This window comes from Brumimicrobium mesophilum, assembly GCF_003025005.1.
GTDB lineage: Bacteria > Bacteroidota > Bacteroidia > Flavobacteriales_D > Crocinitomicaceae > Brumimicrobium > Brumimicrobium mesophilum.
This window is the reverse complement of sequence record NZ_PVSS01000006.1, coordinates 230686-271818: the sequence shown is the minus strand read 5'-3', so window position 1 is coordinate 271818 and position 41133 is coordinate 230686. Positions and strand designations below refer to the sequence as shown.

33 protein-coding genes (1 of these 33 only partly in view) are annotated in these 41133 nt (G+C 33.1%); 24 read left to right on the top strand and 9 right to left on the bottom strand.

Annotated elements, in window-relative coordinates; genetic code table 11:
- Positions 1–728: 728 nt before the first annotated feature.
- From C6368_RS08400 to C6368_RS08390, 3 genes are all read right to left on the bottom strand, one after another.
- Positions 729–1901, bottom strand: coding sequence for an MFS transporter (locus C6368_RS08400; RefSeq protein WP_107038740.1), 1173 nt, complete (start codon positions 1899–1901; stop codon positions 729–731).
- A gap of 58 nt (positions 1902–1959) precedes the next feature.
- A complete protein-coding gene (locus C6368_RS08395; RefSeq protein WP_107038739.1) occupies positions 1960–2541 on the bottom strand; it encodes a TetR/AcrR family transcriptional regulator in 582 nt (193 codons plus the stop codon).
- A gap of 1016 nt (positions 2542–3557) precedes the next feature.
- Entirely contained in the window at positions 3558–3815 is a 258-nt protein-coding gene (locus C6368_RS08390) for a hypothetical protein (RefSeq protein WP_107038738.1), read from the bottom strand.
- A 665-nt stretch (positions 3816–4480) separates the two neighbouring features.
- Between C6368_RS08390 and C6368_RS08380 the strand changes: the two genes are divergently transcribed.
- From C6368_RS08380 to C6368_RS08345, 9 genes are all read left to right on the top strand, one after another.
- The gene (locus C6368_RS08380; protein WP_394336209.1) at positions 4481–4966 is read left to right on the top strand and encodes a GNAT family N-acetyltransferase; all 486 of its coding nucleotides are present in this window, start codon (positions 4481–4483) and stop codon (positions 4964–4966) included.
- Between the two features lie 121 nt (positions 4967–5087).
- Positions 5088–5870, top strand: coding sequence for a hypothetical protein (locus tag C6368_RS08375; RefSeq protein WP_107038735.1), 783 nt, complete (start codon positions 5088–5090; stop codon positions 5868–5870).
- Between the two features lie 237 nt (positions 5871–6107).
- Positions 6108–12554, top strand: a complete 6447-nt coding sequence (locus tag C6368_RS08370; RefSeq protein WP_107038734.1) for an FG-GAP-like repeat-containing protein — start codon at positions 6108–6110, stop codon at positions 12552–12554.
- A 257-nt stretch (positions 12555–12811) separates the two neighbouring features.
- A complete protein-coding gene (locus C6368_RS08365) occupies positions 12812–13363 on the top strand; it encodes a hypothetical protein (RefSeq protein WP_234369110.1) in 552 nt (183 codons plus the stop codon).
- 54 nt (positions 13364–13417) lie between these two features.
- A complete protein-coding gene (locus C6368_RS08360) occupies positions 13418–13882 on the top strand; it encodes a hypothetical protein (RefSeq protein WP_107038733.1) in 465 nt (154 codons plus the stop codon).
- Between the two features lie 78 nt (positions 13883–13960).
- Positions 13961–14092 (top strand): hypothetical protein, encoded by a 132-nt coding sequence (locus C6368_RS17535; protein ID WP_262494866.1) that lies wholly within the window; start codon positions 13961–13963, stop codon positions 14090–14092.
- A 95-nt stretch (positions 14093–14187) separates the two neighbouring features.
- Complete coding sequence (locus C6368_RS08355; protein ID WP_107038732.1) at positions 14188–14439, top strand: DUF6364 family protein; 252 nt, start codon at positions 14188–14190, stop codon at positions 14437–14439.
- On the top strand, positions 14440–14856 hold the full coding sequence (locus C6368_RS08350; protein ID WP_107038731.1) for a type II toxin-antitoxin system VapC family toxin: 417 nt from the start codon (positions 14440–14442) through the stop codon (positions 14854–14856).
- A gap of 132 nt (positions 14857–14988) precedes the next feature.
- Positions 14989–16509, top strand: coding sequence for a phage tail sheath family protein (locus tag C6368_RS08345; RefSeq protein WP_107038730.1), 1521 nt, complete (start codon positions 14989–14991; stop codon positions 16507–16509).
- A 35-nt stretch (positions 16510–16544) separates the two neighbouring features.
- Here C6368_RS08345 and C6368_RS08340 read toward each other — a convergent pair whose 3' ends face one another.
- Both C6368_RS08340 and C6368_RS08335 read right to left on the bottom strand, forming a co-directional pair.
- Complete coding sequence (locus C6368_RS08340; protein WP_107038729.1) at positions 16545–17387, bottom strand: universal stress protein; 843 nt, start codon at positions 17385–17387, stop codon at positions 16545–16547.
- Positions 17388–17413: 26 nt separating this feature from the next.
- A complete protein-coding gene (locus C6368_RS08335) occupies positions 17414–18370 on the bottom strand; it encodes a hypothetical protein (protein WP_107038728.1) in 957 nt (318 codons plus the stop codon).
- Positions 18371–18597: 227 nt separating this feature from the next.
- Between C6368_RS08335 and C6368_RS08330 the strand changes: the two genes are divergently transcribed.
- The 8 genes from C6368_RS08330 to C6368_RS08295 all read left to right on the top strand — a co-directional run bounded on the left by C6368_RS08330 (position 18598) and on the right by C6368_RS08295 (position 27105).
- On the top strand, positions 18598–20463 hold the full coding sequence (locus C6368_RS08330) for a Xaa-Pro dipeptidyl-peptidase (RefSeq protein ID WP_107038727.1): 1866 nt from the start codon (positions 18598–18600) through the stop codon (positions 20461–20463).
- 1 nt (position 20464) lies between these two features.
- Positions 20465–21523 carry a ligand-binding sensor domain-containing protein gene (locus tag C6368_RS08325; RefSeq protein ID WP_107038757.1) on the top strand — a complete coding sequence of 353 codons (1059 nt, stop codon included), beginning with the start codon at positions 20465–20467 and terminating at the stop codon, positions 21521–21523.
- Between the two features lie 12 nt (positions 21524–21535).
- Positions 21536–21913 carry a nuclear transport factor 2 family protein gene (locus C6368_RS08320; protein ID WP_107038726.1) on the top strand — a complete coding sequence of 126 codons (378 nt, stop codon included), beginning with the start codon at positions 21536–21538 and terminating at the stop codon, positions 21911–21913.
- A gap of 162 nt (positions 21914–22075) precedes the next feature.
- The gene (locus C6368_RS08315; protein ID WP_107038725.1) at positions 22076–22534 is read left to right on the top strand and encodes a hypothetical protein; all 459 of its coding nucleotides are present in this window, start codon (positions 22076–22078) and stop codon (positions 22532–22534) included.
- Positions 22535–22951: 417 nt separating this feature from the next.
- Complete coding sequence (locus tag C6368_RS08310) at positions 22952–23467, top strand: DUF3124 domain-containing protein (protein ID WP_159038517.1); 516 nt, start codon at positions 22952–22954, stop codon at positions 23465–23467.
- A 24-nt stretch (positions 23468–23491) separates the two neighbouring features.
- A complete protein-coding gene (locus tag C6368_RS08305; protein ID WP_107038723.1) occupies positions 23492–24676 on the top strand; it encodes a TIGR03862 family flavoprotein in 1185 nt (394 codons plus the stop codon).
- A 261-nt stretch (positions 24677–24937) separates the two neighbouring features.
- On the top strand, positions 24938–25903 hold the full coding sequence (locus C6368_RS08300; protein WP_107038722.1) for an NAD(P)-dependent alcohol dehydrogenase: 966 nt from the start codon (positions 24938–24940) through the stop codon (positions 25901–25903).
- A 584-nt stretch (positions 25904–26487) separates the two neighbouring features.
- The gene (locus tag C6368_RS08295; RefSeq protein ID WP_107038721.1) at positions 26488–27105 is read left to right on the top strand and encodes an outer membrane beta-barrel protein; all 618 of its coding nucleotides are present in this window, start codon (positions 26488–26490) and stop codon (positions 27103–27105) included.
- Between the two features lie 12 nt (positions 27106–27117).
- Here C6368_RS08295 and C6368_RS08290 read toward each other — a convergent pair whose 3' ends face one another.
- Entirely contained in the window at positions 27118–28779 is a 1662-nt protein-coding gene (locus C6368_RS08290) for an ABC1 kinase family protein (RefSeq protein WP_107038720.1), read from the bottom strand.
- 177 nt (positions 28780–28956) lie between these two features.
- Here C6368_RS08290 and C6368_RS08285 point away from each other — a divergent pair, with 177 nt between their 5' ends.
- Positions 28957–29712, top strand: coding sequence for a porin family protein (locus tag C6368_RS08285; protein WP_159038516.1), 756 nt, complete (start codon positions 28957–28959; stop codon positions 29710–29712).
- A gap of 67 nt (positions 29713–29779) precedes the next feature.
- Here C6368_RS08285 and C6368_RS08280 read toward each other — a convergent pair whose 3' ends face one another.
- Together C6368_RS08280 and C6368_RS08275 are read right to left on the bottom strand one after the other, a co-directional pair.
- Entirely contained in the window at positions 29780–31615 is a 1836-nt protein-coding gene (locus C6368_RS08280; RefSeq protein ID WP_234369109.1) for a CHRD domain-containing protein, read from the bottom strand.
- A gap of 73 nt (positions 31616–31688) precedes the next feature.
- A complete protein-coding gene (locus C6368_RS08275; protein WP_394336208.1) occupies positions 31689–32252 on the bottom strand; it encodes a fasciclin domain-containing protein in 564 nt (187 codons plus the stop codon).
- 223 nt (positions 32253–32475) lie between these two features.
- On the opposite strand from C6368_RS08275, the gene C6368_RS08270 reads away from it, so the two are divergent.
- From C6368_RS08270 to fabV, 3 genes are all read left to right on the top strand, one after another.
- The gene (locus C6368_RS08270) at positions 32476–33726 is read left to right on the top strand and encodes a Kelch repeat-containing protein (RefSeq protein WP_159038515.1); all 1251 of its coding nucleotides are present in this window, start codon (positions 32476–32478) and stop codon (positions 33724–33726) included.
- Positions 33727–33911: 185 nt separating this feature from the next.
- Positions 33912–34775 (top strand): hypothetical protein, encoded by an 864-nt coding sequence (locus tag C6368_RS08265; protein WP_107038716.1) that lies wholly within the window; start codon positions 33912–33914, stop codon positions 34773–34775.
- Positions 34776–34942: 167 nt separating this feature from the next.
- Positions 34943–36130, top strand: coding sequence for an enoyl-ACP reductase FabV (fabV, locus tag C6368_RS08260; protein WP_107038715.1), 1188 nt, complete (start codon positions 34943–34945; stop codon positions 36128–36130).
- 103 nt (positions 36131–36233) lie between these two features.
- On the opposite strand, the gene C6368_RS08255 is transcribed toward fabV, so the two are convergent.
- Positions 36234–37712, bottom strand: coding sequence for a DUF6770 family protein (locus C6368_RS08255; protein ID WP_159038514.1), 1479 nt, complete (start codon positions 37710–37712; stop codon positions 36234–36236).
- Between the two features lie 596 nt (positions 37713–38308).
- Here C6368_RS08255 and C6368_RS08250 point away from each other — a divergent pair.
- The 3 genes from C6368_RS08250 to C6368_RS08240 all read left to right on the top strand — a co-directional run.
- The gene (locus C6368_RS08250; RefSeq protein WP_107038713.1) at positions 38309–39106 is read left to right on the top strand and encodes a hypothetical protein; all 798 of its coding nucleotides are present in this window, start codon (positions 38309–38311) and stop codon (positions 39104–39106) included.
- A 142-nt stretch (positions 39107–39248) separates the two neighbouring features.
- Complete coding sequence (locus C6368_RS08245; protein WP_107038712.1) at positions 39249–40931, top strand: T9SS type A sorting domain-containing protein; 1683 nt, start codon at positions 39249–39251, stop codon at positions 40929–40931.
- A gap of 199 nt (positions 40932–41130) precedes the next feature.
- A protein-coding gene (locus tag C6368_RS08240; protein WP_107038711.1) for a S41 family peptidase crosses the window boundary here: on the top strand, positions 41131–41133 show its 5' portion. Its footprint extends 1359 nt past the window's final position; only the first 3 of its 1362 coding nucleotides appear in the window; the start codon lies at positions 41131–41133; its stop codon lies off the right edge, out of view.

Below are 41133 nucleotides of genomic sequence, written 5' to 3'. Positions count from 1 at the left end.
AGATGCCCATGCTGGGCACACACAACAGGTAATAGCGCATTGCGCCCCCCACTTTGACAAGTATGTGCAAAGTTGTAGTTTAGTGCAATTAACTAACTTTGTAACGGTTTGACAGGAAGGGAGCAACGACGCCATACCTGTAAACGTTGGCAGTAATATGAGAATCGTAATAATAAATATATATTGCTAAGTCTAATTTTTTCTTGTGATGAAAAGAATAAATATCGAATCGTAGAACTCAAAAAATGCTGATTCAGGCTTAACAAAGTTGTCAAATATATTAAATAAATTTTACGCTAAAGACAGCAAATATTTCCTTAAAGAGAAACAAAAATTAGACTCAATGTTTCCTATTATTATTTATTTAAAATAGGGTTTAGATAAAAATAGTTATACTCTTTTAATTATAACAGTAGAATACTATTCCATTGCATTTAGTACTAGCGGTAATGAGTTATGGAAAAGAAAAATATTTTGTCAAAACATTGACTTTATGTCATATTAATTTTTTTCCCATTTATCCTAAATTAATCCGAGGTGCATTATGCCTACAATTTAGAAAATGTCAGTTTGAATTAATTTTATAATTACTTCAAAGAAAAATTGATTGTAACAGAGTCTTTTGGAAACGAGATTTTTTGTGATACAATTTACATTTAAGAAATGGTTGCTAAAATGAATCTAAAGGGACATTTTCAACTTTAACTTTAATCAAAATATAAAATTGGTTATAGAGATTCTTTTTCATGTAATCTATCCAGATAAGCTCTCCAAATTATCGTTACAATTGCTAAAAACGCAAAAACAACACCTACCCAAGGCGTAATAGATATACTGTACTGCGTAATAAAAAAACCACCGATAGCCGTCCCTAATGAAACTCCTAAATTTCCAGATGAGGTCTGTAAACTGTTTGCAAACTCTTTTGCATTGGGTGCTGCCGAAATCATATATCCCACGCCAATCAGAAAACACGGGCCGTACATAATTCCCCAAAAACTAGTAACAATTGCTACGATAAAAAATGTGTCGCCAGTATATGCGAAGGCTAATGGTACCATAAATACTCCTAGAATAAAGGTCAAGGTTGTCCAAAACATATATTTACCCAATAACTTACCAGCCAGGTAATTTGAGAATACACCCATAGCTCCAAATAGCAATAACAACAGACTTATTTCTTTCTCACTCATGTGTTTTTCTTTTGCAAGATAATCTGCGAAATAACTGTACGAACAAAACCATGCAGTGATGAGCAATAAATTTAAGAGAGTTCCCGAGATAAATCTTGGCTGTATCAAAATAGAAAGTTGATTTTTGAATGATGCAGGTTGTTCATTCGGCATCGAAGGAATATATCTAAGCATGATAAATATCGTTACCAATATAATAAATCCTTGGATCGCATAAGTAATCTGCCATGCATAGATACTGGCAAGAAATGTTGTCAAAGGAATTAGAGTCACTTGAGCAAGTGCAATACCTCCAATTATGATCGAGGTTAATTTCATTTGATCATTTTGAGATGTTCCTTTTACAGCGGCTGCGATGGCCATTGAGAAAAATGCAGGATGAAGCATTGTTGGCAATATTCTGAGTATCATTAAAAGCCAAAATGGCGGACTAAACATAGAGAAAAAATTGGATATGAAGAATAATCCTAAAGCACATAGCATTATTGTTTTCTTATCGAACTTAGAAGCAAATAATACAGTAAAAGGTCCGGTAACAGCTATAAATAATGCAAATGCACTGAGTAGATATCCGGCTGTACTAATATTAATATTATAATGAGAGGCTATTTGAGGTAAAACACCAATAATCCCAAATTCTGTACTGATAATTCCAATGACACCAAGACATCCTATGTAGGCAATTTTTTTGTTTAAATTTATTTTCATAACAAACTGATCGGTTTAAAAAAGGGTAAAAAAATATTTTTATTTATTAATATTGTAATTATTTTTTAATCAATTGAATAAGAAACTTAATCATTGCGGTAACTTGTGCTGTTTTTCTGTACAAAACATAATTTTTAAGCAGGGTTGTGGATGAACTTGAAAAAAATAAAGCAGTAGTCTCCTTGTCCAAATCCTCTTTTACCAAATTTTGCTTCATACCTCTTTCAATGATTTCCCCATATATATTTTTAATTTTTTTCTCATTTGCTACGAGCATCTTATTGATCTCTTTGTCAATTAGTGCAATTTCAAAAATCAATTTAACAGCTAAACAAACCTTATCATCAATAATACTTTGTGCTACAGACAGATTTAATATTTTCTCTAAATCGTCAAGTGCGTTGCCACTACCATCATTTAGAAATGCTCGGTATTCCGATAGCTTAGATTTTTGATAATGGTTAAGACATTTTAGCAATAGTTCTTTTTTATCACCATAAGTGGGATAAATACTGCTTCTATTCATCTTCATATGGTTTTCAAGATCGGAAAGTGAAGTTACATGGTAACCTTGTTCCCAAAACAGATGCATTGCTACATCTAGTTTCTCTTCGTAGTCAAATTCTTTTTTTCTTGCCATTGCGATGCAAATATAGAATAATAAACCGTTCGGTTTATTATTCTATTTACTTATTTTAAATAAATTTCAAATGCCTATTAATTTAGGGAGTTATTCAACAACTTTAGATTACCAATTTTAGAATTATATTCTATTCCAAAGATATACTCAGAAAATGGTTTGTCTATAAAAAGGCTTGTTTATGAATATAGGTCATTTATTGAATGTGCTGGAACCACAAGAAAATATCAAATTTCCCAAACTTAATTTAGAACAAGTGGATGGTTTCGGAACGTATCCAATTTTTGAATTAATTATAAATAAATACGCATAATTATCATTCTTGGCTAAGTATCATAATTTTAGTAAAGAAAAAGGAACTTCTGAAAATATGATTAAGGAAGAAGATTTTAAAGAGTTATGTGAAATAATTGTGTACAAGTAAAAAATCTAAGTAATTACTATATGGCTGGTGGTACTGACCAACCTTTTTGCAACTTTAGGATATATTTACGTGATGAAACTATTAAAAAAATATTGAAGATTATGGAAAGATTAGTACAAATGGCTTATACTTCTTGTATGGGAAACTATCAGGTTTAAGATTTAATCAAGAATGGAAAAAAATAAATACTACTGCNTTATACTTCTTGTATGGGAAACTATCAGGTTTAAGATTTAATCAAGAATGGAAAAAAATAAATACTACTGCCAATAACTAAGTCTTCGGCGTGCCGATAGGCTAACGCTGAAGACCATGTTGACGGATCCGGATTTCCCCACCTGTACTGAGCTTGCCGAACGTATGGGGAAAGCAATTTAACACCTTGTTTTTGAAAGATTAACTTGCTGATTTAGTCTTTGATCATGTGTTTTTATTTCACACTTATGCTGGTTGGTTGATAGTAATCATGGTAAAAATCACCTCCTATTTCAGATGTTTCATTGTTTTTATGTTTATTTCACTACTTATAAGCCATAACTTCTCCATTACGTTAATAGAGGCCTGCCGCGTAACGTAGTGGTTCGAGGTGCATTTATTCTGTTGATTTATTGATACTTAAAGTTTTTCTCCAGTTTTCTGGTGGACCTCTTCCATCAAAAAGCAGAACAGTGATTAATTTTCCTTTTTTACACGTTGGACATCTCCTGTTGTGCGTTGGGTTTTCCTTAATAATTTCGGACGTATTTTGTTCATTCAATAACTTTTGAAGTTCGGGAAGCTTTACCTTTTTCCAACTGCTGCTTAATATTCCAAAATGCCTTATTCGAGTAAAGCCATGTTGGTTTCTCAAATGAGATTATTGTTATATTTGGTGAAAACACCACAGATTTGAAATAGACTTATCGAAAGCCGATTGTGGGAGGTAATTAAGAAGATGACTGAAATGCCTAGAATTGAATTGACATACCGATTGACCGCATTAATAATATTATTGACAAGTTTTTTTATAAGTGGCACTCTTGATATTTCCATGCATAATACATACTTCGTCATTGCTAAAGTTCATATCACAATTGCAATAGCCATATTATATGTGCTTTTCAGCCTGATTTCATGGGGAATTTATAAAATTGGTAGAAGCTTAAGTTCAATGCTGAACTGGCTACACTATGGACTTACAACAATATGTTTAATAATTATTATAGCACTTACTCATAAATTGACTAGTCAGCCTGCCACCTACAGTGATTACAGTGTATTCAATGAGTTTGAGGAATATGAATCTAACATGGCTATTAACGAATGGCTTGCAATAATTTTAGTGATATTAATCTTAAGTCAGGTACTATTTCTAATAAACATTATTCGGGCATTTATAGTAAAAAGGAAAAGCTTATAACAACAAAAACACCAGCGCGATTATATTTGACAAGGAGTCTTTACCTTTCTTCAACACACTAACATTCAGTAATCTAAAATAAAAAAAACAAAATAAAGATACTAGAAACCCATAGATTGTATCTAAGAGAGATGACACCAAATGATGCAGAAAATGTATATAAATTAAATTTGGATTGGGACAACATAAAATATACTGGAGACAAGCCATTTTCGAGTATTGATGAAGCCAAAGAGTTTATAGAAAACTATGACCACTACAAGACATATGGTTTCGGAAGATGGGCGGTTATTGGCAAAGAATCAAATGTTTTTATAGGTTGGTGCGGACTCAAATACACTCCTGAAATAGATGAATACGATATTGGATTTAGGTTATTTAAAAAACATTGGAATAAAGGTATCGCAAGTGAAGCCGCCAAAGCCTGCATTGACTATGGATTTAATAAAATTGGATTCACTCGTATTGTTGGACGTGCAATGCTTGAAAATGTGGGATCAATAAGAGTTCTTGAAAAAATTGGGCTAGTGTATTTGGAGGATTATAATTTTGAGGGGGAATCAGGAGTTATTTACGAAATAAAAAAACCGAAATGCCAATAACTAAATCTTCGTCGTACCGATTAAGTTTAGCAAAGTATTTTTAATGGCTGATATTGATAATAAGTTATACGCATTGAAATAACACCGATTCCTATTCTCCAAAATTTCTCTACATTTGAATATGAAACACTTAATTCTTACACTTTCTCTTTTCACCCTTTGGAGTTGTAGTAGTGAATCCAAAAACACCACCACGGTAGCATCTGATAATCATGAAACAGAATTGATTATTGGCGAAAGAATAGACGGGCCAGCAAATATTCGCAGTTCCCCGAATGGTGATCTTCTTTTTGAACTTTATGACAACGTATTGGTTGAAGTAGCAGCAAAGCCAGAAAATGATTGGTATCAAGTTCTCGTTTATTCAGATATAGACTATACCGAATTTGGAATGGACTCCATTAAGAAAAATAGTCCAATCATGGCAGATAGCGATACAATTGGTATGGTTCACAAATCACATGAAATTAGTTCTGGGCGAGGTGGTGGTTTTGCTTTTGCGATGCTCTTTGGTTATACCCACAAGAATAATATAAAACCCGAAACAATAATTGAAACCATTTTCCAGAAGAATTTGGTAGAAAACGGTCGTAAATTTTCAGATTGGGAAGGTTTTATTGAATCATTTCAACTAGATGATGACGCAATAGATTATGATGGGTTTGAATCGTATTATAATTATGAGAATACAATAGATGACCCTTCGCCAGGATTTAGAATTGTATTACTTTTTGAAAAACAAAACTTAGTCGGTATTATCCACTCTAGAGAAATTGAAATTGATAATTCAAATACACATAAGTTAAACTGGAGTTACTACGTAACCTTTTTTAATGACTACCCTGAAAAGAAACAAATGTTATTTGTAGACTACATGAATGAATGGATTCAAGGTGTAGATTAAATCTTTTTGGCTATAACTCCTATGTTGCATGACATACTACATTAATTCACGTAAAAAATAAGCATTCTTCCTTACTCATTTATACATCTATGCTCAATAAAGATTGCTTATCCAAATTATGGATGTCTTTCCAAAATTTGGAATAAATAGCAAACCGCACAACTCACAACGACCTAATAATCAATTATTTAATTTAATGGCACGACTTTTCAATTACTTGTTAAAAAAAACAGAAATATGAAATCGTTATTCGTACTATTATCCTTAATCACTAGTTTTGTTCTCACTGCTCAATCTATTGACATTACATTCGAGAATACACCAGAAATAGAAGTTTGCGGAGACATCGATACCGTAACAATAAGCATCAGCAATGGTACAGCCAATAATTTGATTTCACCTGAATATGTTCTTGCATTACCCGATGGAATTGTTTATTCATCCCCCACATTGTCAGAGATATCCAATTTTGGCCTCTACGCCTATGATGTTTCTAACAGTAGCCAATTGATTTTTAAATCAAACGACCTACAACCTGGTGACACTTTAATTTTTAAATTGGGGTATCAAGCTACAAACGAAGCTGTTACTTTTCAAAATAACGGTGGAATATTCAGACATGAATTAACTGTGAACTACACAGGAGGTTCTGAATCCATCAATAGCAGTAGTTTTAACATCTTAGCACCTGCTTTAAGTATACTTAATGTTTCACCAACAAATCAAAGTATTATTAGTGGTGCATCCACAACCAGAGACATTACCATTATCAATGGAGGAAACGGAAAAACAGACCATCTTTACATAACAGATATCATCAACAACCCTGATTTAACATTAAGCAGTGTTAATATTGGAACCCTAATCAACGACACCATTTATCTTTCTGGAGCGGACTTCAGCACAATCGGAAATGGAGATTCGTTCTTAGATCAAAATGAATCGATAGTGATTCAAGAAACACTTACTGGTATAAGTTGTACAGATGTAACCATTAGTTCTGCTTTAAAAGTACATTACGGTTGTGTTTCCCCTCTAATCTCAACAAGTTCTACAACCTATGCTAACATTTCAGTCGATTTTCAAAGTCCTAATTTAACCATAGCCGCAACAGATTCTTTTGGAACTTGTTTCGGAAATGGAAATACATTTTTACAGGAATTGATTGTGACTAACACTGGAAGTGGGGTCGCTTCACAAGTTGAAATAGACATTTTCAAGTCATTGGGAACAAATTACGACGAATCAATCTACTCTCGTTTTGACGAAACTACGTTGAATTATCGTGTTGGAATTAATGGAACACCAATTTACCCGAGCAATTTGAATGCAATCGCTACAACAAGTTCATCCACTTATGCATGCTTAGGCAATGCCCCAAAAGGAAGATTAATTTTTACCATTCCAGCTATCGCTCCAGGTGAAGTTGTTTATGTAAGTTGGGATGCCATTCCATGTGCTATTCAAACTTGTAACAATGACGCTGTGAAAGGATGGAGAGCAGAAGTAGAATACACAGATGTATGTAACACGGTTAGCTACGATACGGACATTGTTGGTCAAGAAGAAAATAGCCAAAACTTAAACATATTTACAGAAACACCATTAGACTTGGACGCAGGTCAATCACAAGACTACAAATTTTTGGTTTCTAGTTTTCAAAATAATTTACCGGAAGGACCCGGAGCACATTACGAAGCGGTTTTTACACTTGACCAAGGCTTAGTGTATCAAAGTTTAGAATTTAAAAGTAACAACGTATTATGGACTGATAATTCAATTACTTATGATGCCAATACAGGAATTGTAGTTGCTAAATTTTATTCACCTGCTCCATTCAACATGGTGCAAAGCGAATTCGTTTTGAATATTTTAGGAACTTGTGGAACATCTGGTTGGAAAAATATTTCAATGGATGTTTCTTACGTAGCCGATACCACTTGTAACAATACGAATGTGGTACCATTAGAATGTAACAAAGAAGTTTCAACCTACCTACATTGTCCTTCAGGAAACTGTAACACACTATCTGTAAACAGCTTTGATTTAAAACGAACTAATTTTGGTTCACCAGACAATGACATTAATGGTCTTGCTGACAACTCAGGAAGTTTAGACATGAATAAAGTAAGGGCAGATCGAGCGATGGTAGGCGACACAATAATGGGAATTGCAAATGCAACAATTGGGTCTACTAGTGAAAATTTTGCTTACGCACAGTACAATTCAACAATTGACTATGGAAGTGTATTATCATTCGTATCTGCAGAATTATCAATATTAGATTCAAGTACAGGAAATCAATATACTGTTACAGGACTTACGCCTTCTATCATTACGAACGGAACTTATTCTCGTATTTTTAAATATGATTTGAGTGCATCTAATCTTGCCAGCTTAAATTCAAATTTAACAGGATATACTTATGCCGCTAATGATATTTTAAACTTAGAGTTTTCCTATCGCGTAGAAGAATCTATCAATGGTTTGATACAAGAAACAACATTCTTTAACGACTTCTTTTTAAGTCAAGTATCCTCTCCTACTCCAGCCGAACAAGAATCATGTAACTTTAGAAATGGTCGCATGACAATAATCGGATACACTTTCAGAAATGATTGGAACAACAATGTTAATACAACAACATGTTCAAAGAGTGTTAGACAATATTTTGGTCTGTCAATTGGTAATTTAAGTTCAAATTATGCAGGAGGAAACCTGTTTCCATTCGAGTATAGATCTTGGGGGAATTTAAAAGAAACATACATTGACATTCCAAGTAATTATACCTTCTCAGGAGCCAATATTGTACAATTCCGTACAAAAAACACCAATGCATATGTTACACAAACTGTTAATAATGTGGTAGCAGACAACATTTCAGGAAATACCATCACCCTAAACATTGATCAATATTACACGAGTAACCAATTAGAATACAGTGATGATGGATTTCATGGTTATATTCAAATAGATTTAACACCTAACTGTAACACACCAAAAAACGTATATGAAAACGTAAATTGGACCTTTGATTACCAAAAATCTGCAGCTATCGATGGTTTAACATCAGGGATAATTTCAGCTAATTATCCAGATAAAATCAAGTATAACCCAGCTAATATTCAGTTGAAATCTGACAATCCTTACCAAAACACAATTTCAAAAAGTGTATCATGGGATTTCAAATTAAAAAATACAAAAAGCGGACAGGCTATAAATACATGGATATATATGGACTCACCAAGCAATTTCAACATCACTTCTATAGTGAATGATGCAACAGGTCAAGATCTAGTAGAACAAAATGGTTTCTATTTAGTGGGTGACCAATTAGGAAAATCTACTTTAGATTTCACGATCAATGGACTAATTTTAAATTGTGATGATGTTCAAATTACTGCTATTTCGGGTTTCGACTGCACAAATTATCCAACCAGTTTGCAAAATGTAGTATGTCCTTCGCAATCGTTAGACCTATATGTTGAACCTTATGAAGCTGCTTTTCAAACAAGAATCGCTACAGAATTAATGGAAGACCCTTGTGTTCCTTTGATGAATTTAGAATTTGATATTTCAAGTGTTCAAATGGGTAATGTTTATGATCTAACAATTGAATTGACTACACCTCAAACCGATAAAATCAGTATTGTTCAAGACTCTTCATTTTTCCTTTACAACATCAACAATATTTATACAGCTATCGCAGATCCAGCGTTAAATGATTCAGTATATACTTTTGTAATTCCAGATTACGATCCTTCTTTTCCAATTACAGGAATTCCTGGAATCACCGATATCAACAACAATCGTTTCCGATTGAAAACAACAATAAAAACAGGTAACTCTTTCCAACCAGGAGATTATTTATTGGTAAAAATCAATGGGAAAGACGCTTGTGGCGACTCACTTCCTACTATTTCATTGGCAATTGACCCGAACTCAAAATTTGAGAAAGACAACACTTCTGGAATTCAATTGGATTTTGATAATACATGGAGTGCATCCTGGGGCGATTACGACAACGATGGATTTGATGATTTATTTATTCCTGTAAATGCTGTAGATGAACCAAGTATATTATATCACAACAATGGTGATGGAACGTTTTCAAAATTAACAACTGGTCCAATCGCAACCGATTTAGGCGCTAGTATTTCAGGAAATTGGGGAGATTATGACAATGACGGTTATTTAGATCTTTTTGTAGCAAACAATCAAAATTCATCCAACAGATTATACCATAACGACGGAAACGGGAACTTTACCTCCGTACAAAACAGTCCATTGATTGACAACCCTGTTTATGCTCACTTCTCTGCATGGGCAGATTACAACAAGGACGGAAACTTAGATTTAGTTGTTTCAGATTATCACCCAACTAATTTCAACTACCTATTCATCGGTGATGGAAACGGAGGATTTACAGTAGACGAATCTAGCGTTGTTGGTTTATCTGCTACATCAGCTGTTGGACTATCATGGGCAGATTATGATACAGACGGCGATTCTGATTTATTCATTGCGAATACAAATGGAGAAAACAACCAATTATTTAAAAATGAGAACGGTATTTTAGTTGTAGATACTTCAAGCATCGTTGCAAATGATGGCGGTCACTCTGTTGGTGGTGCTTGGGGAGATTATGATAATGATGGCGATTTGGATTTATTTGTAAGCAATTCAAGAAGTACTGAACCAAATTTCTTCTATGAGAATACAGGAAATGGCACTTTCATTAAATTGACCAACTTATCAATTGTGACGAATGTTTCCAACTCAAATGGTGCTGCTTGGGCCGATTACGACAACGATGGTGATTTAGATTTGGTAGTTTCTAATGATCAAAACAAGAAAAACTTTTTGTTCTCAAACAATGGTGACAAAACTTTTACAAAAATTGATAACGCCATCACAGAAGAAACTAGTAGTTCATACAGTATGGCATGGTCTGATTACGACAACGATGGTGATTATGACCTTTTGGTAGCCAATGTGGGAAGTAACACCAATGACTTATTTGTGAATGAAAAAGGTGCCTGTACAAATCATATCAGCCTGCGTTTACGTGGTTGTAATTCCAACAGTTTTGGAATAGGTGCAACTATAAAAGTGAAAACGACAATCAACGGTAATTCCATATGGCAGACTAAAAACGTTTCTAGTCAGAGCTCTTCAATGGGAGGTCAAAGCTCTTCAAAAGTTTTATTTGGAATTTCAGATGCAACTGCTATCGATAGTTTAATTGTACTTTGGCCTTCAGGTGTAGTAACAACCATTGCAAACCCTACGATTAATCAAACTTTGATTATTACAGAGTCTTGTGGTTCAAAAGTATGTGGTGTTGTTTATTTTGATGAAAATGAAAATGGTGTTCAAGATTCATTAGAATTAGGTATAGCTAATGCACAATTACTTGTGAGTCCTAACAACTTTCAAGTCTTCACCAACGAAAACGGGGAATACGAAATGTACCTAGAAGATGGAACATATTCATTAGAACAAGTGATTTCAAATTCATGGGAAGCAACAGCTCCTTTGACAGGTTATCAATTAGTCGTTGACAAAAATCTTCAAACAGAATACTGTGGAAATAACTTTGGGAACAAACCTACATGTTACGCGCCAGAATTTGATATAGAATTAGGTGCAGCTGCTTTCAGAAGAGGTTTAACAAATGATTTTAATATTGTCATCCAAAACAAAGGAGCTTATTATGCAACGGAAACTTTGACTTTAGACCTTACTCTATCCAACAACGTAATTCTAAAAGGAAACCAGTGGGATTATGTTGTCGAAAATCAAGATAATAGAGTTTATACCTTCAACATAACTGGAATCCCTGCTTTGTCTAATGTAACATTAGAATTACAAGATTCAGTGGATGTTTACAGCGATTTGGACGAATTGATTACAATTAATGCCCAACTGACATACGCTGGTATGGAATGCGACACCACAAATAATAATCGTTCATTGACAGATATCGTTGTGGGATCTATTGACCCTAACGACAAATTGGTTTTAATTGACCGAATTGGATTCTCAGCAGAAGCGACACATGATCAAATATTAGTCTACAAAATTCGATTCCAAAATTTAGGTAATTACGCCGCTCAAAGGGTTCAAATTGAAGATCAACTTTCAGAACATTTGGATTGGAGTACATTTGAGAAAACAGGTTCTTCGCATCCTTTCTCTGTTTCCGTTGTAAATGGAAAAGTTACCTGGATCAACAACAATATTGAACTGCCAGACTCTACTTCAAATCCTGAAGGAAGTAACGGATATGTTGAATTCCAAATTCGCTCTAAAAAAGGATTAGCTCCCTTTCAGGTTATCAACAACGATGCTGATATTCAATTTGACTACAATGATTTCATTACAACAAACAATACAGAAATTATGATTAGTCCAGAATATGAGAACGAATCTGTAGAAGTTATTGCTTTTCCGAATCCTACTTCTTCTACGATTCAATTGTACTTAATCAATGAAAATCAATTTTCTGATCCAATTGATTATGTTACAATCTCGTCACTTTCGGGCCAAAGAATAATCATTAAGGTGATTAATGCTAAAAGAGCAGAGCTAGACCTTTCGAAATTGTCTTCTGGTATATACATTGCCAATATTCATAGTACAACTGGAAAAATGTTCACCGTAAAAGTTGTGGTCAAATAATCTCAATTCAGAAAAATATGTACCAAAAAATACAGGTACAATTAATACTAAGCCCATGTTCCTTATATTTGGAATATGGGCTGTTTTTATGGGAACAAACCATAGAATCAAAAATTTAGACCAATCTCAATGACTACATAAAAGCCTAAATCAATACAAATACCTCGTCGAATAATTAAAAATCAATTCATTTTAGTATCATTGTTTTACAATGAATAAAAAACAGTTATTATTCATTCAAAGGTCAAATAAAACATATGGAATCATCCTCAAAAGCTCAAGTCAATCAATGGTTTGATAATTCTGAAAAAGTATTACAAAACATGGAGTTCCTTCCTGAATATGAAGTTCAAATTATTCAAAAAGAGATTAAAAAGAGACAAAAGTTGAATTATGAATTTTCTAACTCTTCTGCAAACTCAGAGATTACGATTGATGAGATTGAAGGAACATACAGTATCATTGGTTTGAATCAAAACAAGGAACAGAATCCATACAATGGTTTTTTACATCTCATTAAATTAGGAGAAAACAGAGTGACAGCAGAATGGGTTATTGGCGGTGAACAAACACAAATTGGAGTTGGATTTTATCACAACGAAACATTAGCCATTAACTTTTCATACGAAGGCGAACTTGAAAATAAACCGCATATATTCAAAGGAGTTGTCGTTTACAAATTTCTAAATGAGACAATTCTCACTGGTTTTTGGTCGGAAAAACATGGAAATGACGACTATTTAGGTTTTGAAGAAGGTCGAAGATTAACTGATGCAGAATCAATTTCATATCAGGCTAGAATGAATTGAGCGTTTTTTTATTACGTAGGAATTCTTAACTTAGAAAATTCAAATATTAAAACTATGAAAACCAATACTCTAAAAATTAGGTTAGCTTTTCTTCCAACTTTAGCTTTCATACTATTTTCAAGCTGTGTCACCTACAATCTATCAGATGGAGATAAATTTAGAGATTTTACACCAAAAAAAGACGAAAATACATTCACAACAGCAGAATTAGAAAAAAATGCATTTGATTTAAAATTATTCTTGAACCCTGATACCAACAAACGAGTTCAATTCCTATTCGCTGAAGACATTCATTTAATTTTAGATAACATTGAAAAAGATTTATTAATTGTTTTTTACAATCCCGATTGCAGTAGTCCTTCAACAAAAGAATTTAAAATAATCAAGTTTGCCGAAAGTCAAGAAATTCCTTATTTATTAGTTTCTGCAACATACAGTCCTCAAAGAATGAAAGAAACAAATATCAAGAACAATCTTGAAAATAAAAATCAATACATCATTCCATCAACCCAAAAATAAAGTACTTTATTTCTAAAGAAAACAGAAAGGTTTATCACCGATTTATGTCCTGAATGTTACGACGAACAAAAAGATGATTTGATTTTCACTACTGTAATGACTGTTTCTAATAACAGAACACCTAAAGCTAAACCGTTCTCAAAAGGAAGTTTTGGCGAGAAGGATTTCTATTTGAATTGGGTGAAGAATGAATATGGAATTGAAGATTAACAACAAATCTATCACACGTATAAAACACTAATAAAAAGCACGTATTACATTTTATTTTCATAACTTAGCTATTCAAATATTTTAAACTAATTATTATGAATACTAAATTGACATTAACAATTGAGCAAGAAATAATAGAGAAGGCTAAAATTTATGCGAAAGAAAAAAATCGCAGCTTATCTGATTTGATAGAGAATTATCTAAAAATGATCACAATGGAGGACAAAAAAGATGATGTAAAAAAACTTAGTCCAATCGTTGAATCATTGAAAGGTTCATTTAAAATGCCAAAAGGCATGGATTACAAAAAGGAGCTTAAAAAACGAATCGAAGAAAAATATTTATAGATGGATAACGTATTAATTGACACAGATGTAATTCTAGATTCTTTCTTTAACCGAGAACCTTTTGTTGAATTTTCTGCCGAGATTTTAAATCTCTGTGAGCAAAACAAATTGAATGGATTCACAACTCCAGTAATAATTGCGAATGTTTATTATTTACTTAGCAAAGCTGGTAAACATCAATATATAATTGAAAAACTAAAGCAATTGCTGCAGATCATTGACATTGTAAAGATGGATAAGAAAGTTGTTTTAAATGCACTCAATTCAGAATTCAAGGATTTCGAAGATGCCCTAAAAAACTTTTCAGCTGAAGAAAATATGGACATTAAAATAATTTTAACTAGAAACCTTAAGGACTTTTCAAAAAGTAAATTGGCGGTGCTTACTCCTGAAACTTATTTGAAGGGAAAACATTGAAATTGAAACATTTAATATCTAAGAATGATTTCCAGATCTCATTTGATTAAACACCCATCACTATACTTTTGACTCCCCTAACATTGCTTTTCTTCTCTCAACTGTGTATATTTAAGACTAAAATTAGTCGTCATGCCAAATCAAACGCCCGGAGTTTACATAGAAGAAATCAATCCGGTTCCGAATGCAATTGTTCCTGTTGAGACGTCCATCCCAGCATTTATCGGATTTACCGAAAAAGTGATTCTTGATGGAAAGAATTTAACTAATGTCCCCTATCGTATAGAATCGCTTTTAGAATTCGAAGAAATATTTGGAACAGGTTATTCAAGGACCTATAGTTTGAGTGTTGCTTCGTCACCTCAAGAACAAGATTTCGCATTAAATGGAATTTCATATGCGCTTAAAGAAGATCCCGACACTTACTTCCTTCTTTATGATTCAATTAAACTTTTCTTTATGAACGGTGGACGAAATTGCTACATCGTTTCTGTGGGAACTTATTCGGGTACAAGAAAAGGCATGCATTACAAATCAATAAAACCTTTTACCGAAGGTATTGATGAACTAAAAAATGAAAAAGAATCCTCAATTTTGGTCATTCCGGACGCAGTTGCGTTTAAAAGTAATGACTGTTATCGCATACAAGAATATATGTTGATGCATTGTGGACAAGAAAAAAACAGGTTCGCTATTTTAGATATTCATGAAGGCTATAAAAACTTAGATGACCCTAATTTTAACCCAATAGAAAACTTCAGGAACAATGTTTCTTCAAATTCATTCAGTTATGGAGCGGCTTATTACCCGTGGTTAAACACCAATATAATTGATATTGATGAAGTAAACTTTAAGTCTTTAAACCTTGAAAGTATACAAACTTTGATTGGCATTTTCGAAAATTCTATGAGTAAATCACAGATTAATGAAATTAAACAAAAAATAGCAGAGACAAATTCATCAGCATCTGTTTTAGAGAATGAAGACCAGACCAAAACTGAAGAAATTCACAATATTCTTTCTACCTCAATTCCAGAATATAACATCTTGATGGAGGCGATTTTAAAGAAAAAAAATATTTTACCTCCTTCTGCTGCAATGGCAGGAATTTACGCAAAAGTTGACTCGGAGAGAGGAGTTTGGAAAGCGCCCGCAAATAGGTCGTTCAATTTTGTGGATTCTCCTACAGTTGTGATAGATCAAGCTCAAAACAATGAATTAAACGCTCCAACTTCAGGAAGATCGATATGTGCTATTCGTTTGTTTACAGGAAAAGGAACATTGGTTTGGGGAGCACGCACTTTGGACGGGAATAATTATGAGTGGAAATATATTCCAATTAGACGTACAATGATAATGATTGAGCAATCTATAAATAATGGACTTACGCAATTGGCTTTTATGCCCAATACAGCGGCTACTTGGTCGAGCACTAAATCATTGATTAGCAATTTCTTAAATAATTTGTGGCGACAAGGCGCTTTGGCAGGTGCAAAGTCAGAAGAAGCTTTTTTTGTAGCAGTTGGTTTGGGAACGACAATGACATCACAGGATGTAATACATGGCATTATAAAAATTCAAGTTGGCGTTGCTTTAACTAAACCCGCAGAATTTATTGTGATAAAATTTCAGCAACAAACTCAAAATGCGTAGTTGTTGAATTCAATCTAGAAAACTGGTAAAGCAATTTACTCCTTATAAACCGCCATTACCGGAATATCGATATGATTGATCAAATCTTCTGCTAAACTATAAGTAAATAAACGTTGATATAAGTTACGTTCTTGGTTCAACAAACAAACAATATCAATTTTATTTTCCATACAGTATTCTACGAGTGAGGACTTTAAATGTATGGTGTCGATTGAGATAAACTTAGTGTTCTTGTGTTTTAAAGTTAAGTTTTTTCTAAAGTTATCCATCAACGGAGAAATGGATTCACCGTGAGCTAAATCAAAGTGTACCACATGAAGTTGCGCATCAAATTCTTTCGCAATTTTGGTGATTTTTTCCAATGGCTTAACCTCTTCATCTCTATAATCTATCAAAAACATTAGATTGTCAATTGTTCCGTCAAATTTTGCTTTTTCAGGAACTGCAATTATAGGTTTATCGATTTCTTCTAGAATTCTTATGGTATTTGTTTCCATGAAAATATTGAAAAGACTACTTTTTCCACCTTTTCGAGTTCCCATGATAATCAATTCAATTTTCTCAGTTCGTTTGGCGACATATTGAAACAATGAATCTACGAAAACACCTTCATCAACGATATATTTCACCTTTAAATCACCTTTTTCACTTTCTTTAATCAGCTTTTGAAAAGGCGGAAATTTATCCTTTTTATTTCTAAAATTATCAATATCAATTTTATCGTAAACGGACTTAATATTTTCATCTACCATTGCTTTTTCATTGTAGGCATGGTAAACAATTAAAGTAGCTTCTAGCTTTTGAGCATATTCCATGGCATAAGCAAAAGCATTTAGAGAAATCTCTGAAAAGTCTGTTGGAAATAAAATATGTTTCATAATATTAAATTTTATCTAATTCCTAATTAAATTGAAGTCGCAATAAATTTCACCCCATAAACCAACGCAATACTTACGATTAACCCAATGAAAACTTTGAGTAAATCCATTCCTAAGCTTTTAAACATATCCTTACGCGCATCGTTCTTACGCAACACGAAGTTTAACGCAATTTCTCTACCTGCTAAAATCCCTATAAACACCCAAGTTGTACTCATCGGTACGTTGTTCATTTCTTTAAAGTAGAACAATACCACTCCATAGGTAAAATCAATAATTGTTGCAGAACGGATATCAACCGTATTGGTTTTGGAGCGAATAATACTTTGAATTGCCCCTCCTTTTGATTTGATTATATAAGCCAATAGAACTAATATAATCACCAATGAACCCAAGAGTTCCCATACATTTAACTGTCTAGGTAAATAAACATAAATATTAGCAAAATCTTGGATCAGCCATTGTGACCATAAAAAACCTGTCGACAACCATTGTAAAACGGTCCAAATATTTCTCTGTTTTCTGGTGATTGGATTTTCAACAAATTTCTTTTCAACCACCTTAGAGATAATTAAATATAAAAAAATTGCCGCTATAAATGCAACCAAATAACCAGAAATTGATTTTGAAACCATACTGGTTAAATTCTTTTCATTGAAAAAAGTAAGAATTAAAAATGAGGTACTCACAGGAATTCCAGTACGTGTAAGGAGCATTAAAACTATCGGAGGCAATAAATAATACCATGCGAAAGGTTCAGGTAAAGGATATTTAACCAACCTGCCATAAGAAACATCACCATCGTACTCCAAGTAACCATAAATCAATGTCAGAGCTAGAATTCCTCCTGCGAAAATCCATAAAACCCACCATTTTTTACGTTCATTTGAGCTTAAAAAAGTTCCTAATGTTTGTATAGTATCATTTCCAACCACGGAGTAAGCAGCCAAGAAAAACCCTAAATACATTATCAATATCTCCATAGTTAATTCTAATTTTCAAATGAACTATGCAAATAAATGCATTTACTTTTTTTTAAATATTACCCTAATATTATATTATTTTAAACTTTACCAACCTCTTTAATCACTACTTTTCAAATCATTACAAAATTCACACACACTGTTTCAACTATTCATTTTGACTATAATGATTTCAAAAAAACAGCTTGTAAATTCACGAAAAAAATATAAAGTGTTATTTTCAGAAAATGAAAGTACAAACCATTGCAACAGCCTTTCTTTTTTTAGTTTTATCTCCATTTGTTTTGGCGCAAGACCAAGATTCTAAAAATCAAAAGCCGGCAAGTCCAATTTTTAGAGATGGAGCAGCACAAGTTGTACCTGAATTCTCAGACGAAAAAGCATGGATCAAAGAAGAACTTTGGGTAGAAACCGACTTTGATTCGGACAATGATGGCAAAAAAGACAGAATGCATGTTTTTGTTACCCGACCATATCAAACAGACAGTCAAAAGCTTCAACTTCCAGTGATTTATAATTCTAGTCCTTATTTTGGATTAAGAATTTGGACATTACTAACCAATTCGAGGAAAAAATACCTGTGGAACGTTGACCATGAAATTGGTGAAATTGGAAAACCACATAAAAGTAGAAACATTAACACCAGAAAGAAAAGACCATTTTATTCAACTTCAATGGACAGAACTTGGGTTCCAAGAGGATATATTATGGTATATTCTTCTTCACCAGGAACAGGACTTTCTGATGGAGCACCAACTATAGGAGGAGAAAACGAATCCCTCGCTCCAAAAGCAGTAATAGATTGGCTTTGTGGTCGCGAAAAAGGATTTTCCACACGAAAAGGAAATGAAGAAATTCACGCTTATTGGAGTACAGGGAAAGTGGGAATGACCGGAACTTCTTACAACGGAACTTTATGTATTGCTGCAGCAACGACCGGAGTCGAAGGATTAAAAGCAATTATTCCTGTGGCACCAGTCACTTCATTTTATCCTTATTACCGATCCAATGGTTTGGTGAGGTCGCCTGGGGGTTACTTAGGTGAGGACATGGATGTACTTTACGACATGATCAACAGTGGCGAAAAATCAAAACGTAAACAGAATAATGCTAAAGTAAGAGATGAAATTCTAAAAAAGAATCAAGACAGAATTACAGGGGATTACAATGAATTTTGGCCTAGCCGCGATTATTTGAACAAAATTGACAGCATGAAGGCAGCAATGATAATGGCACATGGTTTTAATGATTGGAACGTGATGCCAGAACACAGCTTTAGATTTTATCAAGCTGCAAAAGAAAAAGGTTTACCCGTGCGACTCTACTATCATCAAGAGGGACATGGTGGAGAACCTCCTTTTCACATGATGAACAGTTGGTTTACAAAGTATTTACACGGAATTGAGAATAACGTAGAAAATCAACCTGAAGTTTTAATCGAAAGAGTACTCAATAAATACCTAGCCTATTATCCTAGTTATCCTGATATGGAAGCTTCAGATCTTGTTTTACACATTCAAAATGATAAAAATGAAGTTGGAAAACTCCAATTTGAAATGCCTACTCCACAAGAATTGGACACCTTAATTGACGATTCATCAATTAAAGGAGAAGATTTGATAGATTCCATAAATGCAAAACACAGATTACTTTTTGTCACACCAATTTTAAAAGAAGACATTCGTATTTCCGGTGTTCCTCAAGTTTCCATTCGATTGGGAAGTGACAAACCAGCTGCAAATCTTTCCGTTTGGTTGGTTTCTTTGCCTTGGAATGATGAAAAACGTGCAGATATCAACGATAACATTATCAATCGTGGTTGGGCGGATCCACAAAATCACAAATCATTGACCAAAGGCGAAGCACTGAAAGAAGGTGAATTTTATCAAGTTTCATTTGAACTAATGCCCGACGATCAAATTATTCCAAAAGGTCAACAAATTGGATTAATGATTTTTTCTAGTGACAATGAATTCACTATAAGACCTGAACCTGGAACAAAATTGATTATTGATCCGAATTCAACAACTTTAACTTTACCGATTGTTGGAGGAATTGAAAAGTATAAGGAAGCAACGAAAAACTCAAAATAAAATGATCCAATTAATAAAAGTACTCTCACTTACCCTCATTTTTTCACTTAACATTTCGTGCGTTGAAAATAAAACTTCAGAAAATGAAAGGGTGGAAAATCAACTAGAAATTAACAGTAATAGTGACACTTTAAAATTTACATCAGAAATTCGGTCCATTTTTCACGATAGCAAAGGAAATTATTGGTTAGGTAGTCACAATGAAGGTGTAGCGCTATTTGACGGAAAATCTTTTCAATATTTTTCCAAAGAAGACGGCTTAATTGACAACCAAGTACGCACTATTCAAGAAGATAAAAAGGGGAATATTTGGTTTGGAACAGCCAAAGGAGTGAGTATGTATGATGGAAAAAACATCACAAACTTCAATACAAAAACAGAGAATCCTATAGAAGAATGGAAAAACTCAAATGGTGATTTATGGTTCACTGCGGGAAGAAATGAAGGAGTAAATCGATTTGATGGACAAAAGCTTAATTTTTTAACTTTTCCAACAACAACGAAAGTTAATCCATACAATACCCTGGAAGTTACGGGAATTACTACGGATAAAAATGACAATGTTTGGATAGCGACTTATTCAGCCTTGTTTAAATTTGATGGAAATGAACTCCATATTTTTGATCATAAAAAATTAAACCTTAACCCAGGAGAAGAATTACATATTCGCAGTGTATTTGTTGATTCTCAAGAAAGGACATGGATAGGAAATAATGGAATTGGTGTTTTACTTTTAACAGGTGATTCTGTCACTAATTTTTCACTAGAGCAAGGATTAATTCATGAAAATAGCAAAAAAAGCGGAGACTTGTCACCCGAAGGAACGCTTGAACACGTGTTTGCGATTCAAGAGGATAAAAATGGAGACATTTGGTTTGGCGACAGAGATACAGGAGCATGGAAATTCGATGGAAAAACAATGAAAAATTACACCATTAATGATAAAATCGCCTCAAAAATGGTTTGGTACATTTACGTTGATCGAGACGGAAACTTACTATTTTCAATTGCTAATGGTGTTTATATACTTAATAATCAAACCTTTGAACGCTTATTCTAATACAGAAATAAAATGAACATAAAACAGAACAAGGAAAACGCTATTTCATTTTACAAAATGGCGTATGAAGGAAATCCAAGAGAGGCAGTAAAGAAATATGTTGGCAGTGAATACATTCAACACAATCCAGATGTAGCCAATGGAACAGAAGGATTTATTGCCTATTTCGAAAGAATGAAGGTAGAATATCCAGAAAAATCTATTGAATTCGTCAGGTGTATTTCAGAAGGAGATTTAGTAGCACTGCATACGTATCAAATTTGGCCAGACAATGATCAATACATTACGATGGACTTTTTTAGATTTGATGAAAATGGGAAGATTTGCGAACATTGGGATTCTATTCAGCAGATTCCAGAAAAATCGGCGAATGCAAATAAGATGTATTGATAGAATTCTTGCATTTTATTTGTTTTTGGAATCAAGATACATCGAAAGTGATTGTTAGTTTTGAAGGATAAAATAATTTATTTAACCCCTCAAGCCTCCTCATCATATTATTTCGAAAAGTTTATTACTTTTAACCTGCTACACTATAAATTTCCAAATCCTATGAACAAACTAAAATTCACAAAATCGCTTTATAAGAAAGCGTTGCTATATTTTATAATGATTTTCATTCTTCCCTTCACTCTCAACAGTTGCTTTAATGAAAAAATTTATAATGAGATTTTTATCACGAAGGATGTAGTCTATAATACGCAACGATATGAACTAAAGCATTTTGTTTTTCCTAAAGGTGATAGAAATGCAGTAAAATATATGGTGCAAGATCTCATTAAAGAAGTCGATTCAGAAGGGAAAACGACTTTTACAGCTTATGATTATCTCGAATTATCAGCGACAAGCTACAAGTTAGAGGAGAAAGTATTTATCATAATTGATGAAGTTGCATTTCCAATGGTGGTTAAAGAACTTGAGGTGGACAACATTAGAGAAACAAAGGAGAATAAATCGGATATTTTAACTGCGGATTCATCCAATGTTTCTGTGGTGACGAGCTATACATAAAAAAATAAAAAAATCGTTAGAATAAAATACGCCATTCCTTTGCCTATAATGGAGAAAATCAAGGAATCCCAAAAATTTTCATTGCGTTATTATTCCGGACCTAATATGGTTACGGTAACACCAAGACAAGTCAGCCTGGAAAAAATTCTTGAATTAATTGATATTGAATAGTACTATTGAATACATTTTAAAACATAAGTTCTAATCTAAGATGACAAAAGATACATTCTTTCTCAATCATTCTACCGATTTTTTTATCAACTACCTCAAACCACTCCTTTTTCACTTTTTCAAAATAACTAAATGTTCGCTGTCGTAATTTTCATTTGAAGTAAGACTTTGTTTTAATCGAACTACAACGAATGTTTTCATTCTTTGCTATATTTGGATTATAAAACAATCAATATTTTTCAAAATATGAAATATTTCAAACGCTTACTTTTTCTTCCGCTTTTCGCTATTTTCAGCTGTGAAAACCATGTACCAAATAGCGAAACTCAAGTTATTGTTGAAGATCACGCGCTGAAAAACTTGGAAAATTCAACCGATAGCATTTTTAAAACAAAAAAAGTATATGTTCCAGTTTATTCAAATATTTACCAAAGTACAAGAAACGACAGAACTTCGCTGACCTCAACTTTGAGTATCCATAACACCAGCGAAACCGACACTTTATTCATTACGCGCATTGATTATTTCAATACTGAAGGAAAATTAGTCAAGAAATATCTAGAAAACCCTATTTACGTCAACACTTTTGAAACCATCGAATATGTGGTAGATGAAAAAGATGACACTGGAGGTTCAGGTGCAAACTTCGTAATTGAATGGTATGGCAATCAGAAACTAAACCCTCTATTTCAAGCGGTTATGATAGGTGGATTAGGAAGTAAATCCTTTTCATTTACTACAGAAGGAGTTTATTTTGAATAAGCTTTTGATTCAATTATTTCATTAATGAAAACTTTAACAATCATAGGAGGTGGCGCTGCTGCATTGATGTTGGCCGCTGAAATTGACACCACAAAATATAAAGTCACGATTTGTGAAAAGAAAAAATCTTTTGGTAGGAAATTTTTGGTGGCTGGTGAAGGAGGATTGAATTTAACTTTCAATTCTTCAATTGAAGAACTCATTAATCAATATTCGCCAAGTGAATTTATGGATTCTTGTTTGCGTGAATTTAGCAACGAGGACTTAATGAAATGGCTAAATAACATCAAAATTCCAACATTTATAGGGTCAAGCAGTCGTGTTTTTCCTGAGATTGGCATTAAACCTATCGAAGTACTCAACAAAATTGTAGAACATATTTCAGCTAAAGGAATAGAGTTCAAGTTTTCGACTGAATGGAAAGGTTGGAATGAAAAAGGTGATTTATGTTTTGAGAATGATGAGGTTATAAATTCAGACATTACAGTTTTCGCACTTGGAGGAGCAAGTTGGAAAGTCACTGGATCTGATGGTAATTGGAAAGATTTATTTGAAGAACGAGAAATAAAAGTCAATCCTTTTAGAGCTGCAAATTGTGCATTTGAAGTCGATTGGGATAAGAATTTCATTTCAACCCATGAAGGAAAACCTTTGAAAAACATTGCTTTAGAATATGAGAATCATTTCGCTAATGGTGAGTTGGTTATTTCCGAATTTGGCTTGGAAGGAAATGCAATTTATGCCTTGAGTGAGAAAATTCAAGATAAATTGCTTTTAGAGGAAAGCGCGACAATATATTTGGATTTAAAACCAACTTTATCAATTGGTCAAATAAAGTCGAAGTACAAGAATTCGAAAAAATCTAAGACGACAGATATTCTAAATAAAGATTTAAAACTCGACCGTACAGCCATTGGAATTTTGAAACAATTTTCGAGCAAAGAAAGCTTCTCAAACCCTGATTTACTTTGTGAAATCATAAAAGCTGTTCCCATTATATTAAAATCTGCGGATGAAATAGACAAAGCGATTTCAACTTTGGGGGGAATTGATTTAAATGAAGTTGATCAGAATTTTCAACTTAAAAAACACCCAAATACTTTTGTAATTGGTGAAATGTTAGATTGGTACGCTCCTACTGGCGGCTATTTATTGCAAGGAAGTTTTAGTATGGGATTTGCGCTGGCCAATCATTTGAATAAAACTTAAAACGAATGACAAAAGTATTAATCACTGGTGCTACTGGGAATGTTGGAATTGGATCTTTAGCATCTTAAAAAAAACTGAACCACAACCTGGAATTATTTTCTGGTGTCAGAAAAATAAATGAACTGGATTCAACATTAGCACATACCAAACAAATCAAGTTTGATTTCAATGATATTTCAACTTTCGAAAGTGCTTTTAAATTAGGTATGGATTAAAAATTTAAAAGAGCTTGGATCGAACTAAAACAAAACTTATATAACAATGAAAGCATTAACACGAAAAAAATATGGTTCTCCGAAAGTCTTAAGAATAGAAAAAGTTGAAAAACCAATTCCAAAAGAGGAGGAAATTTTGGTTAAAGTTTTTGCAAGCACAGTGAATAGAACGGATTGTGCCTCTTTACGAGGGAAACCACTTTTGACCAGAGTGGCTACCGGTTTATTTAGTCCGAAGAGAAAAATAATGGGAACAGATTTCGCAGGTCAAGTTGTTGCAATTGGCAATAAAGTGTCAAATTTTAAGGTAAACGATAAGGTTTGGGGGTTTAATGACCAAGGACTCAATTCTCATGCGGAATATCTCACAATCGATGCAAATAAAGAAGTCATAAAAATACCTCCAAACACAGATTATGCATCAATTGTATGTGCTGCCGAAGGTGCCCATTATGCTTTGAATTTCGTGAATAAAGTTGAAGTAAAACCTAATTCTAAAATCTTACTCAATGGAGCAACAGGTGCAATTGGCTCTTCATTATTGCAAATATTAAAGTACCAAGCGAAGGAAGTGACGGCGGTTTGTAATACGAAGAACATAGATTTAATTCAATCCTTAGCAGCAGATAAAATCATTAATTATGAAGTCGAAAAATTTACGGAAGCTGAACCTGAATCTACTTATGACTTTATTTTTGATGCTGTCGGAAAAAGCAGATTTTCAGAATGTAAACACTTACTAAAAGATAATGGAATTTACATTTCTTCAGAACTTGGGAAAAATGCTGAAAACGTATTCTTAGCCATGTCAACTCAGCTTAAAAGTAATAAAAAGGTTATTTTCCCTATTCCCAGTGACATTAAAACATCTTTACAATTTATGAGCGACATGGTAGATCAGGGGAAATTCAAATCTATTATAGATAAAACCTTTTCAATTGATGAAATAACTAAAGCTTATGAATATGTTGAAACTGGTAATAAAACAGGAAGTGTTGTAGTTCAATTTTAAAGGAATTGATATCTTTATTAAGGATAATGGTTATCGATTTTTATCGTAATTAGCAATTTTGTTTAAATCTATTTAAGAATCCAACCACAATGTACTACAAATCCCGTAGGGATGCCATTAAAATTTAGACACAAATAATATCACCTCTTCGAGGTTTTTGTACCATGCTCATGTACTTTTATAATAATTTTAGCCTTTCAGGTTTAATATTCTTAAAAGTGCCTATCGTCTTCTTTACCCCCAAATTATTTATACGGCGATTATCAGGCTTGCTTTGTAAATTGGAAGTTTAATTTTATTGGAGAACTAAAAATTTAAATGCCTCAACAGGAAATCCAAAACAACTGAGTTTTAGGAAATCTGTCATTTTTTGGTCGCGCTTTATATTTTTTTGAAAATGGAGCGTGCTAGAAGTCGCTAATAATGGGAGAGAACAAGAATAAAGTTGCAAAATAAAATCCCAGCAACGGTGACATTTACATTTGGCCTATTCCACTCACATAACAATAAAGTAAAAATGCAGACGTTATATCAAAAAAGAAAACTTATGACATAAAACTACCTTACCAATTCAATTAATTATTATGAAAAACACTGCTTTAATTACCTTGTTATTGTTTTCTACGACCTTCTTGTTTTCCCAATCCGATAATTCAATCACAGATCGAAAGCTAAATTTCGGATTTAATATCGGAACCAATTATTCCATGTTGCAACCTGAAACTGTACATCCATCCAACTATGAAGTTTCTAATGGATTTGGTTTGAATATGGGAATTCTTATGGATTACGCGATCAGTAAGAATTTTATTTTTTCACCAAAAGCTGAATTGGCTTTTAATAATAGTTACATAGAAATTATAAATGGTGACGGAAGTCGATATGAATATGATCTACTCCCTATCACCTTGAATTTCATGACTCATTTCAAGTATAAAATTTCACGTAAAAAAGCGGAACCTTATCTATTTATCGGACCAAATTTAAATATTCCACTTCAAAATAAACCAGAACTAAATACAGCGTATCAGTCTGGTTATAATTTTGCAATTGACATTGGATTAGGGCTTGAAAACACTTTCAGCTATTTTATTTTCGCCCCGGAACTGAAGTATTCTTATGGTCTAATTAGCGTAAATCAAAATCCATCCTTAAAATCAGTCTATTTTCATAGTATAGGGTTATGTTTGAATTTTAAGTAATTATTGTCTCTCCTATTTTCCTTTACTTTCATCCTTAAACAATATTTGATACAATAAATACAGTCCAATAAAAGCCGCAATTAAAAACAATACAAATGCAAAAGCTGGATATCCGAATACATTCCAAGTACTCGGAATTTGAACCAACATGGCTGCTCCAATAATTAAAGCGGCGATGATTAATCCTGCTGTAATTCTATTGGCTACTTTTTGAAAAGCTCCTGTAAAACGGTCTTCATCTATTGTGTCAACTTTTACTCGAATTTTATTATTGGCGAGGTTTTCAGAGAACTTATTGATTCTAAAAGGTAAACTCGAAGCCAAATCTTTCAATTCCAAAAACATTTCCATGAAATTGGCAGGCTTCATGTCCTCTTTCAATTTCTTCTGCATCAATTTATGCACATAACTTTTCATCGTTTCCTGCATATTGTAATCTGGTGTGAGATGCGCAACAATTTGATCCATGTTTAATAGAATCTTACCCAAAACATTCAAATCAACTGGAATTTGGATATTTTGTTTTGCCGCCATTTGATTAATTTCAATCAATGTTCGACCAGTCTGTAAATCTTTGGCTTTTTGATTTTCGCTTTCTTGAATTTTACGTTCTATATTCTTTTTAAATAAAACTAAATCAACTTTATCTGGATCGTAATGACTTATAGAAAGCAAAAGTTCTGAAACACGGGAACTATCATAATTGCTTAATCCTATTATTAATTTCAGTACAGTATCTTGCATTTCATTGCTGAATTTGGCTACCATTCCGGCATCCATCAAAGCAATTTTATTGTCACGCGTTAAGTATACATTACCTGGATGAGGATCGGCGTGGGCAAATCCATCAATAATTATTTGTTTCAAATAACCTTTAATTAAATCATCGACTAAATGCTCTAAATCCAGATCCATCAATTTCAAAGGAGAAACTTTTGTAATCTTTCTTCCCTCAATAAATTCCATGGTCAATACCCTAGAAGAACAATAATCTAGAATTGGTGCTGGAATAAACAATTGATTGAAATCTTTTAAATTTTCTTTTAAAGTAAGCAGGTTTTGTGCTTCTAAAGTATAATCCAACTCTTTCAGTAAAATATAGCGCAACTCTTCAATCACATTATGCACGCCAAAATTTCGAGCAACTTCACTAATATTCTCGGCTCTTTGAGAGATATCCATTAAAGTATCCAAATCCTCGATAAAACGCTTGCGAATTCCCGGACGTTGGATTTTGACCGCTACCTCTTGCCCGGAGTGCATAATTGCCTTGTGCACTTGACCTATTGAAGCACTGGCCAACGGTTTTTTATCGAAGAATTTGAATGCTTTTGAGATGCGCTCCCCTACTTCCTCCTTAAATATTGCTTCGATAACTTCATATTCTACCTCTTCAACATCATCTTGTAAAGTTGCTAAAGCATCCATAAAGCTCGGTGGAAGTAAATCTGGACGCGTAGAAAGCAGTTGACCCAACTTCACATAAGTTGGTCCCATTTTCTTTAAATCTTCAGTTAATTCTTCTGGTGTATGATCAAACTCATTGCTCGCTTCATCTTGATTTGATTCAGGAATGCTACCATCAGGCATACTGAATACATCACTGTTCCAGTATTTCATCATAAATTTAAAAAAGCGTACGTATTTATCGTATTGATCAGGAAGAAGTCCCATAAATTTTAGTTTTAAGGGAAAAATACTCAAAATGGTTCAATGAGTGTTTTCTTTTATGAAAAATTTAGAGTAAAAATAACTTAGCTGATATTTTATGACTATTAAGAAAACAATTTTATCTTTTTAGTGGTTTAGTACAAACAATTCATGAGAAATCTAAAAATTAAAATTAGAAATATGAAATCATTTTTTTTTACATTTTGCATGCTTCTAACTTCGGTATTTGTAGGTAAAATAGTTAATGCTCAAGCTTTTATCGATGTTGAAACAGGGGCACTTTTTACGGGATATAATGATGTGCGAATTTCAGGAGATCAAGGAACATTATTCTCATTAAAAGACGAGGTTCAATCAGAGACAACCGCCTTTATAAGAATAAGAGCCAATTACACTTTAAAATCTCGCCATACATTCTCACTTTTGTATGCTCCCTTAAAAACAATTGGAGCAGGAACGGTGGGTGAAGATGTAGTCTATAATGGCGAAACATTTATGGCCAATACTACACTTAACAGCACTTATAAATTCAATTCATACCGATTAACCTATCGATATAAAATTGTAGACAGACCAAAATTAGAATTTGGATTGGGTTTTACTGCGAAAATTAGAGATGCGAGCATAGCAATCAGTTCGCCAAACCTTAACACTGTTAAAACGAATGTTGGATTTGTACCTATTATCAATTTCAGATTATTCTATAAACACAACGAAAAATTAGGTCTTGTTTTTGAAGGTGATGCATTAGCCGCTCCACAAGGAAGAGCTGAGGATATTCAACTTGCTGCAACATATAAATTCAATGATAATTTTGATTTTAGATTAGGTTACAGAATTTTAGAAGGTGGCGCAGATAACGATGAAGTTTATAATTTCTCTCTTTTTCACTATGCTGCTCTTGGAATTACATACACTTTCAATAATAATAACTAAAAACCCTGCCCAAAACATTTCTGTTTTAGACAGGGCTTGAACCAAAAAGATTTAGGCAGAGGTAATTTTATTTCTTAATTACTCTTGTAATTTGACTCTCAGCTTTTATCATGTAAACACCACTTGGCAATCCAGACATATCAATCGTTGTATTGTTTGATTTGATAGATTTTGTTTGAACTGTTTTCCCATAGATATCCACAACTTGAACATTCATTTCACCATTGAATTTTTCAAAAGACAATGTAATTTTATCCGTAGTTGGATTCGGGTATGCAGTCAAATTGTTTTCTTCTAATTCATTGTCTGAAAGACCTAAAAACTCCTGTGAACATTCTGAACCTCTCAATACTTGACCACGAACTTCTCCATCAGGATTTGCAGCTGTATGAATGTTAACATACATTTCATTATTTCTGAATTTTGTTTCAGCTGCTGCGTTCATTGGCATTGGACTGTCAGATGTTAGGTAACCAAAAGCTCCGTCATAATTTTCAGTCATTGAGAACCAAGAAGATAAGTTAAACTCAACTCCACCATTCATTCCTGCAACTGCATTGTGAATATGTGCAGCATCAATTGTTCCAGAAAGTTCTTTTACAACTATCATTACGTGCGCATTGTTTCTTTCTCTCGAAATAGTGATAATTCCACCACCATTTGCCATTGTTGAAACACTTGGCACCTCTTGGTCACCACTTAGGTTTACTGAATAACCTTCACGAGCAACTCTACTAATTTGTGCTCTTATTTCACCGCCCATATTTGCTGCAGTGTGAACATTTAAGTAGATATTACCTTCTAAAAATTCTCTTATTAAATCTTGCGTTACAGCAGCTCCTGTAATAGTTCCTGAAATAATGTTTCCATTAACATCTCCTGTTAAATCTACTACAACTGGACCGTTTGCTCCTGCTGCTTCATTGTGAAAGTGAGCTCCCATGATTGCACCAGATAATCCCTCAACTTGCGCTGAATAATTAATTGTTGAGAAATCACTACTTAATGATACTTTAACAACTCCTGTTGCCATTGTAGAAACAGCTGGAACTTCTTGATCACCTGAAAGAACACCATCAAAAGCAACTTGGTTGTCATAAGTCAATTGACCTCTAATTTCACCATCCATATTGGCAGCTGTGTGCACATTAATATAAATATCACCAGCTTCTAAGTCGTTGGCAAAACCAGCAACTCCTGAAACATCTGCAACTCCTACGATTGCATTCCCCATGATAGTTGGTGTTAAATCAACAACTACTGCTCCGTTTGCTCCGGCTGCAGCCATGTGTAAATGTGCTCCCATTATTGGACCACTTAAACCATCAGCAGAAACCCAGTACATTAGTTTTTTCTTATCTAAAGAAAGATTAAAAACTCCTAATCCAGTTGCCATAGTAGAAACCATTGGCACCTCTTGACTACCGTCTAATGTAGCGCGGTATGGGAAATCAGTTTCCAATTTAACTTGACCTCTAATTTCTCCATCCATATTACTAGCTGTATGTGCATTCACATAAATTCCACCAGTAATCATATCTGAAATCAAAGAAGATGTTAAAGCAGAACCTGTAAGAACAGCTTTTACATTTCCATCGATTATATATGGAGTTAAATCAACTACAACTCCTCCATTTGTTCCTGCTACACCACTGTGTAAATGCAGACCCATAATTGTTTCTGGAACTCCTGCAGTATAAATAGAAACACATAAAGTATCTCTTGTTCCGTTTAAAACCATCGTTGCAACTCCTTGTCCTGTTGTTGTAACAGCTGGCACCTCTTGAGCTCCGTTCATTCTAGCAGAGAAAGTTAGCTGGTCACCCAAATGGGCTGCAAAACTCATTGCTGAAGTTGAAACTGTAAGAATGGCAGCTATTGCTATCTTTTGTAAATTTTTCATCATATTATATTTTTAATTAAACATTTAAAAGGAGCCAGTAACTTTTACCAACTCCAAATTTAGATTTTAGGTTTTACATTTTTGGTAAAACTACTTTGTCAATTACGTGGATTACTCCGTTTGATTGGTATACATCGTATGTTGTAATGTTAGCTACTCCACCATTTTCATCTTTTAAAGTGATGTTGTGCTTTCCATTCATTTGAGCAGTCAATGTACCTCCAGAAACTGTTGTCATTTTTGCTGAACCTTTACCTTTTTTGATTAATCCAGCAATTGCATCAAAGTCTAGAGCTCCTGCTACCACGTGGTAAGTTAAAACTGTAGCCAAAGTCTTTTTGTTTTCTGGCTTCAAAAGAGATTCAACCGTTCCATTTGGAAGATTTTCAAAAGCATCGTTTACCGGTGCAAAAACTGTGAAAGGACCTGCAGTTTTTAAAGTTGCTACTAAATCAGCTGCTTTTACTGCTGCTACTAAAGTCGTATGGTCTTTAGAATTAACTGCATTTTCTACAATGTTTTTCTTAGGAAACATTTGCTCTCCTCCTACATTAACTGTTTCTTGAGCGAAAGATGCTGTTCCCATTAAGAATACTGATCCTACGATTAATCCGATTGTTTTCATTGACTTTTTCATGTTTACTTTTTTAGTTTATTATTTAAATTCTATTTGTTGCCGAGACATACGCACTGGATTGTGTTTTGGATTTTTAAAAAGTAGATTTATTTAAAAAAAATATTCAACCTACTGAAATTCAACAACTTAAAATTTAGACTGTTATAAAATAAAATTGTTTTATATTCGTTTTAACTTAAATCATTGAACGAGAACGTCATGGTTTTTAATAAATTGACGTAATTTGAATATATCACTACATTTAATACCGACTTTCACTCAATTTTTAAAAGGAAAACTCCTCCTTACTTTCTGTTCATTCTTCATTCTATTGAATACTAATGCTCAGTCTTGGATTCAAATTGATGATTTTCCAGCTACAGAAAGAGACGACGGAACAACTTTTACTATCGGAAACATAGCGTATTGTGGAACTGGTTATAAAGTAGGCTGGTCAGCCACTAGAGATTTTTACGCTTTTGATATGATTTCTGATACGTGGTCTACAATTGAAGCTTTACCGGCAGGAGAAGAAAGGCAATACGCTTCAGGTTTCTCACATGGAAATCATGGATTTATATTTGGTGGATTGAATGGTAGTAACTATTACAATGACGTTTGGATGTATGACCCTACTCAAAATAACTGGACAGAAAAAACAAGTTTACCTTCCGTTGGAAGAAGAGGTTGTATTTCTTTCGTGATTGATGGCATTGCTTATATAATTGGCGGACGAACTTCTACAGACCCTGCAATTGCTGAAGTTTGGGCCTATGATATAAATAACGATGCTTGGCATCAGAAAAACGACTTCCCTTTTGGTCCACGTTATCGTGGTTCAGGTGCTGCAACACACAACAGAGGATATTTGATTTTTGGAAGTGACGAGAATGATCATTTTTTCAAAGAATTTTATGAATACAATCCAACAACAGATTCTTGGTTGGAACTTCCATTTTTTCCTGTGAATGGAAGAACGCATTCTTCATTAAACAGCTTATCGAACAAATTAATTGTTGTATGTGGAATTGATGGTCAAAGTCAATACGCATTCGATATCTGGAGATTTAACACTGATCTATCTTCATGGGAAGAATTGACAGAGTTACCAGCCATAGGAAGAAAAGGTGGAATGAGTTTCAATAATGGAACAAATGTTTATTATACGGCTGGAATAGATCCCTCAAATACGCGATTAAAAGAAACTTGGAAATACGTGAATGCACTTTCAATCGATGAAATTTCAAAAGAAGAAATCAATTTGAAAGTTTATCCTAATCCTACATACGATATTCTAACTTTAGAATTAACTGATTTCTCACTCAAACAAAATTCTAGATTTACACTTACTAATCATTTGGGGAAAGTTGTATTAAGTCATGAAAACCTTCAAAAAGAAACAAAAATTGAACTAAAAGTGCTTTCAAAAGGACTGTACTTTTTAAATGTTTGGAAAGGTGAAGATTTTAAGACTATGAAAGTAGTGAAGTTGTAACAAATTTAAATGTCGAATTTCTAAAGAAGAACGAATAACCTATTATCTCATTCAGTAAATCACAAGCTGAAAGGAATGGAACTACCAGTTCTCTAAAAAAACATACCTGGTCAATACGGTTTCCACAATCATTGAAAAATTAATATCTTTAGGTTTTTTAAAGCCAAAAACACAATAAAGATCCTATGAAAAAAATCATTGCACTTCTCTTCACAATCATTCTATTTACTAACGCCTTAGGCCAAACCGATAAAAACGGAAATCCAATTTTCAATTCTGTTTCTAAAAATGAAATTTCAGTTGGAAATTCACTTTTGATTGGAAATTATTACACACTTAAAAACAATATCGAAAACAAACTTTCTTCAGTATTTGTTGATGAGAATCCTTCACTAAATCAAATTGAACTTGCGGCTACAAATCTACCTTCTGAATTCTTTATTTTGACTAAAGAAAGTCATATGGTAGTAATGATTGTTTTACAGCATTCTCCTGAAAGGAATTTTATGGTTATGGAAATGAAAACCAATAAGCAATCAGTTTATCCATGTAATTTAGAAGGTGATATTACTGAATATAGGGCAAATGAAATAATCGATAACAAATACGATTCTACTTCAACAATTAAAAATAACAAATTGCTATTCAACGAAAAAGAGTTGGAGATAATCTCAAATAAAGAAATAGAAAAAGCTGTACTGAATTTAATAAAAAACGAGAAATTAGACAAAAAGAAACCATCTGATATTTTCTTGGCTTCTAACAGTCAAATTAAAAGCTATATTGTATCTGCTTCTAAAGAGGGTGGTGATTTAGACTTTTTTACAGAGATAAAAGGTAAAGAATATGACGCTGTTCAAATAAAGCAGGGCGTTTTCACCACTAACCAAGGTATAGCTCTTTATAAATGGGGACGTGCTTGTTATGAAATCGGACTAAATGAAGTTGATGATGCTTATGAAACATATTCCGAATTCAAAGGAAAGGAAATTAACCAAAGAGATAAGGAATATATCAAAATGGGGTTCTTTAAAGAATTGGAAAAGTAGAAATCTAGAAATCTAGAAATGGAAAGAACTTTTTGGTTATTTATTAATCCCACTATTTTTCAATTCATAAGTTTCGCTTAATTTATTAATTACTAAATTAGTAGCCTCATCAAGGTGTCGCTCCTTGAATCAGTAACATTGAAAAAACATTTAAAAAGATAATAGTTATGATAATTGAACCGAGAACTCGTGGATTTATTTGTACAACAGCTCACCCTGATGGATGTGAGCAAAATGTATTAAATCAAATTGAATACATTAAATCGAAAGGGAAAATAGATGGTCCTACCAAAGTTTTAGTAATTGGATCTTCTACGGGGTTTGGTTTAGCTTCAAGAATCACAAGCGCTTTTGGATCGGATGCTTCAACAATTGGAGTTTATTTTGAAAAACCACCATCTGAAGGAAGAACTGCTTCAACAGGATGGTACAATACTGCTGCATTTGAAAAAGCTGCTCACGAAGCAGGACTCTATGCAAAAAGTATAAATGGTGATGCTTTCTCAAACGAAATTAAAGATCAAACAATTGAATTAATCAAAAAGGACTTAGGTCAAATAGATTTGGTCATCTATAGTGTTGCATCACCTGTAAGAACTCATCCTGATACAGGAGTTCGTTATAAATCTGTTTTAAAACCAATTGGTGAAACTTTTACGAACAAAACTGTCGATTTCCATACTGGTGTGGTTACAGAAGTGAGCATAGAACCTTGTAACGACGAAGAAATCCAGAACACAGTTGCTGTAATGGGTGGTGAAGATTGGGAAATGTGGATTGATGCTTTGAAAAAAGAAAATCTACTTTCTGATGATTTTAAAACTGTGGCCTATTCATACATTGGTCCAGACTTAACCGATGCAGTTTATAGAGGCGGAACAATTGGAAAAGCAAAAGATCATTTAGAAGCCACATCATCCACAATTTCAGATAAATTAAAAGACATTAATGGTAAGGCTTATATTTCAGTTAACAAAGCTTTAGTAACACAGTCTAGCTCTGCTATTCCTGTAATTCCTTTGTATATGTCAATTCTTTATAGAGTAATGAAGGACCATAACGTTCATGAAGGGTGTATTGAGCAAATTCAACGTTTATTTACTGAAAGATTATTCCTTGATGAAGTTCCTGTAGACGAAAAAGGAAGAATTCGTATTGACGATTTAGAAATGCGTGATGATATTCAAGCAAAGGTCTCAGAGCTTTGGCAGAAAGTAACAACTGAAAATGTAATGGAAATAAGTGACTTAGAAGGCTACCGAAATGAGTTTTTCCATTTGTTCGGATTTAATTTTGATGAAATAGATTATACCAAAGACACTGAAGAAGTAGTTGAAATTCCTGGATTGCAATAGCGGATATTCCAAGAGCTAAATAATAAAAAAAGTGCCTAAAGAAATATTTTCCTTAGGCACTTTTCTATTTAAAAAGAATTAGTTTGTGAACTAAATAAACTCCCTAGTAATTTAAGTTATAGTAAGAAATTAATTTACTTTTATAAAGAAAAACTGATAATCTACCTACTTCATTTTTTAACACTTTGTAGGCCTCAACATTCTTAATCTTGCCCATTTCTGATTCAATAGGTTCTGATTTTGTAACCATTTCTTCAGTAGTGATATCAGCTATTCCAACCCTTACCTTATTTCTGTAACCTTCAATAATTGTATAAACCATAGCTGGATTCCCTTCACTATTTTCTACACAGAACTGGTAATTACTCATGTTTTGACTAGTAAACATGTGTGCGTACACATTAACATTAAACACTGCTCCTTGAACAACAATTTTGTTTTCCTCTTTGGTTACAAATTTAACCTGGTCTAAACCTAATTCTTTATTGAATTTTAAAATTATGAAATCCCCCATAATAAAAGCTGTATTCATAGATAATGAACCTCCGCTTCCTCCAGTACCAACATTCACAGAACCTCCTATTGCTGGACGTAATCGAATAGTTTCTGTAATTAAATAAAAACCTTCGTCTGTTTTAATGGCATCATTCACAACAAATTGAGGTGCATCCTTAACATTCAATTGCTCTTCTGTCATTATACCTTTTGAAGCTGGAAGAATATCCATTTCAAAACTTACCTCTTCTTTTAGAATAACATCACCTTCAGGAGAAAAACCAATTCCGAAAACACCTACTGGCCTTGACTTACCTTCCTCAGGGTACGACCCAAAAACATAAGTGTTTTTATCCTCTAGTAATATTTTATTAGGGTAATAGTAGTAATTATTTGCGAAAGCCTCATCAAAAACAACTTCTCCATAATTATCTAAACGCATTAAGTTTTGATTGTAACTTTCTTTTTTCATTCCTTTTCCAGAAGTATAAACTACAGCAACACCATTCTCAGTAGAAAGTATATCAGTTATGGATATAGCCTTACCTTCTTCCAATGTTTTTGTCCATATTTCATTCATCTCATTATTAACCTTGATGATTTCGATGGTTGATTTAGCAGACATCAATTTTTCCCTTATTGTGTTTGAAATAACAAATCCGTTGGATGACTTGTAAATTTTTGAATCAAAAAACTTTCCTGGTGTTAATTCTATTTTTCCTGCAATAGATCCATTTTTATCAAAACTATACGCTAGATGACTCTTTTCTTTTAAATCTCCAAAAGTAATGGCCAAATGTGAGTCATTACTCTCAGAATGAATTACACCTGCTCTTTTAGAAAGTTGAATCTTCTCTTTACCTATGGTGTTGTATTCATAATCCAAGAAATTTATTGTGTAATCTCTAAACTTCCCTTTTTCACCATCTTCTTGATATACATTATAGTATCCGACATTTTCTACTTCTCCTACTCCTTCGAAAATTTTAATTCCATCAATAGTTGCATCCTGTGCATATGAAATATTTGAGCATACTGCCATTCCTAATAGGAATAAACTTTGTTTAAAAATTGTTGTAATATTCATTTGATTAGTTTTCATAAATTGTTTAAAAGCCTGCAATATAATAGATTATTCTTGTCTATTTACTACTTAATCCTTCAAAAAAACTGAGCTAACAAGATTTAAAACATAACTACTTTAACATCAGTATTTAGCCAGAAAAATAAACTTAAAGGAGTAAAAATATAAATTGCTTATTGGATACTTTATAAGTAGAATATTTCAACAAACCGAACTTGCTAGCTCAATATGATACCGTGGACTCACCGAAGTGAAGTTAACCAAGTGGTTAAAATCATTTTAGGATAATTCTCACTTTCAATAAGTGAGGGATTAGTTGGAAAATAGGCATTCTGGTAAACCAATAGATTGCTGGAATAGTAAACTTACGGAATACGCGAAGAAAAACTCTCCAAACTAGTTTGCTTCCCTTTCTTTAGAAAATGTGTCACATTGTCCATTATCGAGATGTTACAAATTGAGCAGTCCCCCCTGTCCGATTCCTAAATAATTCTACCAGTGTTTGATTTAAGATTGGAGAAAAATTCTTACTTTCAAACAAAACAATATAGACCTCAATTATTGAAAACTAAAATTAATTTAAAGCCTTGTAAAAAATCATGAAAAACACAAACCGAATCTTACTTCTTATTGCAACTTTGACTTTGTTCGCTGGTTGCGGAACAGTTTACAGAGTACTTTTAGGAGTTGACATCTCTCCAAATTGGAAGACGGATGAAAGAATTGCGAAGGACGCCAAAAAATATAAAATTCCTAGTGAATTCAATTTAGTGATGGACACTGTTGGTTTCTACAGTGAATTAAGAGCAACTTATAAAAACATATTTGCAAATTTAGACATTAAAGATGGAGATTCTACTGAGTACTTTAAAGCAAGAAATGTTCTTAAAGATGATGGGCAGCCAGTGCAATTTAGATTATTTGACAAGCAAGGAACTGAAATTTTTAAAATGGTAAATTGTTATGTTGACCCACCAATCCCAATGAGTTGGAATGTTGATGGCTGCTTTGATACTTTTCCCGCACAAACCAACATCAAAAGTTTAAACGTACATAATTTTGGAATCGATTTATTCCTCTCCAATTCAACAACTCTAAATAAAAAACAATTCTCCCTAGAAGATTTACCAGAAGCAGATTATTACGGCGTTATTTTATGGAATGACTTTTACATCAAACCTTCAAAAAAACTGATCAAAACAGTTAGAAAATACATCGAGGATTCTAATGAGAATGTGGTTTTACTTTATATTCATAATCACAATTCTTACCTGTGGCAAGTTATGGATGCAGAAAACAAGAACAAAGTGAAAGATTATTATAAGGAGGAACGTGAAAAGAAGATTGAAAAGGAAAGAAAGAGAACAGAAAAAAGAAATAGATTAGTTCATTTATAGCTATTAATAATATTCATTATCAAATGAATAAAGATTCTAAAACTTGCTTTGTAATTCAACGAATATCTAAAACTTAGTAAATATTATGCTTTTCAAAATTTTCATCTTAACTTAGTTCAGTTAAAACAGAACTTCAAATACTATGAAAAAAATTACCCTAATTACCGCTTTTCTTATTTCATTTTCAAGTTTTTCTCAAGGATTAAATGGAGAAATTGGTTTTAATGATGAATATTGGCAGAGTTCACATGGTGCAATTACAGTTGATGAGTTTTCCTATTTTATTAACTATGAGGATATAGCTTCAAGTTATTTTTCTACCTCAAAACTGGTAAAAGTTGATACGCTAAGCAATGTAATTTGGAGTAAAACGATTTCACCACAATTTGCTGAGAGATTAACTATTCAAGAACTAACACCATCAGAAAATGGAGGAGTATATCTAATTGGATTAGGTATGCCAACATGTGATGCGGGTCATGAATGCTTTTCATTTATTCAAAAATATGACTCAAATGGTAATATTGAGTGGTCAAAAAATTGGACTGAAGAAGAATGCGGTGAAATAATTTTAAGTGGAATATCACTTAATATCAACAATGATTTTTTAGTAAATTATAGCACCCCAACCGAATCTAAAATATACACATTAAACTCTGGAGGTGTATTAATTGACAGTCTATTCATCAATCAAAAAGAATTAAAAGGCATTGTTGAACTTCAAAATTTAGAAAAAATCGCTTATAAACAAGATTCAATTTTCAAATTTGATAATAACGGCAGTTTATCGGGAACACTTGATTTCAGTTCAGAGATTCAAAATATAAAAGTTTATGACGACACGATTTTCATTTTAACCAATGACAGCATCTTTAGTTTTGATAGCAGCTTAGCAGGAATAGAATCCACAAATATTCCTGGTCATTCAGACTATTCCAATCTTAAAGTCTATAAAAATAAGATAGAATTTATTAGTCATAGCGCAACAGAACAAAAAATACTAACTCTGAATCGTCAATTTACCATTACTAATATTCTTAATATTCCGATTACCCAAGAAAAAAATACACCAAAGGATTTTAATGATTTGCATTTTACAACTACAATCAATTTTTCATTAACTAAATACACGTCAATTCGCCATTTAGACTTTTCAAGAAATTCAGTGCAGAATGTAAGTGTAAATTCAACTGATATTGGAATTATTGATATTCAGGAAACCAGTGTCGCTGCAATCCCCTTTCTTTCAACACCTAATGTATATACTGTTTACGTAAGTGCTGATGTCTTGATAAAAAACTATGGAAACAATATACTCAATGAGTGCAGGATAAATCATTTCATGGAACATGCTACATGTGGTGACCACACTTATTCTAATCATTTCTCAAACTTAAACCTTGCACCAAACGATTCTATGTGGATAACATTAGGTAATATGCACAGTGCATTGGGTTCGTCTCCAAGTGGTGCAATTACTCAGGACATTTGCGTTTTCACTAGCCACCCTAATTACACAACAGATTTGAATATTTCGAATGATGAATTTTGTAAAAGCATCACAGTAGGATATGTTGGACTTAACGAAAATGAAATCCCTGAAGTGAATATCTATCCAAATCCTACCAATTCATTCCTAAATATAGAAACCGACCAGAAAAATATTGACTATAAAATCTACTCCATGCAAGGTGTTCTCATCAACCAAGGAGATTTACATTCAAAGCAAATTGATGTCAGTAAATTATCGAACGGAATGTATGTTCTGCAATTGAATGCTAAGGATGGAAGTTTGAATTTCAGGAAACAATTTTTGAAGAAATAGCTAGTAAATATTATCCAATAGGAATCGGATTATAAACGACTTTCGTGGATTTAAAAATTCGTAATTGAGTTTAATTAAACCTTAATGATAAAAGAGAGACAAGCTATAATCCTATTTTTTCAATCATTAAAATATACTTTATCATAAATCTATCGTCTATCTGATATAGCATATTTTTCATAAATCTAAATCAGCAGAAATG

Coding starts and splice junctions, on each gene's coding strand:
- C6368_RS08340 (WP_107038729.1), bottom strand. CDS start 17,387: ATGAAACATATTTTATTTCCAACAGACTTTTCAGAGATTTCTCTAAAT.
- C6368_RS08305 (WP_107038723.1), top strand. CDS start 23,492: ATGAAAACTTTAACAATCATAGGAGGTGGCGCTGCTGCATTGATGTTG.
- C6368_RS08395 (WP_107038739.1), bottom strand. CDS start 2,541: ATGGCAAGAAAAAAAGAATTTGACTACGAAGAGAAACTAGATGTAGCA.
- C6368_RS08375 (WP_107038735.1), top strand. CDS start 5,088: ATGAAACACTTAATTCTTACACTTTCTCTTTTCACCCTTTGGAGTTGT.
- C6368_RS08400 (WP_107038740.1), bottom strand. CDS start 1,901: ATGAAAATAAATTTAAACAAAAAAATTGCCTACATAGGATGTCTTGGT.
- C6368_RS08290 (WP_107038720.1), bottom strand. CDS start 28,779: ATGGGACTTCTTCCTGATCAATACGATAAATACGTACGCTTTTTTAAA.
- C6368_RS08295 (WP_107038721.1), top strand. CDS start 26,488: ATGAAAAACACTGCTTTAATTACCTTGTTATTGTTTTCTACGACCTTC.
- C6368_RS08265 (WP_107038716.1), top strand. CDS start 33,912: ATGAAAAAAATCATTGCACTTCTCTTCACAATCATTCTATTTACTAAC.
- C6368_RS08255 (WP_159038514.1), bottom strand. CDS start 37,712: ATGAATATTACAACAATTTTTAAACAAAGTTTATTCCTATTAGGAATG.
- C6368_RS08370 (WP_107038734.1), top strand. CDS start 6,108: ATGAAATCGTTATTCGTACTATTATCCTTAATCACTAGTTTTGTTCTC.
- C6368_RS08275 (WP_394336208.1), bottom strand. CDS start 32,252: ATGAAAAAGTCAATGAAAACAATCGGATTAATCGTAGGATCAGTATTC.
- C6368_RS08325 (WP_107038757.1), top strand. CDS start 20,465: ATGATCCAATTAATAAAAGTACTCTCACTTACCCTCATTTTTTCACTT.
- C6368_RS08355 (WP_107038732.1), top strand. CDS start 14,188: ATGAATACTAAATTGACATTAACAATTGAGCAAGAAATAATAGAGAAG.
- C6368_RS08365 (WP_234369110.1), top strand. CDS start 12,812: ATGGAATCATCCTCAAAAGCTCAAGTCAATCAATGGTTTGATAATTCT.
- C6368_RS08335 (WP_107038728.1), bottom strand. CDS start 18,370: ATGGAGATATTGATAATGTATTTAGGGTTTTTCTTGGCTGCTTACTCC.
- fabV (WP_107038715.1), top strand. CDS start 34,943: ATGATAATTGAACCGAGAACTCGTGGATTTATTTGTACAACAGCTCAC.
- C6368_RS08310 (WP_159038517.1), top strand. CDS start 22,952: ATGAAATATTTCAAACGCTTACTTTTTCTTCCGCTTTTCGCTATTTTC.
- C6368_RS08350 (WP_107038731.1), top strand. CDS start 14,440: ATGGATAACGTATTAATTGACACAGATGTAATTCTAGATTCTTTCTTT.
- C6368_RS08250 (WP_107038713.1), top strand. CDS start 38,309: ATGAAAAACACAAACCGAATCTTACTTCTTATTGCAACTTTGACTTTG.
- C6368_RS08285 (WP_159038516.1), top strand. CDS start 28,957: ATGAAATCATTTTTTTTTACATTTTGCATGCTTCTAACTTCGGTATTT.
- C6368_RS08360 (WP_107038733.1), top strand. CDS start 13,418: ATGAAAACCAATACTCTAAAAATTAGGTTAGCTTTTCTTCCAACTTTA.
- C6368_RS08280 (WP_234369109.1), bottom strand. CDS start 31,615: ATGAAAAATTTACAAAAGATAGCAATAGCTGCCATTCTTACAGTTTCA.
- C6368_RS08300 (WP_107038722.1), top strand. CDS start 24,938: ATGAAAGCATTAACACGAAAAAAATATGGTTCTCCGAAAGTCTTAAGA.
- C6368_RS08320 (WP_107038726.1), top strand. CDS start 21,536: ATGAACATAAAACAGAACAAGGAAAACGCTATTTCATTTTACAAAATG.
- C6368_RS08245 (WP_107038712.1), top strand. CDS start 39,249: ATGAAAAAAATTACCCTAATTACCGCTTTTCTTATTTCATTTTCAAGT.
- C6368_RS08345 (WP_107038730.1), top strand. CDS start 14,989: ATGCCAAATCAAACGCCCGGAGTTTACATAGAAGAAATCAATCCGGTT.
- C6368_RS08330 (WP_107038727.1), top strand. CDS start 18,598: ATGAAAGTACAAACCATTGCAACAGCCTTTCTTTTTTTAGTTTTATCT.
- C6368_RS08315 (WP_107038725.1), top strand. CDS start 22,076: ATGAACAAACTAAAATTCACAAAATCGCTTTATAAGAAAGCGTTGCTA.